Here is a 57,671-nt window from a genome sequence, read left to right on the forward strand (position 1 = left end):
GATTTAGGTGGAGGGCAGAAGGGAGTCAAAGTTAATACTAACTTAGGTGGTACACTTAGCGCGCTTGTTGCAGGTGGCGACAATATCAAAAATGATGTATATGGTGAGTATACCGTAGAACTCATCTGGGAAGCAGGAGTGGGCTATAAAGCTACTGCTACTAAAACGGGTGAAGGTCCTATACTGGCTGCATATCCTGACAATCTTTATGTGATCGGTGATGGCGTAGGCGGCTGGGAATGGAAAAAGAATGATATTCAGTTGATTCCGGTTCATTCAAATCCTCATCTCTTCTGGAGAATCGTTTGGTTAGAAAAAGACAAAGGATTTAAATTCTCTCCTGTTCAGGATTGGAAAGGTGATTTTGGTCAGGACAAATCAGCTCCAGTAAATGGTGTTTACAAAAAAGGAGGTGATAATGTACCTGTTACCGGTGCTACTGGATACTACATGATTGTCGTCAACTTAAAGACTGAAACCATAGAAGTGGTAGCTCCAAATGTATTTTTAATAGGTGATGCTGTAGCTAATTGGGATGCTGCTAACCCTGCCAATAAATTTACAGTAGGTACAGATATCAATATTACCAAGGCATTAACAGCTGATAAAGAAATCAGAATGCACGTAACTTCACCTACCATGAAAAATGAAAAAGGTGACAAAGCTTCTGACTGGTGGCAATCAGAATTCATCGTACTGAATGGTAAAATTGAATATAGAGGTAAAGGTAATGATCAGGCTAGAGTTAAATCTAAAGCAAGTGGTAATACTACCATAAAACTTGACTTCAAAGCAGGTACCGGTACTATTCAGTAAGTATTGACCTTATTATCAAGCAATATAAAATGCCCAAAACGAATTTTTTTCGTTTTGGGCGTTTTTTTCTACCTTTGCACCATGGCAGCAAATACTTTCGGCGAAATATTCAGGGTGACTACTTTCGGAGAGTCGCATGGTAAAGGTATAGGATTAATCATAGATGGTTGTCCTGCCGGTATCAGGATAGATGAGAACTTTATTCAGGCTGAATTAGACCGAAGGAAACCGGGGCAATCCAAAATCGTCACCCAACGCAAAGAAAATGAAAAATTTGTCATTCAGTCCGGCACTTTAAATGGAGTATCCACAGGAACACCCATCAGTATATTTATACCCAATACCGACCAAAAATCCAAAGATTACAGCCACATCGAAAATATATTCAGACCATCCCATGCTGACTATACCTACCATACCAAATATGGCATACGGGATGTGGCAGGCGGTGGTCGTTCTTCAGCACGAGAGACTGCGGCACGTGTAGCAGCCGGAGCGATCGCAAAGACCATATTGCAGGATGCCGGTGTCAGGATCACTGCCTATGTAAGTCAGGTCGGCCATATCAGGCTACCGCACCTGTATGATCAGAATCTTGAAACCATTGAAGGCAACATCGTCCGCTGTCCGGATCCAGTGATAGCGCAGCAAATGATCGATCTGATCATGGAAGTAAAAAAATCCGGAGATACTGTCGGTGGAATGGTGACTTGTGTTATCACAGGGTGCCCTCCAGGACTTGGAGCTCCTGTTTTTGATAAGTTGCACGCAGACCTGGGTAAAGCCATGCTCAGCATCAATGCAGTCAAAGGTTTTGAATATGGGTCAGGATTTGAAAGTGTGCGCATGAAAGGTTCAGAGCATAATGATTCTTTTGTCAATGTAGGAGGAAAAATAGTGACTTCAACCAATCATTCAGGTGGTATCCAGGGCGGCATAAGCAATGGCATGCCCATCAACTTTAATGTCGCATTCAAGCCTGTGGCCACTATTGTACAAAGTCAGGATACCGTTGATGCTCTGGGGAATACGGCTGTTGCTGATGGTAAAGGACGTCATGACCCATGTGTAGTGCCGCGCGCCGTACCTATAGTAGAAGCTATGGCTGCCCTTGTATTGGTGGATCACTTGCTGAGAAATAAGGCCGTTAAGTTGCAGTGATAAGTGTGTATAACAAAATAGAAGTTATTTTCTCTAATAAAGAAATTTGTTACTAACTTGTCCTTCCTAAGAAAGAAGCCTATATATCAAAAATATATTACAATAGCTGGGGTTCCCATTTTTGCACTAAAATTGTTTAAACTGCCCGCTACCCTCATTCCCCTAAAGGGGAGATCAGCCCGTTGATGGAAAATATTGGGTGGGGCGGCTTAAGCGTAGCTTGACAGGCTCTTTAGAGAATGAGGGTAGCAGCGCATTTAAATATTGGTGCAATTTGTTATACACACCAGTGATAATGTAAACATTGAAGTATTAAAATTTTGGACCAAAGTATCAGACTATGAATTTATCGGCTCATTACTAAACAGTTTCGGGCCGACGGATGTTAGTAATTCTTAATTCTTAGCTCAATTGAAGCAATTATTTACTCTCAACAGATTTTTTGTAAAGTATAAGTGGCATCTTATCCTCGGTATCCTCTTCGTCACGGGTTCCAATTATTATGCTATACTGATTCCCCAGAAAGTGAGAGAGGCTCTGGACCTTGTTCAGCAAAAAATTGCTGTTTACAAGGAAATCAATCCGTCTCTAAAGGATGCATTTTATGATGAGCTGGGTCATGCATTATTGATTTTTGGGTTGGTTGTCACTGGCTATGTGATACTCAAGGGATTACTCATGTATTTTATGCGGCAAACCATCATCGTCATGTCGAGATTGATTGAGTATGATATGCGAAAGGAAATTTATGGACATCTCCAGACTTTGGATCAGACTTTTTACAGAAAGTATCAGACGGGAGATATCATGGCCAGAATTTCTGAAGATGTTTCGAAGGTAAGAAACTATCTCGGTCCGGGATTACTTTATGGGATTAACCTGATTTCATTGTTTATCATGACGATATACGCCATGTTGCAGGTAGATTTAGTTTTGACACTTTTTGCATTGCTGCCTCTTCCTATCCTTTCGATATCTATTTACTACGTAAGCAATCTGATCAATGAAAAAAGTACACTTATACAACAGCAACTTTCAGCTTTGAGCAATACCACTCAAGAAACTTATTCTGGTATCCGGGTAGTAAAATCATATGTAAAGGAAGACCAGTTTTCTGAATTTTTCGAAGCTCAGAGTGAAGAGTACAAAAACCGTTCACTGGCACTTGCCAAGATCGAGTCCTACTTCCAGCCTTTGATGACGCTACTGATAGCATTGAGTACACTGCTAGTGGTCATGGTAGGTGGCTATAGGGTGTACTCCGGCCATCTTACCCCGGGAAATATTGCAGAGTTTATTCTTTATGTCAACATGTTGACCTGGCCGGTGACGGCGATCGGCTGGATTGCCTCAGTCATACAAGAAGCTGAAGCATCACAAACGAGGATCAATGAAATCATGAACATCAAATCAGAAATCACCAATAGTAGTTCTGAAAGCTATCAGATAGGAGGTGAAATCGAGTTCCGAAATGTAAGCTTTACTTATCCCAATACCGGAATACAAGCATTAAAAAATGTAAGCTTCACTCTAAAAAAGGGCGAAAAAATGGCTATCATGGGCAAAACTGCATCGGGAAAGACTACCATTGCAGAATTATTAACCCGGATGTTTGACGTCACTGATGGACAGATTTTGATTGACGGAAAAGATATAAGAGAACATAATATTTCTGTTCTCAGAGATAGAATTGCCAATGTACCTCAGGATGTATTTCTATTTTCAGATACTATCAAGGCCAATGTTGCTTTCGGACATCCTGAGGCAGATTTGGAAGAAGTTGAGAATTATACCCGCCACGCATCAGTTTATGAAGATATCACAAAATTGCCAGATACATTTGACACAATGGTAGGAGAGAGAGGAGTTACTTTATCCGGAGGCCAAAAACAGAGGGTATCTATAGCGCGTGCTTTTATCAAAAAACCTGATATTGTGATCCTGGATGATGCTTTGTCTGCAGTAGATACCGCTACCGAACAGACCATTCTTTCATACTTTCAGGAATCATTGAAGGACAAAACAGCTGTCATCATTACTCACAGAGCCAACAACCTACTCAATTATGATAAGATCATCGTCCTGGATCATGGGATTGTAGCTGAAGAAGGAACACACGAAGAATTGGTCAATCAATCAGGATTTTACAGTAGTATCTTCCGTCAACAAATGATGCATCAAAATTATCCGGTTTAGAAAAAAAACAAATAAAAATTTTGATGATTCTAAACATTGTTTATATTTGTCCTATCATATATAAAAAATACTTAAAGTGGAACGAGACGAAAGGGGTAAATTTGATAGTGTCTATACCGCAAAAATAAAAGCTGGAAAAAGGCGTACATATTTTTTTGATGTCAGAAAGACCAAAGGTGAGGACTATTATGTCACACTTACTGAAAGCACAAAAAAGTGTGATTCTGATGGCTACGAAAGACATAAAATATTTCTTTACAAAGAAGATTTTAATCGGTTTCTTGCCCAACTTCAGGAAACTATCGATCATGTAAAAAAAGACCTGATGCCTGATTTTGATTATGACCAATATGAAAAAAGACAAGCTGAATGGGAAGCTTCTCAAGATGGAAAATCTGAAAAAGACGATTCGGACTGGTAATTCTGTTGTCAGGATTGTAGTTAGTATCCTAGTCAATAACATGGTCCCATGAATATACTTTTGGTAGCTGCTACTGAAATTGAAATACAGCCATTTCTTGGTTTTTATGCTATCAGCCAGACATCTGCTCATCAAATTTCTATCGATCCGAGTATCAATATCTCAACTTTGGTCACAGGCCCGGGTTTACTTAATACCGTATTTCATCTTACTCAATATATCGCGCTCAACAAAGTAGATCTGGTCATCAATGCAGGAATAGCAGGAGCGTTTGATCCCAAGGTTCAAAAAGGCACTATCTTTAATGTATATCGTGATACTATAGCTGATATGGGAGCAGAGCATGCGGATGGCAGTTTTCAGGATGTCTTTGAGATGGGACTGATGGATCCAAATGAGCTTACCTGCAGAGATGCCTGGCTCTATCCAATCGATTGGAAACCAATGGATCAAATTCGTACCGCAACATCAGTCACTGTCAATAAAGTGAGCGGAAGTCTGTCATCCATCCAAAAGCTAAAGCAAAAATATCAACCTGATATAGAATCTATGGAAGGTGCAGGGGTGTTTTATACTTGCAATATGCTGAAAATCCCCTCATTACAAATAAGAGCAATATCAAATCATGTTGAGCCCAGAAACAAAGCCAATTGGGATATCCCTTTGGCAATAAAAGCATTGAATGATTATTTGATTGAATTCATTCAGAGGATGCACACCAAACAGAATATTGATTTCAAAAATCAATGTCGTTTAGTTAAGACCATATTATGAAGTCCTTCCTTTCTAAGGGAAGGATTTAGGATGGGTAAAAACAAATAAAAATACTTTAACTAAACGACATTGTTTCAAAAATTTATAATCATAATTATTTAATTTGATCGCATTTATTTGATTATTAGCGAATTGTGATTTAAATTATCATTATGTTATTTTTAGTCCATTTAATTGTCAGTTGGGTTAAAAAGTATAATTTTGCATTCTAAATCTAAACATTATGCCGACAATCAGATATGTCATATTCATCGTATCCTTCTTATATGGCTCAGTAGCCTATAATCAAAAGGTTGATATTGACAACTTTTGGGTCTATATCAGTTGTCTTGACTTACCTGTCAATTACGTAGCGGCAGAAGACCGTGCATTCACGATAAAGCTGTCTGGAGATCCATCTTTTATAGCAAGAGATAAAATCGAGCTGATCAACCTGTATGGATGGTCAAAGGTCGACAAAAAGTCATCAATGGACGTAAAAGTAAATATTGCTGGATTTTTTGCAGGTTCACCAAATCCATCCAAAAGGGTAGAAGAAAAAAAAGATAAGGATGGAAAGGTAATCTCAAAAACTACTTACCACAGGATCAGTCTCAACAACACAGGAAGAGGGGACATAAGGATCTTCGGGCCCAAGGACGAAATGAATAAAACAGGTAAGGCAAAGGATGAAAAAAAAATCGTAAAAAAGCAAAAAGAGGAGGCCGCCAACCCGTTTTTGAAAAATGTGGACACAAAAGACGATGGCTCATATTCCGGCGATATCAATTCTGACAAAGCTCTGGCGTACACTGAAAATCTTGATTATACATTCACGTATCAGACACGGGAATATCTTACTGCTGATGAAGCTCAAAAGGAGTATGCGGCCAATGCACAGATTCAGATAAAGAATCATGAAAATCAATACAGAAATGATTTTCCAGGACGTGTCACAAGGTTTATAAATCATCATTATGGCTATAAACCCGCCAAATACAATGTGAAATTCAAAAGATTGGATTCAGAAGACCATCCCGAATTCGATATGTTTGACAATGCAACTAAAGCTTTGAAAACTATATTTGCAAAAATGAGATACAACAGACCCGCAACTCAGATCGAAAAGGATCTGATGCCGGTCATAGAGTATTTTGAAGGAATCGCAAAAAAATATTCCTCCGTCAATAGTAAACATACAAAAAACCTGAGAGGTGCGGCATATTATAACTTAGCAAGGATATACCAATATCTTGATAAGCATGACCGAGTGATAGAAATAGGACAAGCCATCATATCCACAGGTCATGATGAAGATGAAGGAGAAGATTTCATCAAGGAATCACAGGAAATCAAAAGAAAACTCGATTTCCATCAGATGAAGTCCAGACACATTTCTCCTCAAAATAAAGATCAGGAGCAAGAAGATGAAGGCGAAATAATAGCTGAATCTGGTAATTAAAAATTTCTGATTTGAACTTTTATTTTTTACCTAAATATCTAAAATGAGTTCCGTAATGAAGATCAAAAGTACAATAAAATAAGCATTTTTGACGGCAAATCATAGCATCGTTATGGTGCATGACTGAACGGTGCGACTGCAAAATTGAGTGGGAGCTCAATTTAGTGAAGGAACCGTCAGCACACCTGACGGCATGGTCATCTTGTTTCATAGGTCAGAATGCAGTAATTTTGGTCTGGAATAGGAAATTCATTTTAGATTTTTAGGTTTTAAGCAATGTCGTTTAGTTAAGACATCTTTATGAAGTCTTTCCGTTGTAAGGGAAAGATTTAGATAGGGTAAAAACAAAGAAAAATTCCTTAACTAAACGACATTATTTTTTAAAGAGAAAAAATTTGACCTGTCATATAATTAGCCGGATTATCATAGATTACTAGATGGATGCGCTTTATTCAGCAGATATATTAAAAATGTAGCTTTATATGCACAAACTTTCAAAATATACGCTCCTTATTTGTGTATTGATAGTGACCATCACTGCTTTTAAATTTTATCCCAGGTGGGATAAAGAAGGAGGAGAAGCTACATTGTCTTGGGATGCTTCAGGTTACTATATGTACTTACCTGCCATATTTATATACAATGATATCAAAAAGTGCCATTTTAAAGATAGTATTTTGCAAAAATATCATCCTACCCCTGATTTCCAGCAAGCTTTTTTTCATGAAAAATCAGGAAATTATGTCATGAAGTACTCTTCGGGACTTGCTCTAATAAGTTTACCTTTTTTTGCAATTGGGCATTTTGGGGCAAGTTCTTCCGCTATATATCCACCCGACGGGTTTTCATATCCATATCAGATTTCTATAGGCGTTGGTTTGTTTTTGTTATCTCTGATTGGGTTATATTTTTTGAGACTTGTCTTGCTCACATTTTACCAAGATAAAACTGTCGCCATATTATTATTAGTGTACGTCATTGGAACCAATTATATCAATTATGCAGCTGTTGATCAAGCTATGGCTCACAGCACATTATTTACGATTTATACTTTGTTACTTTGGGTTACTATTAGATTTTATGAAACATTTCAATGGAAATACGCAATTTTTATTGGCTTGCTTACTGGTTTAGCTACTCTGATAAGACCGACTGAATTGATATCTGTTTTGTTACCTATATTTTGGGGTATCACTTCCTGGAATTCAGTATCGGAGAGAGTTGCGTTTATCATCAGACATAGTAGTAAGTTTTTAGTGGCCGCATTATTGTTTAGCATAGTATTATCGATACAACCTATCTATTGGAAATATGCTACAGGAGAGTGGATCGTATACAGTTATGGTGAGCAAGGTTTCAGTTGGTTCAAACCACATATTTATGATTACATACTTAGCTTCCGAAGTGGTTGGCTAAGATTTACACCTATGATGGTCTTGCCTTTTGTAGGGCTCTGGGTTTTCTATAAAAATAAAATAAATCTCATTCCCGTCGTTGGTTTCATTTTGGTGAGTTTTTATATAGTGACGGCTTGGGATATATGGGATTATGGCGGACGGGCGATGGTGCAATATTATCCAATTCTTGCATTCCCTTTTGCGGCATTGATAGAAGTTGCAGGCAAAAAAAAGTGGTCCCAATTCATTCTATACCCAGGATTAGTGCTGTTAGCTTATCTCAATGTATGGTGGGTTTATCACGCGCATTCAGGTCAGGTGCAAGCTTTAGAGTTGTCAAGAGCATATTATTGGGCAAAAGTCGGCCGGTGGACTGCAAATGAAGAGGATAAGAAGCTGTTGGACAATAAGCATGTATTTCGGGACTTGCCACAAAATCCGGTAACGATATATCAAAATAGTTTTGACAATGACACATCAGCTCAAATAGTGGATATAGCAGAAAATAGACAAATTAGGTTGAATAAGGAAACCCAGTCTTCTCCTACCCTTCGTATAGAATATAAAAATCAATTTAAAAAATGGATAAGGGTAAAAGCTACATTTACATGCACGAATAAGGAGTGGAATCTATGGAATCAAACACAGTTTATTATTAAGTTTTCCCAAGGAGATAAAGAGATACAGTCCAATATGATACGAATCCATCGTTTTATATCTGATGGCGAATCCAAAGAAATCTTTTTAGATGCTAAGATTCCTAAGTCGTTTGATACAGTTGACATCCTGTTTTGGCACGCAGATAGCAATAAAGAACTGTTAATTGATGATGTAGAAGTCATTACTTTTGATGAATAGTAATAGCCATAAGCCCAAAAGTTGTGATATCCGACATCTAAAGGTAAAATATGAAAAGCATGATAGTAGTTTATAGTGGACAGAAAATATTCTGCGAAAAATTTAAATCATAGTGTATTGTAAATTAAATAATTATGATTGCAAATTTTCGCAATCAATTTTCTGTTTGCTATAAACTTACAATGACTAAAAAAGATTCAAACTTTATTTATTTCTTTTCCATAACTCCATCCAATGGACTCCTTCCTCCCATTTATGGACTAATCCAAAATTACCTTGTTTGACAAATTCAGGATAAGGATCAAAGTTGCTGATCACAATATATTCTTTACCTTCGTCCACAGACCAATCAACTTTTGTAAACACTTTGGCAGATGATAGAAAACCACTATAAGGATCTTGTAAAGTACGTCTTATGACAAAATCATTGATACCAAATGAGCTGTCATATGTCTGTAAGGCTTCCAACTTTTTGACTAAGTCATATCTCATTTCTACATAAGCTATTTGTGCTATAAGATTGCTTTGCCTGTTTTTTGCAAAATTTTCCGGAGCCAGTACTGCAATTAAAAATACTACTGCCCCACAAAAAATCCGAGTATTTGGAGATAGTGTCTTTATAGTGACGAGATACAAAAAGAATCCAAAGGGCAATAGCGTAATCAAATATCTCACTGTTACAAAGTTTACAGAACAAAATATAAGATACGTCAAATACACTGCAAAATTGATAAGTAAAATTTTCTTTAATCTGATATCAGTATCACCAAATAAAGTCCTGCCTATCAAATGAATAGATCCCAATAAAATGGCAAATGCCATGAGAGCCATAAACTCAATATTGTTATTAAAATTTTTGATGACATACATCGCTATTAAAATACCAATCAACGACATAAATAAAGTTGTCCTTTGATGCTCCTTACCGCCGAAAACTAATAGAACTGATAAGCATCCACTCATCCAGTATATCTGACCATCTTCCAGCAACCATTCGAAAGCAAAATTCAATTTTTCTACAAACTCAGTTGATTTTTTGATCATCATACCAGTATGTTCGGGAAACAGAAACCAACCTTTATATATATATTGGACGATGAGAAAAATCAAAAATGTTAAAATCGGCGCCAGGATTAGCAAACTTTTTTTAATAGCATCGCTGCTAAATGGTGATGTAGAATTTTTGAAATTCCACAAAATATTTCCACAAAGTATAGCACCAGGTATCACGATTCCAGACTCTTTAGTCATGATGCCCAGACTAGCAAAAAGTATATAAAGCCACAACTTTTCTTTCAGAAAATATCGTACAGATAGCAGAAAAAATAGGGCGACGAGTATTTCCGGCAACACATTGGCAGCTTCGGTGTAAAATATTTTTGCTACACTTATCAATATCATCACACTGATAGCAATCAGACTGTTTGTCCATTCTCTCACCGTGATGAAAATAAAAAACAAAAACAATACACTTATCGTAAGCGGAAAAGTGTGATATGCTACAAAAGAAGTACCGAATATCTTAAGCCAGATACCTCCCAAAAAATAGAATAACAAAGGATGACCACGAGAGTAAAATTCAGGAATAGCATCAGGCAGAAGTGACGGGCCGCTTTCCATCATATGTCTCAGGCCGGGAGCATATACCCAAGCTTCGTCCCAGTAAAATGGCATATCTATATACTGCGCACGTAACAATGTCCAAAACATAATATAGGTCAAAACAGCTATAAAGTACCATTTATTAGAATCTTTGATGTCTACGTTTACATTATTAAACATAATTGAAGTTTAGTCAAGATACTTGATTTAATAATAAGCCACAAAATAGTAGTTTTGTTTTGTTCTTGCAAAATAAATTTGGGTTGTCAATAATGTAGATTTTGGACTAAACGATATATCACAGTAGCACATATAATTATATAAATCATGAATTAAAATTATGTATGCTATATAAAGTATGGAACTTTTATACATTTGTTTTCTAAATAAAATTTGAAGCATAATGCAAATATTTAAATCGGAAGACTGGAAGTGGATAATACCAAACCTTGCCTTATGTTTAATATTAGTCTATTCCATCAATGGTGTATATTTTATTAATCCAAACGACCACATGCATAGTATTGGAGGCGACGCACTTGCTATATATTATGATGTAGCTTATCACGTCTGCTATGGAGATGGTCATATATTTAGAGGCATGAATTATCCTGATGGTGAATTAATATTTTTAACTGATGCCCAAGGTGCACTAGCAATTTTATTGAATTGGATAAATAAGTATGTATTTGTTATCAGCGATTATACCGTTGGAATCATAAATTGGTTGAATGCAGTTTCAATTTTGTTATGTACTTTTTTTGTTCACCAGGTATTAAGAGAGTTCAGGGTTAGTGGGTTGATCGCTGCTTTTTTTAGTCCATTGATAACACTCATGTCTCCTCAGATTTTTAGAGTTTCCGGACATTTTGGTTTAGCATATCTTTTCATTATTCCTTTATTTTTTTTGTGGGTCTTACGTAGGTCAAAAAATCCTGGTTTTCATTATATAGACATTCTTATTTTCTTACTATTGTTAGGCTTAACATTTAATAATCCTTACACAGGATTTATTAGTTGTTCCATATTGATTTTTAGTGGAGTTTTCATTTGGGTCAGAAATCGTTTCAATGTATTTAAATTATATATATTTAGTGTTGGTATATTAGGACTTTTACTACCATTTACTTATTTTAAAATATTCGATCCAGTAGATGACAGGATAAAAATTCAATGGGGATTTTTTGAATACAAATCTACCATTTTTGGTTATATATCTCCAAATGGAACATTAATGTCAGATATTGTCAAGTTCTTTGGTTTTAAGGTTCAGGAAGTACAGTTTGAAGCTTTAATGTATATTGGTCTCGTAAGTATAATATTATTATTAACCATGTTTATTTTATATTTTGTAAAATCAAATAAAGTTGCCTTTAGTGTGCCTAATGAATTTAAACCATTGATTTTTGCTACAATAATGTTATTTTTGTATTCATCAGGTACACTTTTTCTTCCTTTTGATCAAGACATGATGGAAGACAATTTTAGTATATTGTTAATGTTTAAAGCAGTAGGAAGATTAGGCTGGGCGATGTATTTTTCTTTAACGATTTTATCTGTTTTATTCCTGGATCATGCTATGAAGAAGTTTTCAATTTGGGTTTCAATTACTTTTAGTATGTTGGCATTTTTAATTTGGAACTGGGAGATAAACACTTTTATAAGACCAAACATAAGAGATCATATTTATGAGAATCACTTTAATAGAAAACATAAAGATGATGTTCTTTTAACTCTAAAAAATAATAATATAGTCATAGATTCCTTCCAAGCCATACTCACATTACCAAAAATGATGTCTTGGAATGACAATTTGATCTGTGATATTAATTGGAGTGCTCAGTTCCATAGCATGAAGATTTCTTATGCTACAGGTCTACCAATGGTCAATGCTATGTTGTCTAGGATGTCTGTCAGTCAAGTTTCGGAAAGAGTAGAATTAATAGCTAATCCGATAATACACAAATCAATAGTAGAAAAATTGCCAAATCAGAAAGATCTCTTAATAGTTTTAGGATTTGATCATCAACCCCTGACAATCGGTGAAAATTTTCTTTTAGGGATATCTGATACGCTTTTTCATGAACCAAATGGATATACTTTACTAAAACTGCCTATCAGCAAAATAAATAATAATAAGTATTATGAATTTGCCAAACTACTTGTTGGAGATACTTTACATAAGAATGTACCTTATTTTTATAATGGTTATGAAAAGGAATCTACCACAAATGCTTATTTTGGAAAGGGGGCAAAACAATTTACCAAAGGAGACCGCCAAATATTTTTTGACACGATCAAAAACCCGCTTTCTGATAAATATACTTTTTCCGTTTGGACAAAAATCGACCATCAGAAATATGGTTTGGGGTGGTTTAAATGTGAAGTCAAAAGACAAAATGGAGAAGTGATTTATAAAGAAGTCCCTGATACCAGACGGAGTAATGATATACATGGCGATTGGATCAGAACTGAAATGACCTTTCCTGTTGATGCAAATTGTACTGTAGATATTTCTTATTTTACCACAAGAGATATGATTATTGACGAATTATTGATTCGTCCAGATACAGCTGACATCATTATCCAGGGTTTTGATAGAAATGGAATGTTATTTAATGGCTTTAAGGTTAATAAAACTGTACTTTAAGTTCGAATCTTTCTCTTTTGTTGTTTTTTCGTCTTTTTGTTATACCTTAATATCTAAAACGAGATTCGTAGTGAGAGCATCAAATACAACCTGCCCGCTTTGAGCCAGGCAGTTAAAATCAGCACTTTTAGCGACAAATCTTACTGTGTGAAGCTATGCTGTAGTCACCACTACAGCATGGCTGCACACAGTATGGTGCATGACTGAACGGTGCGACAGCAAAATTGAGTGGGGACTCAATTGAGTGAATGAACCGTAAGCACACCTGACGGGATGGTCATGTTGTTTCATAGGTCAGAATGCAGTATTCGGAGGTCGTAATAGATTATCATTTTAGATTTTTTGGTTATAGGTGCTGCTTGCCTTGTTTTTTAAGTGTTGTTGATTGATGACATATTTGCACCCTGAAAATAGACTTATTCTAAATAGCACAATATAAAAGGTATTAATCCTTTTAAATACTTTTTACTTTCATAAATTTGCAGTCGCACAAAAATTTAGAAATCATTATGAAGTGGTTAGTGACATTTTTTGGTTCGGGCATAGGCAAAAAATTGCTGATGAGCCTTACAGGATTGTTTCTTATTCTGTTTTTAGTAGTTCACTTATTGGGCAATCTGCAATTACTCAAAGATGACGGCGGCGTCGCTTTCAATGTATATGCCCATTTTATGACTACCAACCCTCTAATAAAAACCATTGCATATGGTAATTACTTCTTTATTTTGCTCCACGCTTTTGTGGGTATCTCCTTAGCCTTGTACAACAGAAATGCCAAAGGGCAGAAATATGCAGTATCTCATTCGATGCATACATCATGGGCTTCCAAAAATATGGCACTACTGGGTACTCTGATCCTTGCATTCATTTTGATACACATGGGAGATTTCTGGCTCAAGATGAAATTGGATCAATTACCTATGATTACATATCCGGGGGTCGAAGGAGAAATGAAGGACTTATACTTCAGGGTAGCAGAAGCTTTCAAAAACCCTCTCATAGTTGTGGTTTATGTTATTGGTTTGATTGTGTTGGCTTTCCATTTATTACATGGGTTTCAAAGTGCCTTTCAGACCCTGGGCATCAACCATAAAAAATATACACCGGCTATAAAAACCATAGGAGTCGCATATTCTATTCTGATTCCATTGGGATATGCGATTATACCTATTTATCATTTTTTGTTAAAATAGTTTTTTGATATTTGATGTCAGTCAATAGTTAAGACTGATGTATCCATCAAAAAGCAAAATTTAAAGACAATAAAACACCTTTCACCGCAAAATAAATCTAAAGGAATGAACTTGAATTCAAAAATACCCGCAGGGCCGTTAGCTGAAAAGTGGACAAAATACAAATCCACCATTCCTATTGTAGCTCCCAACAACAAAAGAAAACTGGAAGTCATCGTAGTTGGTTCAGGACTTGCCGGTGCTGGTGCTGCAGCATCTTTAGGAGAGCTGGGTTATGCTGTTAAATGTTTTACATTTCACGATAGTCCCCGACGTGCACATAGCATAGCTGCCCAGGGTGGTATCAATGCAGCAAAAAACTATGCCAATGACGGAGATAGTATCCACAGACTTTTTTACGATACTATCAAAGGTGGTGACTACCGCGCCCGTGAGGCCAATGTGCACCGTCTTGCCGAATGTTCTGTCCAGATCATCGATCATTGTGTGGCGCAGGGTGTTCCGTTTGCAAGAGAATACGGTGGACTACTCGAAAACCGCTCTTTTGGTGGTGTGCAGGTGTCAAGGACTTTTTATGCAAGAGGCCAGACAGGTCAGCAATTGCTCATTGGCGCTTATCAGTCACTATCGAGACAAATATCTCTTGGCACGGTAGAAATGTTCAATCGCCACGAAATGCTGGACCTGGTAGTCGTAGACGGTAAAGCAAGAGGTATCATTGCGCGCAATCTCATCACAGGAGAAATACAGCGACATGCTGCTCATGCAGTGATCCTGGCTACCGGTGGATACGGCAATGTTTTTTACCTTTCTACCAATGCCATGATGTGTAATGTCACAGCGGCATGGAAGTCAGTAAAAAAGGGAGCTTTAATGGCCAATCCATGTTTTACACAAATACATCCTACATGTATACCGGTATCAGGTGAGTACCAGTCCAAACTGACCCTGATGTCAGAATCCCTCAGAAATGATGGTCGTGTGTGGGTGCCAAAGAAAAAGGAAGATGCTCTGGCTATACAACAGGGTAAGCTTAAGGGCGTTAATATCAAGGAAGAAGACAGGGATTATTTCCTTGAGAGAAGGTATCCGGCATTTGGAAATCTAGTACCTCGTGATGTGGCATCGCGTGCTGCAAAAGTAGAATGCGACAAAGGTCACGGTGTCAGTCCTACAGGCCTGGCTGTATATCTGGATTTTTCTGAAGCTATACTGAGGTATGCTAAAATGGAAGCCAATAAACAGGGACTTTCCAATCCATCAAAGGAACAACTCATCGTATTGGGTGAAAAGGTCATTTCTGACAAATACGGCAATCTTTTCGAGATGTATGAAAAAATCACCGGAGAGAATCCATATAAAGAGCCGATGAAAATATACCCGGCCGTCCATTATACCATGGGTGGTATCTGGGTGGATTACAATCTGGAGACAAATATTCCGGGATTGTTTGCCACAGGTGAGTGCAACTTTTCGGATCACGGAGCCAACAGACTGGGTGCCTCTGCTTTGATGCAGGGACTTGCTGACGGATATTTTGTGATACCATATACTATAGGTACCTTCCTTGCCAATGATATATCGACTCCAAAGATAAAAAATGATTTGCCGGAGTTTTTGGAAGCAGAAAAAGCGACAAAAGCATTGATAGACAGGTTGCTCAATGTAAAAGGCAATCAATCTGTAGAGAGTTTCCACAGAAGGTTAGGAAAGATCGTATGGGAATACTGTGGAATGGCGCGCAATGAAGCCGGCCTGATCAAAGGTCGTCAGATGATCCGCGAACTGAGAGAGGAGTATTATCGCGATGTATTCGTACCCGGTACTAATGAAGAATACAATCCCGAGCTCGAAAAGGCCATTAGGGTAGCTGATCTGATGGAACATGGTGAGTTGATGATGCTGGATGCACTTAATAGAAATGAATCCTGTGGCGGCCATTTCCGCGAAGAATCTGTATCGGAAGATGGAGAAGCATTGCGAAATGACGCAGATTATGCTTACGTAGCCGCATGGGCATGGGACGAAAACAATCCGGTGCTGCACAAGGAGCCGCTCATTTTTGAAAATGTAGAACTTAAAACAAGAAGTTATAAATAACATTTGCATCATTTAAAGTAAACCTTGCTTCATATAAAGTTATAATCATTAAATAGTCGAATCATGGACATGAATCTAAATATAAAGGTCTGGAGACAAAAAAATAACACATCAAAAGGCCAGTTTGAAACTTATCCCGTCAAAGCCAATGAGCATATGTCTTTTCTTGAGATGCTGGATGTGCTCAATGAAGACCTGGTGAGTCAGAAAAAGGAACCTATTGCATTTGAACACGACTGCAGAGAAGGTATTTGTGGTACCTGTAGCCTGGTGATCGATGGCCAGCCGCATGGACCAAATTCAGGTACTACCACTTGCCAGTTGCACATGAGGTTTTTCAAAGATGGGCAAACTATCGTTGTGGAGCCATACAGGGCTAAAGCATTTCCGGTACTCAAAGACCTTGTCGTAGACAGAGCATCCTTTGATCGTATCATTCAAGCCGGTGGCTATATCTCTGTCAATGCAGGTCAGGCACCGGATGGCAACTCACTACCTATAGGCAAGGACTATGCTGAGCGATCCTTTGAAGCGGCAGCTTGTATAGGTTGCGGCGCGTGTGTGGCAGCTTGTCCCAATGGATCAGCGATGCTTTTTACCTCTGCCAAAATTACCCACCTTGGCTTATTGCCTCAGGGCGAAGTGGAAGCGGACAGACGTGCACAGGCTATGGTTGCACAGATGGACAAAGAAGGATTTGGATTCTGCTCCAACATAGGTGCCTGCGAGGCAGAATGCCCGAAAGAAATCAAATTAGACAACATCGCTTTCATGAACAGATCTTACTATAAGGCAGTGTTTAGTGGGGAGTAAGAGGAAGTAGTATCATCCTTTTAATAATAAACAGAAGCCCGAATTGCTGTGGGAGCAGTAGTTCGGGCTTTTTTTTTTGGATATCAATATAATACTAATATTCATAATTGAAATTTCATATTTTTCTGTTTTATAATGAACTACTTTGGGTCAACTAATTTGTCTAAAAGTATGTTTTAAGTTTTTTTGGTAGTAAGTTGTAAATCTAGAAATGATGGATCTGATGATAAAATAATAATCAGCGCATCAAGTGCTCTGACTAGATAAAGAACTTAATTAAATGTGTTTCTTTTTCAGAATATCTGTGTTAAAAATACTCGCCGTCCATAGAACATTTTTATCATTCAGTCTAAGCTGTGGTACGGAGCCCACAGTTCAGAGATAAAATCGTTTGCGAAGATTTCTTTACGCTCTTCTTCTTGATTTTCAAAAAAATAACGCGTGGAATCATATGATGAAAATTAAAACATTTTATCTCGAATCTTTTGTAACTCAAAAAAGGCCAGGCAGTTCCGAACTTACCTGGCCTAAATATTTTAGTAAAACACTGCAAATAAGTGAACCTAAAATTTGAGAATAATCTTTATAAACCTTTGATTACTTACTCAATCACTATCAATGGTTTGCTGGTCAGAACACCATCCACATTGATCACAATGTAGTACATCCCTTTACCCAACTCTGATCCTGTATCCTGATATTTTATTACTTCTCCGTCAGAGACACTGTCTATGATCTTACTTCTCAGCTTCTTGCCGGTACTATCATAGATATCTGCTGTCACTCTTTGTCCCTCTGATGCCTGGATTTCTATCGTATAGGCTCCTTTTGTTGGGTTTGGATATACTGTCAGCTTTCTACCTGTATTGTCTCTTTCTACTTTTATCGATAGTGGTCCATACATGCTTTCATTGCCATCATGATCCACTTGTCTCAAACGATACACGTAATCACCATTCCTGCTGATTTCTCTATCTGTAAGCTTGTACACATTGATCTCCGTACTATTTCCTTTTCCTTTTACACGACCTACTACCTCAAAATCTCCCTTATTCACACTTCTTTCTATCTCAAAATAATCATTATTGACCTCTGTCATTGTTGTCCACGCAAGCTCATTGACATCATCAGTCTGATTCCATCTTCCCGTAAAGTCTTTGAGTATTACAGGTAGAGCTTTTGATTTTATTCCGGCATCTATATCGGTTATTGTCACTGCATAGCCCACTGTAAATAGTAAGGTCGTCTGATTTGGAAAATCTATCACATCGCTATCTTTGGCATCATCTGATCCTTGATTAGGTGTTACAAAATCATAATTTTCAGGCTTATGTACTTTTATAAAATATGTTCCCAATTGACATATTTCAAAATTGTAATATCCGTTTTTAGTGGCATCATTCGGATTTTGTTTGGTAAACATCGTTTGTACCGGCACCGAAGGATTGTTAGTAGAATACAATTCGACCTTTACTCCCACTCATTCCTACATCTCCTGCATCCTGTACATCCTTTATACCTCCCTGGTCTACCCAAACATAATCACCTACATTGGAACATCTGTAAAAGCCTGCGTCGATCGTTCTGTTATCCTCACCTGACACTAATAACTCCGGAGCCGCCGAGCCGCTTACGGGATCAGCATCGCTATCTGCTGCATCGTCCGGACTGGAATTCGATGGTGATGATTTATACGCCGAACCTGGTCTGACAAATGTCACTGTGTAAGTACCCGGTACCAGATTGGTAAATTCATACAAACCACTTGCATCGGTTGTCGTTGTCTTATTTACAGGTACTCCAAATACATCTGTTCCCGTAAGATTGACCGTCACGCCCTCAATTCCAGGCTCAAAGGCATCTTGTACTCCGTTGGCATTTCTATCCTCCCATACAAAGTTACCAATCTGCGCCAGTTTGTAATATCCTGCGTCTATCGTTGTATTATTATCTCCTCCTGCCAGATTGACTACAGGACTCAATCCATTGACCGGATTGGCATCACTATCTTTGGTATCATTGCCCCCATATCTCTTGGTGTCACTATATAGCCATTTGGAGTATCAAACTTCACACTGTAACTTCCAGGTGTCAAGCCCGTAAAGCTGTATGATCCATTCGCTGCTGTGACTGTAAACGCTTCCTGCATGCCGCTGCTATTGAACAATCTCACGGTTACTCCTCCTATTCCTGGCTCTCCTGCATCTTGTACGCCATTGGCATTCAAATCATGCCATACAAAATCACCCAAACTCGCTCTCCTATAATAACCCGCATCGATAGTTGGGTTATTTTCGCCGCTACTTAGGGTCACTTGTTGTGATTTTCCTGTCGTCGTACTCGCATCACTGTCTTTGGTGTCATCACTGCCACTATCTCTGCTGGTGGTGGTATACCCATTTGGTGCTATGAAGTTGACTACATATACTACTCCTGGTCTTAGATTGGTAAACTGGTATTGTCCATTGGTGCCAGTTGTCGCATTTGGTACTAAAATATTGTTGATGTCTCTAGCTTGATTGCCTGCTGCATCTTCTAATCTCACCGTCACTCCAGCTATACCTGGCTCACCACTGTCTTGTACTCCATTGGCATTGCTATCTTCCCATACATAATCTCCTAAGCTTGCTGATTTCAAATAACCGGCATCTATGGTATTATTCGTCTCACCACTTTGTACGGTAACGGGCGCTGCTGCTCCTGTCGTGATACTCGCATCACTATCTTTGGTGTCATCTCCTCCTTGGTCTGGTGTCGTCGTCACTGTATTGGCTGGTTTGGTAAACGTCACTGTGTAGGTGCCCGGTGCAAGGTTCGTAAACTGATAGCTTCCATTGGTACCCGTGGTTACGGTGATCGGTGTGATCGGTGTACCGTCTCCCTTAGTACCTGTCAAGGTCACGGTAACTCCTGCTATTCCTGGTTCGCCCGCATCCTGTATACCGTTACCGTTTTTGTCCTCCCATACAAAGTCACCTATCGTCGCTGGACGGTAATATCCTGCATCTATCGTTGGGTTATTTTGACCGCCTGTCAGCGTCACACCTGCAGCTTTACCTGTCGTAACATTAGCATCACTGTCTTTGGTATCATCACTTCCTCTGTCTGCGCTCGTCGGTTGATATCCCGTTGGTGCTGTAAATTTCACTACATACACGACTCCTGGTTTCAGGTTCGTAAATTGATACTGGCCATTGGTGCCTGTGGTTGTACCCGGTATGATATTGTTATTGATATCTCTTGCTGGATTACCACTTGCATCTTCTAAGCTTACAGTCACTCCTGATATACCTGGCTCACCACTATCTTGTACGCCGTTGCCGTTTCTGTCTTCCCATACATAATCTCCTAAGCTTGCTGGTCTGGTAACTCCCGCATCCACTGTGGTATTGTTTTGTCCACTTACTAAGGTGATGGCGGTGGTACTTCCTGTCGTAGGACTTGCATCACTGTCTTTGTCATCTGTTCCATTGTCTTGGCCTGTAAAAGCTGTTCCTGTCGGTTTGGTAAATGTAACCGTATATGTTCCTGGCTTCAGATTGGTAAAGCTATAGCTTCCATCTGGGCCTGTGGTCGTTGTCAGATTGACTGTCGTTCCATCTCCCGCTGTTCCAGTCAAGGTCACTGTGAGTCCGCTGATCCCTGGCTCTCCAGCGTCTTGTCTGCCATTGCCATTGGTATCATCCCACACAAAATCTCCAAGACTGGCTGGTTTGTAATATCCTGCGTCGATCGTCGGATTGTTTTGTCCACTTTCTAAAGTCACTCCTGGTGTTTTACCTGTGCTGGTGTTCGCATCACTGTCTTTGGTGTCGTCTCCGCCTCTGTCTGCACTGCTCGGTTGGTAACCACTCGGTGTGGTAAATTTTACTACATATACTACACCTGGTTTTAAGTTTGTAAACTGATATTGACCATTGGCACCTGTAGTCGTCGCAGTTATGATATTGTTATTGATATCTCTAGCTGGATTGCCACTTGCATCCTCCAACATCACTGTAACTCCCGGTATGCCGGGCTCACCACTGTCTTGTACGCCATTGCCGTTTCTATCCTCCCATACATAATCTCCTAAACTCGCTGGCCTCAGTAAACCTGCATCTATCGTCAAATTAGTTTGACCTGCGCCTAAGTTAATCGCTCCTGTCGTATTGCTGCCTACTAAAATATCACTATCCGTGTTATCATTTCCACTATTTGGTGTGGTGACGCTATATCCTGTCGGTGGTGTCACTCGCACATAGTATGTGCCCGGAGGCAGATTATCAAATTCGTATGCACCTGTACTACTCGTGGTCGTGGTTCGAATGACGTTATTGTTTTGATCCAACAACTGTACAGTAACACCTGAGATTCCCAGTTCTCCGCTGTCTTGCTGTCCATTACCATTTTTATCTTCCCATACAAAATCTCCGATCTTGCCATTTGGAACATAACCTGCATCGACTGTTGGATTATTGTCACCCGGATTGAGTGTGTAATTTTGGGTTCTTCCATTGGTTACATTGGCATCACTGTCTTTGGTATCATCTGACGTGTTGGCGATCGTTCTGCTATATCCTGTAACTGCTCCAAACTCCACATAATAAGTTCCTGCACATACTTCAAACTCATAAAATCCTTGGCCATTCGTCGTCGTTTGGGCCACCTCTACATTGGATGTATTGAATAGTTTTACTGGGACGCTTCCTAAGCCTGGCTCGTTCGTGTCTTGGATTCCATTAGCATTGTCATCTCTCCATACGAAGTTACCGATTTTTGCTTTTGGTTGTACCGTCACATTGACAAAGTCCGTATCGGTACATCCTGTTGAGGCTACTACTACGACTCTATATTGCGTATTGCTTGTAGGACTTACTAATGGGTTTTGTTGTGTGCTGCTGATAGTACTGCTTGGTGGTACTGTCCAGATGACTCCCGATATTGTCGCTCCTGCGGGTGGTGTCGCTGTAGGGGTACCTCCTATTTGTACACTGTTGCCAAGACATACTGTCTTATCCTGTCCTGCATCTGCAATAGGATTCAAATTAACATTCACATCTACAGTGATTTGTCTGCTCACTGCACATCCGTTTAACGTCGCAGTTAATGTATATACTATATCAAATGGTGGCGTAGATAGTGGTCTCGCTACGGTATTACTATTCAAAAACAAATTTGGCGTCCATTGGAAGGTGGCTCCCGGGCTTACCTGATTGGCATCGTTTGGATTGGGTCCGATCTGGACAGTTCCTCCTCGCATACTGGATAATTGGCCTGTGTATTGAGATATACACCCGCTTTTACCAAAATAGCTTTAGTGTAAGTATTACTACAATTGTCTTTCGTTACCGTAAGGGTTACTGTTCTTGATGTATTCTGATATGTACTTGCCCATTTGATGCTTTCTGTTGGATCATTGGCATCTCCGTCTAAACTTGTACCGCCATCAAAGGTCCATGCATAGGTTGCTCCTGATACCACAGGACTAGCATTAAACACTGCGTATTCATCTACACATATCTCATTAGGACCTGTAAGTCCTGATGAAGGAAGTGGTGTAACGGTCACTATGGCTTGTGCACTGTTGGTACAGCCATTGGCTCCTGTTACTGTAACGGTGTAGGTTGTTGTTATCACTGGGTTTACAGTGATACTTGCTGTCGTCGCGTTGGTGCTCCATCTGTATGTACCGTTGCCTGTAGCTGTGAGTGTTGTACTGGTACCATTACATATCGTTTTGTTTCCTCCCGCATTCGCCGTAGGGATATCAGTATCTTGTGTAACATTTGTACTCGACGATGCTGTACAGCCATTTTGAGTGTCCGTGACAGTCACTCTATATGTGCCTGCGATCGAGACATTGTTTTCTCTTGATGTGGCTGTATATCCTGATGGACCGCTCCACGCATAGGTATACGTCGTGACATTTGGAAATGCTCTGATCGTCACACTGTTATCTATACAAGTCAGTGGGCCTCCGATATTGTCGGCGCTTGCATTTGGCACACTTTTATTTTCTGATACTGTCGTGGTCGCTAAGGATGTACATCCATTGCTATTATTGGTAACTGTAACGGTATAGGTACCAGCCGTTGTTACTATTTTTGTTCTATTGGTACCACCACCACTCCATAGATATGTTACTCCTGTTGCTGGATTAGCTGTCAAGGTTACACTTGTTTTGAGACAGGTTAACGGTCCATCATTACTTGCACTCGAGTTTGGAGTGCTGGTATCACCTGTCACAGTTGTGGTCGCAACAGCTGTACAACCGTTTGTAGTGCTGGTAACTGTTACTGTATAGGTACCTGCTGTAGTCACTGCTTTTGTCCTTAAATTTCCGCCACCGCTCCATGCATAAGTCACTCCTGTAGCAGGGTTTGCTGTCATTGTTACTATTGTTTTGGCGCAACTTAAAGGACCATCATTGCTGGCGCTTCCAGTCGGCGTTGTAATGTCTTGATTAACCGTTGTTGTGGCTGTTGCACTACATCCATTGCTTGGATTGGTTACAGTTACATTATACACGCCTGGTGTGCTTACTACATTCGTCCGACTTGTAGCTGCATAGCCACTTGGTCCTCCCCAATTATAAGTATATGTTATATCATTTGGGAATGCTCTGATCGTGACACTAGTTGTAGTACACGTTAATGGTCCGCCTATGTTATCTGCTGTTGCAGTTGGTACTGTAACATCTTGTGATACAGTCGTCGTCGCTGTCGCTGTACATCCACTTGTTGTATTTGTTACTGTCACTTTATAGGTACCTGGTGCTGTCACTACTTTCGTAGCCGCAGTGCCACCGCCTGACCATGCATATGTACCTCCTCCTGTCGCTGTAAGGGTCACACTTGTCTTGGTACATGTCAATGGGCCATTATTACTTGCGCTTGCAGTTGGTACTGTGATGTTTTGCGCTACTGTTGTCGTTGCTACCGCTGTACATCCACTTGTTGTATTGGTTACTGTTACTGTATATGTACCCGGCGCTGTCACTACTTTTGTAGCCGCAGTACCACCACCTGACCAAGCATAGGTACCGCCGCCCGTCGCTGTCAAGGTTACACTGGTTTTGGTACATGTCAATGGACCATCATTATTGGCTGTTGCACTTGGTGCTGTATTATTTTGTGCTACTGTTGTCGTCGCTACTGCCGTACATCCACTTGTTGTATTTGTCACCGTTACTGTATACGTACCCGGCGCCGTCACTACTTTTGTAGTCGCAGTACCACCGCCTGACCATGCATAGGTACCTCCGCCTGTTGCTGTTAGCGTTACACTGGTCTTTGTACAGGTCAGTGGGCCATCATTGCTGGCTGTTGCTGTAGGTACTGTATTGTTTTGTGCTACTGTTGTCGTCGCTACTGCCGTACATCCACTTGTTGTATTGGTTACTGTTACTGTATAAGTGCCGGGAGTTGTTACTGTCTTGGTAGCTAATGCTCCGCCACCACTCCACAAGTATGTACCACCACCTGTTGCAGTAAGCGTTACACTGGTTTTGGTACATGTCAATGGACCATCGTTGTTGGCCGTTGGTGTAGGTACTGTGATGTTTTGAGCTACTGTTGTCGTAGCTAATGCTGTACATCCATTACTTGAAGTTACCGTTACTGTATATGTACCTGGTGCTGTCACTACTTTCGTAGCTGCATTACCGCCACCTGACCATGCATACGTGCCTCCGCCTGTCGCCGTCAGGGTTACACTGGTTTTGGTACAGGTCAGTGGGCCATCATTTGATGCGGAGCCTGTAGGTGGAGCATTATTAACATTTACAGTTGTCTGAGCTGTTTCATAGCATCCGCTGGATATATTAGTCACTGTCACGGTATAGGTGCCCCCGGTTGTAACTGTTTTTGTCTGATTGGTGCCACCTCCTGACCATAAATATGTAACTCCTGTCGATGGTTGCGCTGTTAGGACTACCGAAGTTTTGATACAGGTGAGCGGACCATCATTTGAAACTCCAGGGGTTGGTTTTGTTTTATTTTCTGTCACTGTCGTAGAACTTGATGTGGTACAACCATTCGATGCAGTAACAGTCACTGTATAAGTACCAGCAGTAGATACTACTTTTGTTCTAGATGTACCGCCAAAACTCCATACATAGCTCATTCCTGATGGATTCGCAGTCAAGGTCACACTTGTTTTTGTACAGGTCAATGGGCCATCGTTTGTAGCTGACCCTGATAATGTATTTACCGTCACCGCAAAACTACCCACAGCAGTACACCCTTTGCTGTCCGTTACTGTAATAGTGTAGGTTGCATCCGTTGCAGGAAGAGACTTTTGATTTCCAGTTCCTAAGCCACAACACCAATTGTAAGAAGTGTAAGGCGGTGTTCCTCCTGTCGCATTTACAATCTTGGTATAGTTACCTCCTGCACATACTTCGTCGCTGGCAGGACTGAAATTCAATTGTGGGTTGACTGTCACTGTAACCTGATCTGATGCTGTACAGTTGTTGGCATCTGTCACTGTCACTGTATAGTTATTTGTTGGATTGGTCAATGGACCTCTGATGGCTCCATTTGCTTTTCCATCACTCCATGTATAAGTGTAGGGTGAAGTACCGCCACTTGCTATAGCTGTCAATGTTGTAGATTGGTTGTAACATATTGTTTTGTCAGCTCCTGCATTTACAGTGAGTGGCGTTAATGTGATAGGTGACAGATTAAATACTAAATCTCCTAACAAGTATTCAAACCAAATGCCCCCTCCCATACTACTATTTAAAGCATTCGCTCCTGTTCCTATTTGCAATGGATGATTCAGTGCTTCTCCAGGATTTGTTACAGTGTATGTTTTTCCCGAATTAGTGCCTGTGCCGCACATTTTAAGTTCAAATGTATTGTAAAATGTCCAATTGCCAGGATTTGAAGCACACCCAGCCACAGGAGTCCACGGACTTGCAGGTGTGCCTGTGGTTTTTTGAGATCCACTAAGCTCAATTTTAAATCCCAAGGACAAATCAACATTACCAAGTGTTCCATTATTCTTTACTAATTCCATAACCCCTTTTAATGTGCCGTCAGCATATTCAATAATTCTGGCATTCGTTCCTGGTTTGATTTGATAGTTTATTCCATCAAGCAACAAAACAAGCGGTAAATTTCTTTGTGGGGATTCGAAGGTTTATCCTATTTCTGCAACATTGTATGCTTTCAAGATATTTGGTGTGCATAAACTCAGCGGGGTATTGTTGCAACTGGTTTGACAATTAATATCAAAATATAAATCAGTGCCGCCACCACCATTAGTAATTGTTTGGCCTGTAGTAGGTTGTGTCACAATTGTCATATCCATCCAACTAGAAAGTTGAAAAGCAGTTGTACTATAAAACGCAGCTCCAGTTCCTATTTGTACAGGTGTACCCATAGATGTCTGGTTAATATTAAGAATAGCACCATTCATCAATGATCCAGATACTCCAGTCAATGTCCCGCCCATGGTGTTATAATAATACCAATCCGGCCTAGCTGAAGTGGTACATTCTCCTCCACTTGAATTAAAATGTGGAGGCCCTGTTAAATTTCTTCCTGATAATAAAACATTTAAATTAAATTTGATATTACTATTAACTGTATTTTGAATTTGTGCTACTATGGAAGCTGTTCCGTTATTATATTCTGTAATACTTCCCGATAAAACAGTGTAACCAGGTTGATAAACTCCATTAAATCTCAAGTCCAGCCATGGGCCTTGATTAGAAACTGATCCATCGCACTGAGAAGTATTTTTTAATTGGCAAGTTTTTTGGATATTTGAACATTCCCATTTAACATAATCTTGATTAGTAGAATATTTTCTTTTATAAAATACAAGTTTATCTTGATTGCCATTTGCAGCAGTAACTGCCGCAACAGCTGCATTAAAGATACTGTTAGCACTTCCTCCAGTGCCTGTTAAGTACCATACCGCAATAGCTGCAGGATCATTATCGCTTGTGGGAACATTATAATTGCAAATAATCCAAGCAATACGCGCTGCAGTTAATGCACTGAGACCTACACCCGAATAATTTGTGATAGTATGATCTGTATAAGACGGTGGAGCACTCGCATTTCCACTGATACATTGCCATTTGCTTTTATTTATAACTGTGCAACTTGAAGATACTTCAAAACCACAAGGTGTTGATACACTGTTATCAACATTATAAGCTTTACCCGTTTCCAGACCAGATCTCGTAATCGAGACTCCATTACAGTCCGTAAAAGTAATATTGCCACAAATAGCTCTTGAACCATAATTTTCAGGCAACAATCTTCCAAAATCTATTGTAAAACTATCGATAGTATTTAATAACATTGAATTATCATCTGTAATTCTAATATTGTAATACTTTCCAGGGCTTAAGTTTTCAATAGTTAGTTTACCATTAATGGCATTAAGGTCTGTTCTTTTTTGAAAATTACCAAAACCTTTGTACTCGTAATTTACATTAATTTCTCCAGAGTAATGTTTGTGAAGTGCCACGAGAAGTTTTCCATCACTCTTTGCTTGTTTACTTTCACTATAAACTTTGAAACTATTATTATCTAGTTTCTGCGAAAAAATTACTTGGATATTTCCAATAATTAAAACATAAAATGCTAATTGAAATTTTATAATATTAATTATAAAATTTCTTTGATTAAAGAAACTTTTCATTCTCAAAATTTTAGGTTCACAAAAAAAAAGAAACCGAAGTTCGGACTCAACGATTCCCGTATAAAAACTAATCATGAGACTCTATCAAAAGTATAAGTCACATAAATTATATCTAGAAAATCACAAAATGTAAAATAATTTACATTTATATGAATTAATTTTTCTATTTTCGATTAAAATAAAATATCATATTGAAAATAACAATAATATATTAATTTGCAACTGCAAAATTAATAAATAATAATATTTTATTAAATAATAAATACTAAATGTAAAAAATATTACATTTAGTATTGGTCAATTGTGGGGTTATGTAGGATTTGATAAGGGTTTATATCATCAAATCAAATAATAGACACAATTATGAGTCATTACCCCTACTTGAAATGGCTTTTTTTCATTTATACCGAAAAAAAAATCATACTACTCATGTTAATGTCCAAATTATTTTTGACTTTGATGACTACAATCTTTCGGTCTAACGAACAGTGTAGACGTGATAATCACGCAAAAAGTGACAAGTTGTGGGGATTTGTAAATTTGAATATGGGTTGAGCTGAAAATGTGTTTAAATTGTTTTGCCAATCGATGTCAAAATCTTAGACTTTATGACTATTAGCATTCGGTCTCCTGACCGATATGTGTGTAACCGTCGGTCAGCAGCTCTCCAATCCCGCCTGACCACTTTAGTCGGGTTAACAAATCAACCGATGGTGATGCCCTGGAGTCATCCGATCAGGTATGAGCACAATTCAACAAATTGGCAGTTATACTGTTCCGCAAACCGACAGTATCATAATTCTGCAATTCCACTATTCTGCAATTATACTCAAAATAAATTGGTTTGCGAAAAATTTATCTACTATTGTTGTATTTCATTTTTTCGCCTCACATTAAAAATCATCAATTTTTTTGCGATTCGGGCAAGAAACCTTAATATATTGCATCGTAGTTAAAAGTTACGACAAACAAACGAAACTTAATAAGAAATCTAGCACAGTGCAAAAAAATGAATTGCACCTTCTACTATTGTATTCATTTTGAGTAAGGACGAAGTTTATGTATACCCAAAGCGGTAACACGAAGCTTGTATTTAAAGTGATTTAAAATCAGGACATTTATCATCATGAACCTTAATTGTCGTAATAAAATAAAAACATGTAAAACATCGTCTTTGTAATGGCGACAGAATTGTTTATAAAATAAAGACATGAGTACCATCGCCTTTAGAAAAATAAATTCTCATCAGTATTAGCAGTTTTGTATTTTTTTTTGCTTAAGGGTCAGTGGATGCTCCTCAATCAAAAAAAAAATGACCAATTAGGACATCAGCTCAAGCTTTCATGCTTTTTGTGATCACATAATTACCACATTAACTCATTAGCACAACTTGTCACACTCAGAGCGATCAACTAGCACATTAACCCATTACAAATTCCATTATTTCATCCTGAATTTCCACCCAAATGTCGATAATATCCATAATTGGCACCTGAATTTGCAACAAATCCAACCAATATGATATTTATGAATGCATTGGAGTATGTGTACACGTACTTCTTTTTATTCAAAACAATATCTTAACCGATCTATGACTTTTCTTACCGGATCCATTTGTAACAAAAATAAAGCGTCAGAAGCATTATTGCTGGATCAGGGTTATAAAATTGAAATATTTGACAAAATATCAGATGTGGAGGAAGACTGGACCATCATATCAGAAGGAAATGATATTTTTTTCAGTCCTCATTTCCTGAAAATCATTGAGAACTATCCTGTCTCAGATATAGTGCCCTACTACGGATTAGTCACTTTTAATAACTTACCTGTCGGAATAGTTTATTTTCAATCAAAGTATGTCACCCTTAAAGAAAATCTGAGAAAGTCCGAAACCCACCAAAGGTCTTCATTTCAGAAAATCACAGAACCCATCAAACAAGCTGTAGTTGGATCCATCAATTTTCAAACTATCATTTGCGGTAATTTACTTTTGACAGGTCGGTATGGATTTTGTTTCAAAACTGATATATCCAGAGATCAGCAGTTTTACCTTGTTATACAGGCTACTGATAGGTTAAACCAATACCTGAATAAAAAAGGGATTGCTTCTGGACTCATTCTCATCAAGGACTTTTTTACAGAAGATACTCCTGCAGCAGGAGAATATCACAAAGGCTTCGCAAAGTTTACCGTTCAACCAAAAATGATCCTTGAAATGAAGCCTGAATGGAATACTTTTGATGATTATCTGGAAGACTTAAAGTCCAAATACAGAGTCAGGGCCCGAAAGGCAATGCAAAAAGCAGGAGATATCACCAAAAAAGTGTTTACAGCTGACGACATTGCAAACCACAGACAGACGATTCACGCCTTATATAAAAATGTATCTGATCAGGCAGGATTCAACGCATTTGTACTCCATGAAAGATATTTTGAACAATTAAAAGAAGCACTCGGGGATAAATTAAAATTGACCACGTACTGGAGACATGGCAAAATGATCGCTTTTTTTACAAGTATAAAAAACTATGACGCCCTGGATGCCCACTTTCTGGGATATGAACCCGATGAAAACTATGAGTGTCAGCTTTATCTGAATATGTTGTATGATCTCATCAGAGAAGCTATAGACTACAAAGCGTCCAAGGTGGATATGTCACGTACGGCCATCGAAATAAAATCAACGGTTGGTGCGGTACCTCATGATATGTACCTGTATCTCAGACATACCAACAAAATTCTGAATAAAACTGTAGAAACTGTCCTGGATTTTGTAAAACCTCAGGATGAATATATCTACAGGAGTCCTTTCAGGGATGAATTGTAGCGTCTGATTTGGTTTGACTATTTAGGGTCTGCTGAAAAAGTAGCATCACCCAATTTTCATAAAGCTATTGGTGTGGTTAATTGTTCAAAAAACAAGCGATAGTGAACATGAACGTAGTGTAGTGCAAAGCACCAAAGGCGGGTAAGCCTTTGACGAAGTGAACCGCTAGCGGATGGGCAGAAAAAGTGCGTCTATTGCCAATGATAAATATTTGATGTAAAGGACGGAAAATCAAGGCAATAGAAAAATGCAGGACTGAACGATCCTGTAAGGTCGAGCATGACAGTGCGAGAAGTGAAGGAACCCGAAAGGGATGGGTAGGTCGGGAATGAACAACAATACACCTAGCTGATTTAAGTTTAAATCAGTGCCTTCATTTTTGAGTGATTTCGTATCACTCAAATGGCAAAGCTGCACCATTCAGTTACCTTTTTTGAACTAGCGTTTTTGGGTTACTTTTTTTCTGGGTAAGCATTCCAAAGGAATATGTGAGAGCAAAAGATGCAAAAAAGTGACTGCCGTCCGCATAGGACAATGTTAAATCAAAGTGCAAAGGTTTTACTCACAATAAATCAAAAAACATTGCAATGGTATAAAAATTTAAAATATAATTGAATAAAATATTGAAATTCAGCAACATATAATATATTCAGCAAACTCTACTTCCCTTTAAATATAGGTTTTCTTTTTTCCAGAAATGCTGCAGTACCTTCCTTATAATCTTCACTATTTCCTGCCAGAGTTTGTAATTCATCTTCCAGCTTCAGTTGTTGCTCAAGGTTATTGGTCAGAGATTGATTGAGTGCTTTTTTAGTCAGCGCCAGACCATAAGTGGGCATTTGTGCTAAAGTTCCTGCCATCTTCAACACTTCCTCCATAAACACTTCATCGGGAGAGACTTTATACACCATACCCATCATCAACGCGTCACGGGCTGACACTTTTTCGCCGGTCATCATGAGCGCTGAAGCCCTTTGAAAACCTATTAGCCTGGGCAACATAAAGGTACCGCCACTATCCGGTATTAATCCTATCTTGCTGAAAGCCTGAATAAATGACGCAGATTCTGCTACCAGTACAATATCACATGCAAGGGCAATGTTGGCACCTGCACCGGCAGCAACACCATTGACAGCAGCAAAGACAGGTTTAGGGATGTTTCTGATTCTGGTGACTATCGGATTATAATGTTCAGTCAGAATTTTGGTCAGATCAGGACCATTGGGGTCTGTTGCCTCAGCCAGATCCTGGCCTGCGCTGAATGCTTTTCCGCTGCCGGTGATGACGATACACCTTACAGATTCATCCTGAGCGGCTTTATCGAGGGCTTCCTGCATAGCCAGGGCCATTGGTCTAATAAAACTGTTGAATTTGTCTGGCCTGTCCAGTGTGATGGTGGCAATATTGTCAGCGATTGTGTATTGTATATTGTTCATTATTTTAAGGATAAATGAATATTAGTTAATTGAATTTTGGATATCAATGACATTTAAAGTAATCAAATGGCTCCAGACAATCGTTGCATTTGTACAATGCCTTGCATGCTGTAGAACCAAATCTACTGATTAACTGTGTATGCGCAGATCTGCATTGAGGGCAAATGACTTCCGGGGTTTTTCCGGTTAAAAAACTGTGATCTGATGATTTCTGGGCAGGCGGTGCAATACCATATTCGAGCAGTTTTTGCCTGCCTACTTCAGTAATCCAGTCAGTCGTCCATGCCGGTTCGATGAGAGAGACGATCTCTATATCCGATACACCATAATCCTGCAAAGCAGATCTGATATTTACCTCAATCATATCCATCGCAGGACATCCGTTGTACGTAGGTGTAATGAAGACTGATAATTTCCCATTTGGATCAAAAGCGACGTCTCTGAGTATCCCCAGATCTGCGATGGTGACGACAGGTATTTCAGGATCTGTTACTTCTTCCAGTATTTTGTAAATTTGTGCAGAAGTCATACTACTATAGATTTACTGAGTATGTAGGGGTAATACTTGTAGAACAATAATGCCCATATTTTACCCAGGATGACGCCAAGTATTGCTCCACCCAAAATATCCAAAGGAAAATGCACCCCAACATACACTTGGGCCAACCCTACCAGGAATGCCCAAAACCAACACCATGGTTTTATCTTCTTGATGTATCTGCCCAAAGTAAGTACTAAAAAAGTTGCCATAGCAAAATGATTGGAAGCATGGTTGGATGTAAAACTGTACCCTGAGCCACATTCCACTCTTTCTATCACATTCATATACTCTGTATTGCACGGGCGTATGCGCTGGATATTTTTTTTGATCAGTTTGGCACTGATCATATCTGATGATGACACAGTCAAAATAAAGAAAATGACAAACCAGTATGCTTTCCGACCAAAATTAAAAAATACAAAGGCAATAATAAATATATACAATGGCATCCAGAAAAGGGGTTCGCGCACCCACGGCAACAATGTATCAAATAGCACATTTGACATGCCTGAATTTACAAATTCGAATAAATCAAGGTCCCACTGTATGAGATTCATAAAATTTTCCTTACCATTTCTACTTTATAAACATCTTCGTAAGGTATATGTTTTGAAAAATAAATCCGAAGTATTTACCGTTGATAATGGTAGATTTATGCAAAAAACAATACTTTTGTACTATGTGTCGTATTAATAGTTTGTGGATTTTACTTATAGTTCCATTGTCTTTGATAAGTTATATCAGCCAAGGACAGGCAACTTTGCTTTACAGTGAAATAGATAAGATCATCAGATACGATACGGATATAGACATGAAAAAGACTCCTGGCTATATTATTGGAGTATTTGACAATGATTCTACTTACTTTTTTTCTTATGGTACAAAAATCCTGAAAGATAAAGTAGCTATCACAAAAGATGACATTTTTGAATCCGGCAGTGTCAGCAAACTTTTTACTTCTGCTCTTATCAGTATACTCATTGCTGAGGATAAAATAGATATTTCTGAACCTGTAAATAAATATCTCCCGACAGAATATGTAAATCCAAGGCTATCTGATCTCACCATATCGGATCTTGTCCATCATCAGTCCGGATTGCCCAGAAGGCCTTTGTACTTTGGTAAAAAAGAAAAGTCATTACAAAATCCTTACGCTTTTTACACCGAAAAGGACTTATTGAAGTTTTACCGGGATTACATACCATCGGGCAAATCTTTTGAATACAGCCACACCAACTATGCCTTGCTTGAAGTAATAATAAAAAATATTTGTGGCAGTTCTTTTCAGGACCTTTTACAGGAAAAAATTTTGAGTAAGCTAAAAATGAACCAAACATTTACAGACTTTCCGGAAGAAAAACTCAGTTTACTTACGCCAGGATATGACAGAGCATTAAAAAAAGTTGCTCCATGGACATTTGCATCGTTTAAGGGTTCTGAGGGTATAAAGACGACAGCAAATGATATGATTTCATTTTTAAAAGCCCATATTTTAATGTCCGGCACATCATTGGACACCATTCTGGGAAAAAATCTGGATATTGTGTCGTATCCGGGTCTCAATGAATCACTATCTATCGCCATGGGATGGCACAACTTCAGTAAAAATAAGCTGAATATTTACATGCATACAGGAAGTACCTCAGGACATAATGCTTTTGCAGCAATAGTCAGAGAAACTAAAACCGGAGTTGTAATTTTTTCAAATTCATCTACCGGCACCCAGGACCTTGGATTACAGATACTACGGTTGATCAATTATAATTGGAAACGTGTCAATAGCTGATGATGGAAAATAATAAACTAAAAACTCTGTCGTGGGATGATTTCAAAAGTCTGGGAAATCCCGACAATGCCCCTGAAATGCCTGAAGATGTTGAGAAAAACATTATAAAACCATCAGATCATCATCTCCGTATCCACTTGGACAAAAAACAGAGAGGTGGCAAAGAAGTGACTTTGATACGTGGGTTCAAAGGCAGCGAAGAATCATTGGAAGATCTTGGAAAAACGCTGAAGTCTAAATGTGGTGTTGGCGGCGGTGTCAAAGATGGTGAAATTTTACTTCAGGGCAACCACAGAGACAAAGTTCTTAAATTACTTCTGGAGATGGGATATAAACAGACAAAAAAAGCCGGAGGTTAACTCCACTTAACAGACTACCTGATTGTCTTCGAATGTGTCGGGTATTGTCTTTTTATCCGCATCCTCATAAAATCTTTCGGCAAAAGTGTGTGAAGACGGATGTCCGTATCGGATGACCATGTACACCATCCAAATGATGCATACATTCAGTATTGAAAATAATAACAGGATCAGACTCAGATCAGTATCAAATCCACACAAAAATACAAAAAATAGAAAAAGTGATGTTGTAAAAGCAATGAGGAACTGAACGTTTTTCATCTGTTTATTTTTATTTGTTTTTTAATGGTCAGATGGAATCTTTGATAAAAAATAATCATTGTGGTTTGTATAAAATAAACCCCGATTATTTTTTATGTCGATTTCATGATTGTAAACCTTTGATCATCAGGCAAACAATGATATTTTTAAAAGGTTTTTAAAAAGACGATCCAAAAATTAGGTGGTCTCATCCACATCTTGTAAGATGCCGGTTTCTTTTCCAAAATAATCCACAAACATCTGCATTTCACTTGCCAGTTTATTGTTGCCGGTTGCTCTGAAATAGGTATCAGCGAGTGATTTCAGGTGCTGAAAAACGAACCTGTCCATCTCCACCACCTGCATCTCCGTTGTCCATAAATCAATCTTGAATGTATCCTTATATTCTTTGTCAAACAGCGCAAGCATCATGGCTTTGCATTCAATAAAGTTTTGGCCTTCAGGATTGTCATCACTTTTCCAGTGAATAGATTCAGGGTGTTTGTCTTCGTTCAGCCCGATTTCAATTTCTATTTTTGATTTTTTTACTATCTGCTTTTTCAATTGTGTATATTTTTTATTCTTTCAGATAAATAATTTGGTGTGGAAAGAAGGCTGAAAATGAATTACTTATCTAAACACCCGCAAAACTCTTCGCCATAAATTCCAACCTGTCAGATTCATAGATACTTTTGCCGGGAATACCTTTCTGACTGATTTTCAGCATCGCTTCAGCTACATCTGATGCAGTGATTGGTTTATATTTTTTTAACGGACCAATTAATAATCCTGAAAAGATATCAGAGAATTTTGTGGCCATTTTTTCACCAAATCTGCTTTCCTTCCTGTCGCCTAATAAAAGTGACGGTCTGATAATAGATAAACTATTGAAGCCCAGCTTAGCCAGAGCATTTTCAACCTTACCCTTCACTTTTGAGTAATAAATCAAAGATTTTTTATCTGCCCCCATGGAAGAAATCAACAATACTTGCTTCACTCCGTTTGCCTTAGCTATGGTAGCAACATTTATAGTATAGGTAAAATCTACTTTATAAAAAGCTTCTTTGCTGCCCGCCTTTGCCATCGTAGTACCCAAACAAAGATATAGATCATCACCTTTTATCTGATCAGATATTTTTTCCAAATGATCAAAATCAACGATTATCTGTTCAAGTAACGGGTGAGAAATTTTTAAAGGTTTCCTAACAAAAGCCTTTACATTGTGATAAAAGCCGGAATCAAGAAGCTTTTTTAATAATTCAGATCCGGTAAGACCGGTACTACCAAATATTAAAGCGGATCTTTGGGTCATTTCATTGCATTTTCAAGATCGTGAATAATATCTTCAGCATCTTCAATACCTACGGAAAGTCTGATGAGTCCATCAGTGATGCCATTGGTCTCCCGTTGCGCTTTGTCTACATTGAGATGTGAACTGGTGGCAGGATGCAGCACCAGTGTATCCACATCACCCAATGTAGGTGCCATCGCGCAAAACTGCATTTTGTTGATCATTGCCAATACTTGAGACAGAGTGCCATCCACTTCAAAACTGAGCATACCGCCAAATTGCTTCATTTGTCTTGAAGCTACTTCGTGGTAAGGATGATCAGGAAGCCCGTTATAATTTACTTTTTTGACACGTGGATGATTGCTTAGATAGGTGGCGACATTCATAGCATTTTCAGAGTGTTTTTTCATCCTTAGTGCCAGTGTCTTAAGACCGTTGTTGATCAGCCATGCATCCCATGCATTGCACGTGCTTCCCAAAAGTTTTAGTGTTGTCCAAACCTGTTTTTTATATTTTTCATCATGCCCTATGATCACACCGGAAATAGAGTTGCCATGACCATTGAGATATTTTGTGGTCGAATGAATCACAAAGTCGATACCCAAAGCCAGTGGTTGCTGGATGACAGGAGTACAAAACGTATTGTCCACACAAGTGATGACGCCATACTTCCTGGCAAGTCGAGCTATCTGCACCATATCGATGCACTTCATGGTAGGGTTGGCAGGCGTCTCAAGATAGAGTAATTTAATATTTCTGTTGGTTTGCAACAAATACTCCACCTGATCGATGACGGTCAAATCCGTAAAAATGGTCTTTATCCCGCTATTGGCTATCACTTTCAATAATAGTTCAGTGGTACCTCCGTACAGGTCACCTTGAGTAAGGATGGTTTCGCCGGATTTAACCAATGAAAGTATCACCGTAGAAATCGCCGACATCCCACTACTCGTGAGGTAACCATAAGCATTCAAACCTGTTCCAAAGGCTTCCAGGTCAGCTAATTTCTGACTCACTGTGTCGATAGTTGGATTGCCGTACCTGCTATATACATGTCCGGAAGTTTTTCCTGTAAATATGTCAATACCCTGTTCCATGTTTTCAAACTCAAATGAGGATGTAGCATAAATTGGCAACTGATGTGGTTGTGTGGTACGTTTTTCTTTGATCTCCTTGACGCACATGGAGTCAATGCTTATTTTTGGGCTGCTCATCTTACAAAATTTTATAAACAAAGACAAAGGTAAGCATTATAAACTGAGTGTTAAAAATATTATTGTAAAAGGTAAGTATGTTGTGATGATTCTGGGATATGGTGAAAAACAATCATTTAATAGTAGCATAGCCACAACGAATTTGAAATTATTCTTATAATATTTCCCTATTTATACTAATTTTGTACCTATCCCTGCTGAACAATGATTAATGTAGTTGTCTAAATGCAAAGAGAAAACAAAAAGCATATAGAAGATCTAAAAAATGGCGATGTAAAAGCCTTCAAGTTGGTTTTTGATTTATATCATTCAACAGTATATGGCGTCTGCAAAAAAATGACGAGTGATACCTTTTATGCTCAGGAGATTACATCTCAAGTCTTTGTGACTCTGTGGAAAAAAAGAGAAATATTAAATCCTGACTACCCAATACTCAATTTAATTATAAAGATTACTAAAGATTTAGTCGCTAATCATTTCAATAAAACCATCAGAGAAAAGTCAAATCTTGACAAATATCTGAAAGAAAGCTCAGACTTCGCTCATTCATCCGATGAGTCAAATTTTATTTTTGATATTTATCTCGACATCGTGGAACATGCGATTCAAAAATTACCTGAAAAAAGAAAAGAAGTTTTTCAGCTATATTTTTACCAGCATTACACTTATTCTGAAATCGCTCAACAAATAGATATAGAAGAATCAACCGCAAGAGTACATGTCTTCAAAGCCCTTGAATATTTGAGAAATTATATTTTGACCCATCCTGACTTTGGGGAAACTTAAAGTATAATGAAAACCGTAATTATTTAATCGATTTTACATTATTTAACAGTTGGTTTAAAATACTTTTTAAGTTGCTGTCCGAAGGCTTTGGCGCGATATTGTTAATAATGTTTCCATCAGTATCCACAAGGATAGATCTGGGAATAAGACTGACACCATACGCTTTCATGAAGTCTGAATCAAGTGCATTATCAGAAATTAAATGTGTGCCACCAACATTGTATACAGGAACCATTTTTTTCCATTTTGCATAATCCTTTTTATCGTCCACAGAAATGACCACAAAAGCTATATTCTTACCTTCATACTCTTTGATCAATTCTTTTAAAGCCGGCATTTGTTTGATGCAAGGCCCGCACCAGGTAGCCCAAATATCAATATAGACAATTTTACCCTTAAAATCTGACAGCGAAACCTTGGTTCCATCGTAGCTTTCGTACTCAAACCCTATAGATTTGGTGCCCGAAGAAGTATTTTGAGCTGTTTGCAATCTTCCTTTTAGTTTATCTTTCATTTCCTCAGATACAAGCATTGCCATTATTTTTTCATAATCTGCATAATAATTTGCATTTTTATTACTTACATTATTAAACAGCATACTGATAATAGATTCTTTGATGTATATACTCTGTATATCCTTTGTAGCATTTCTGACAAATTCAATGTTGGTGAGTGTAGAGTCTGCATCCAAAGCCGCTTTTAGCCTGAGTCGGTAATTTTCGATCACTAAAACCCTGAAGTTTTTATCATGAAGAAACAATTCCTGATCATCGAGTTTTATCTTTAGTATAGGATCATAATAATCCAAAGGCAAAACAGGATGCTCTTTCAAATGATAATGATTAAATTTATCATAATTATTATGAATCAGAAGGTAATCCGTTTCTATAACCTTGTCCATAAGATTTTTATCTGTTTCGCTCAAAGCTGACTCCTTCAATATGGATAAATATGCCACTTTATTAGATGCGTTTTTTTTCAAAAATTCATCTAATGGCACTACGAAGAACTCTTTGGCATCACCAACTAATTTCGCTTTATTTTTTCCTAATGCAACAGCAAAATTATTGATTTCACTTCCTTTACCTTCATAACGAATTGTTTTATGAAAATCTTTGGCATCCAAATACAGTTGAATATCATATCCGTCTTTCAAGTGTATCTGACTAAAAGATTTTCCTATACTGAAGTAATAACTGGCGTCTTCTTTCAGATTCAAAGTATCTCTAAAATTTCCTTCGGCATCAATGGATATCTTTTTCTCAAAACTAAGTTCAATGTGCGAGAGTTTCAGGAATTTTTCTTCTGTATTACTAATTTTGCCTGAAAAAATGACGGACTTCATCTGGCATAATACCGAGAAATTAAAAGCCAGCATTAAGGAAAATAGTGTGATGAGTTTCAACATTATAATTTTAATTTTCTTTATTTTTTAAATATAACAAATCTATGTAAACGCTTCAATGTAAAAAAGTTGTGATTTGATTCAATTCAGTTTAAATTATTTATGATATTTGCTTATAAAGTTTTTGAAATACGCAATTTTTGCTGCGTCCGTGACCAATTCATAGGTGACTTCATCTGTCCGATCCTGCAATACTTCACCTGTGAGTAAGTTTCTTCTAATGATATGATACCTACTGAAAACCATCTGATTAGGCGTTTGGCTTTTTAGGGTCAGGCCAGGAATAATATTGGTAATGGCAGGAGCCGGATTAGGTATCTTTAAAACATTTCCTTCGATTTTATAAAAACTCACCAATGAATCAGCCCGTGGTTTTAGATCTAATTTGCTGAAATCAAAGGTATTTGCAAATGTGAGTCTGTAGAAAGCATTAGGCTCTACAAACAGATGGTAAAGGTCTGCTGTAGCATTGGCGGTATTTGATGTAAAAGTTGTGTCGTTTTTGACTTGCCAAAAACCAGCAGCACTAAATGTCGGAGACAAATCTTCCTCCTCTGTACAGGATATCAGCCCTGCTGAAATGGCTATAACCACTATAATAAGTAAAACAACAGGCTTTTTAATATTTTGAATTATTTTGATATTGTTCATTTTTATAAACTTTTATGATCATTATTGAATGTATTATTGTCTTGTGATTCCTCCGTATTCATTTTGCTGCCACCCTAAGAAGTCCACCTCTCGTTGAATGATAGGAAGTGCATAAGTCGGTGCATTGGGCGCTAATTTAAAGGTAAAAACTTGTGAATTGAAATCAAGAGGATCCAACCTTCCTCTTTTTGTAACAGTAATGTTGGCATTATCCAACGCATTATACCTCTTGAGATCGTGCCATCTCATGATCATAGCTATCTCTCTTCTGCGTTCTGCTTTGACTGCATCTAGAGTACCATTAATATTGTCAACATAATTAGCCGGAAATCTTCTTTTTCTGAGCTCCTTTAGAATAATGCTGGCATTCTCTCCATCTCCGGCACTTCTTGCTCTGCATTCTGCCATAATCAACATTATCTCCGGTACAGTAACACTTAATATATAGCCACTAAATGTAGTACTTGTGGCATTTTTCAGATAATTCTTTGAGATCAGCTGATCTTTAAATCTTGGTCTCAGGAATGTTGCATTTATATTAGCGTTATTATCATAATATACTTTTTTACGCAAATCTGTTGTTTCATAACTTTCATACAATTCTTTAGTAGGTATCATTCTGGTTTGTGCTGAAGCCTGACCAACAAATCTGAAAAAAGACTCCTTATACCACAAGTTACTATTGCTGGTCGGATCATTAGCATTCTGATCTGCAGCAATGGCAGGATACGAAGGTGTGGCAGAATACATCACACCGTTAAAAGTTTCATTCTGAACAGTTAAATTTCTTTGTGCAAAAAGTGTTTGATTATTGAGATCATATAAAAACTTATTAGAATTGTAGGCAGATTTAGCATTATTGAACGCTTTTGAGTAGTCACCCAAATACAGATACACCCTTGCTAATAAAGATTCTGTGGCGGGGACTGTGATTCTCCATGGTATATTTGTGTTAAGTGTCACAGCTCCTGCATCTTTTAGTTCTGATTTTGCTTCTTCCAGATCTTTAAGGATATTGTCAAAAGTAAACTTTACTGTATTTCTTGTTTCAACTCCAGACTCAATTGTACTTATTGAATTTCTGTAACCGATGCCCGGCGTATTTCCACCATTGAGAGAAGGATGTGCGCAGTATTCTACAGCCAAAAGAAAGTGATACAAGGCTCTAAAAAACTTAGCCTCAGCTTTGATCTTTATTTTAAGATTCGCATCGCCTACGACCTCAGGATTATCGATAGTATTTATAATTTGGTTGAACATATACATGTAATTGTAAGTGGACAGAAAAGGGACAAAACCTGTACTTCCACCTCCTTGTGATTGAAAATAGGATTCATTCCACGTACTATATGACTCCCATCTTTGGATATCAGTTAGATTGTTAGCTGGAATATTGTTTTGTAATTCGGGCACAAATTCACAATCATCTGATGCTACAATGGCATTTGCCCATTCCACTCTGTTTCTGGTAACCCGTATATTATTGAGCAATACGTCATATTGTGATCCATCATTAAAAGTAGCAATACCACCCTCTTCTGGTGTGATATCTAAATAATCCTGACAGCCTGCTGTTGAGATTATTAGTATTATCATTAGTATTTTATTTTTCATTTCTAAATTATTATTTAAGGTTGATAGATTATTTAGAATCCTACTCTGGCTCCAAAAGTGAATGTTCTGATAGGCTTGATAGATCCGGGTAAAAATCCGGGATCATATCCACCTTTATTATTGGTCCATAACAAACCAAGATTTCTCACTTGAGTGTATAATGTTAAATTGTTAAATACATTTCGGATCTTACCCAAATCTTTTTTAGTAAATTCATAACCGATGTACAATTCGTCCCATCGCAATGCTGATGCATTGTCAATCGTATTTAATGAATTAAATGAATACATAGTATTTCCAGTATTTACCATCAACCGGTTATCCAATGTGGGGTAAAGAATCCCTAACTGATCAGATGCCACTAAGGATGAAGTTGTAATAATTTGATCCCAGGCCGACTGTGGAAAATTTTTGGAGAGATGAGATGAAGTAAAATTCGGTCCATTAGTTATATTTCTGATTTTATGTCCAAATCTACCTGTCATTACAGACATAAGAGTAAACCCCTTCCAATAAAATGAATTAGTAAATCCAAGAGTAGAAGGTGGTGTGGATCTTCCTCCATAATAAAGTCTTGGGTCATCAATGATTTTTACACCTGGCATAGGCGTACCCAAGGCAGTGATACCTGTAAATGAATTGCTGGCATTATTTAAAGTAACCAATTCTCCCGTTTTAGTCTCCTGGATGAAAAAACCTTCTTTTGTAACCCCTGCTAATTTTATTCCCATGATTCTATCTGTGGGCAAACCTTCTATAAACTGTGTAAAACCTGTATATTGAGATAATTGAGGACTGATAAAATTGAAATTTAAAATCTTGTTGTAGTTATAGTCCGCATTTATACTACCAGACCAAGTCAGATCGTTTGCAATTTTCAAGGATGATCCTAAACTTAACTCAATTCCTCTATTCAATACTTCAGCTGCATTGAGGGTAAGTTGTGTGACAGACCATAATACATTCGAAGTTTGGACATTTGAAATCAGATCCTTTGAATGTCTGTTGTACACATCAATGCTTCCAAACAATTTAGAATTGAAAAGTGAAAAATCAACTCCAAAATTTGTAGAATAAGTTTTTTCCCAGGTAAGCTCGTCATTGATTCTGCCAGAAACATCCCCACTTGGCAAATTGCCCGTTTCTCCGGTAGGTGCAATCGTGGCAAACACTGAAAATGGCAGCAAATTGTATTTGCCTGCCGCATTTCCTGTAGCGCCATATGTGATTCTTGCAGCCAGCCTGTCAAAAGTTTTATTATTTTTCATAAAGTTTTCCTGTAAAACATTCCATCTCAGGCCAGCGGAGAAAAATGGTGAAAACCTATCACGATTGGTTTTTGAAATAAAGTTTGATGCATCTGTTCTAATACTTGCACTAACCGTATATTTTCTGTCAAGAGTATAAGATCCACTGAAAAAAGCAGCCACATATCTTTCATTCTGAATAAATGCTTGTCTTGAAAATTCTATTGGAGAAATTTGTGATCTGCCACTTTCATAAGTTAAATTAGTTGCAGGGAAACTTTGATTGAATATACTATTGTGTGCAAATGTGTAGTTGTAATAGGCGTAGTTCAAATTTTTGCTGCTATAACCGTATTTTACGTCCTGAGCATTAATACGATCTGTCCCCTTTATTATTTCTCCACCAAATAATAAAGCAACCTCGTGCCTGTTGTTAATTGTTTTGTTATAATCGGCCTGAATTCTTCCTTTATAAGAATTTCTAAGGTTTCCACCTGTATAATTATATACCCCACCAGCGGGAAATTGAGCCACATATCTTTTACTTACTGTATCCAATACTGATGTTATGTTTTGCAAATCTCTGACTGCAAAACTATTAGGGTCATAAATATCCCTTCTGTCACTTCTGTATTGTTCATACTGGAACATAGGCCTTATTTTTAGTCCTTTCCCCACATTTATTTCCAGCTCATTCTGGATTCTAAGATCTAAGGCTGTAGAAAGGTTATCCCTTAAATATGATTCCTCAAGAAGATTGTACCTTGTGCTATATGGCAATCTGGATTCTTCTGCAACGGCTCTTGGTACAAAATATTTGTCACTCTGATTTACAAAATTTCCATTGCCATCAAGTATTCTCGTAAAGGGAGAATAAATACTCTTTGCATGGGTCAAGTTTACCCCATTATTTTTGGCAGATAAATATGTAAGGTTTGTATTAATGTTATATGTCAAAACCGGCGAAATCTTGTATGAATTTCCAAAATTTAATAATATCTTGTCATTAATATTTCTTTGAATATGGCTTTTATTGCCGTCATACAAGAGCGATAATTTATAGCTGTTTTTATCGCTGGCACCAGAAATAATAATATTGTGCTGCTGTGTAAATGGTTTCTGCAATACATATTTATCAAAATCATCCTTATAGCCAGCACTAAGCCTTTGTGCTCTTCGATTATTAAAATCCTGATCTGAAAGAAGGCCTTTTTCTTTATCAAAGATCATTGTAAAATAATCAGATGTCCCTCCTTGAAAGGTCAAATTATTATAAGGATTTACAATTGATGTGGTATTTTTAAAAGTATTGTAAAAATAATCACTGTACTCTATTTGAGTTTTTGAATCAATTATATCCATATAATTTCTTATATCCATGTCATCACCAAAACTCAAAAATGTATTATAACTTAAATTTATTTTATCCTTTCTGGTATCTTTTTTAGTTGTGATGACTATGACGCCATTGGCAGCTCGTGCTCCGTAAATCGATGATGCTGCTGCATCTTTGAGTACATCGACAGATTTGATATCATTGGGGTTTAAGGTCTCAAAACCGCCATCTATCGGAAATCCATCAACCACCAAAAGCGGCAATCTGTCTCCTTGAATATTAGAGAGTGAGCTTCTTCCTCTGATGATAAAGCCTAGAGTTGGATCTGATACCAATCCTGCAATCTGACCATTTAAAGCAGATTTCAGGTCTGTTGTGGGTCGGTTGGAAATAACTTCGGATTTTACACTTCCTGCAGCTCCGGTTATTCTTTCTTTAGAAATTGTTTGAAAACCCGTTGATACTATAGTTACTTCTGATAGTTTTAAAAAAGCTTCTTCCATGACAACTTCAATAAATGGTCTTAGGCTCACCGGGATTTCTATGGTTTGAAATCCTATATAAGATAAGATCAAGACTTCATTTCCAGTTACTAAATCCAAAGTAAACTCACCATTTACGTCAGTAATTGTTCCTGTTTCTCCATCTTTAATTTTAATATTGACACCAATCATAGGTTCATTAGCTTTATTTTTCACCGTACCTTTCACAGTAAACTCATCCAATGATTTGATGCTTTGAGCGATACTGGCAAATTTTTGTTCAGGGGCTTTTGAATTATACTTTACACTCAGATGACCATCCGATTCAAGTTTTTCCATCTCTTTGATCATTTTACCAATCTTTTTTGCAGCCTTTTTGCCTTGTTTGTCATTTTTATATATTACAAGGTACTTGCTGTTGTAAACGTTATATTCAAAGCCTGTTTCTCTCATCAGCCGTTTTATGGCGATATCAAAAGATTCTTCTCGTTTGAAATCAAAATTCACCTTTACATTTTTGAGTAGTTCAGTATCATAGGTAAAAAACACCTGATACTGCTCACTCATTTGATTGAGTACCTCAATCATGTCCTTTTCTGTCCCATCAGCCTCATAAGATGTCTTGACTGCCCCTGCCGTCAATAAGTGGACTGACGTTAAACCAAGAGTCATTCACCACATTCTGAGCTTTAAATGCTGATACATAAATAGTTTCAAAATTGGTAATTAAAAGTGAAATTTAAAAATTGGTTTATTTTGTTTATTGTCCTTAATATTATTGTATTCTGTATTTGGATTTTCCTATCAATTCTATTTCTAAACCTAATACATCTTCTAGCATTGTTATAGCTACATCCAGCTGTGCAACAGGAATTCCCGCTGTTATTTTTTTATTAGTCACTTCCTTATCTTCCACTTCAAACTCTACTCCATAGATTTCGGTTAGTTTTTTCAATACATCTATTAAGTTTGCTTCCTGAAATAATATGGCACCATCTTTCCATGAACTCACATTCTGAATTTCTTTTTGCTTTTGTGAAAATTTTAGCTCTTTCGATTTTGGAAAGTATCTCACAAAATCACCTGGTTTCAATTCTTTTGAGCTTTTGTTATTAAAGTCTGTAACTAATGAAATTTTACCTTCTTCCAGAAAAACTTCTACTTTGTCTTTCCTTGAGTTTACATTAAAAATTGTACCTTCCACTATGACAGAAAGACCTTTTGTGATGACTTCAAACTTTTGACCTTTTGTGATACCTTTAGCTACACTAAAGTATCCCTCTCCTTCGAGCCATACTTTGCGGTCTTCGGTATCATCCCAATCTTGTGAATATGTCAAAGATGAATTTGCATTAAGAATGACTTTAGAACCATCCGGCAAACTGACATTTTTGGTTTCTGCAAAATCTGTTTTAATTGTTGGATCGTTTGAGCCTATCCACATCCAAACAAAAATAGCACATATCAAAAATAAAAGGATGGCAGCGATCGATCTGGTATTCAAATATATTACCTTTCGTTTTTTTACATTTTCCAAAAGGCCAGCACTTATCTGAACTGGATTTTCGATTTTGTTCAAAATGTCAGCATACATTTGCGACGATGTTTCGGTCGATGGCTTTTCAAGCTGTTCAGAATTTTCAAAAAGTGACTCAACTAATTTATCCGTTCTTTCAGATACAACTTTTTTAAGTTTTTTTTCTTGCCAATTGCTATTTTCAGAATTCATATTTCTATTAAATATTCTAAATTATGATCAATTTTATTCTCAACCGCCACATCAAATCGCTGCTTAACATAAGTATATCCAAAATCTTGGATAGGTTTGTTTACTCAGTTTTGATTTTTTTTTAAATATTTTTTAATCCTAAGAAAAAGTGCAGTATAAGGTGGATATTTTGGAGATAAATATTCAGGACAGAAATTAGAAATAAAAATTTTCTGCAAAGAAATCAAACCATAAATCTACATGATGATCGAAGCTTGCAACTTCGATTCCATACATCAAGCATTTTCAATGCTTTGATTGCAAGCAAGATATTAAAAATTGCGCATCGTATTAATTGTTTAGATCTTTTTCATTATGTTATAGCAACATCTATTGAATCACAGATTCTTAAGATATAGGATCACAGATGCAATCTGCGACCATCGGCAGATGAAAACCATTTAATTTGTCCTGCAAGCACATTCATGGTGCTCATTGATATATGCGATACTTGATTTGCATAGTTTTTCTAAAACTTCGATATCGATGTCATCCAGTTTCTTAATATAAATACAAGCTTTACTTTTTTTAAATTTTCCCAATTGTTCCAATATCCCTATTTGCTCGTCAACGGGTGAAAAGACATACAATGAAAACTCAGCTTTGCGCGGTGAAAAGCCAATCAATGGTGAATCCCCTTCATGACCACTGGCATACTTGTAATGATAACTTCCAAAGCCTATGATCGTGGGTCCCCACATTTTGGGAGGATATCCTGACCAATCACTCATCAGGTCAATAAGCTTAAAACTATCAGCCTTTTTCTTTTCATTATCCACATATGAATTAATAAAATGGTCAACGCCGATATCCGTTTCTTTGGTTTTATTTTGAGTCATTGTTATTAAAAGTATTGACTTTGCAAAGATAAATTTTATTATTCTTCTTTTTCCTGATTTTTTCAGATTAGTTGAATTCATTTTTGGAAAATTTTAACTTCTATTTAGTATCACAGTATTGAACTTTTTAAGTTGCTTTAATATTTGTAATGGTGTAATCGTAGGAAAACATCAGGAATGGATTTTAAAATTATTGTTACTTTGCCAAAACGTACATTATATATTTGTACCGCAATAATGTTCTTTGTCTTGCAGGTTGACCTTAAGAGCCAATCCAAAGTCAATTTTCTGGAAGCAAATATCACATTGAATCAAGCTGTTGGATTTTTTGCCAGAAATATTACGCAGCCAAAAATAGGATTTGAAGCCGGATACCTGAGGCAAATAAAGATAAAAAGCCCGTTATTCTGGGGTATCAGTGGATATTATCACACATTGGGCAGTAGTCCTACATTTACCATCTCAGAGCAATTAGATTTTAATTGGGTAGATTTTGACTATAAGACGACCAGCCACCTTTTGGGCTTTAATGGCAAAATGCGCTTCTACCCCAATCTGCCATTAGGTAAAACCGAATTTTATGCAGAAGCCATTTTGGGGTATAAATGGTTGTTCACTACGACAAATAAAACCCTGACGAGCGATTCTGAATCTTCGGATTCCAATATGGAAAAGGGCAGTTTGTCCTTGACATACGGTGCGGCAGCAGGCATCAACTATCCTTTGACTCCATCTTTATACCTCAATATCAGAGGAAACTTTCTGCCCGGGCTCAGCAATGAATATTTTATACTCAATGAGTCCAGAAAATTAAAAACTACCACGCTGGATCTCTTTGATCTTAAAAGAAGTACTACAGATCTGGTGCGATGGGACATCGGGGTGACATGGCGATTTACGGGTGAGGATGACTGATGGGTCAATTTTTATTGTTTTACCCAATCAGTGAAGGTATGACCTACGCTTCCGACGAATGTTTCGAGCGGCGAATGATTCGAGCGATTCGAACGACGAATAAGCGGAGGATTCCCCTTTGGTCAGGGGTAGCTGGGCAAAACGACGAATGTTTCGAGCGACGAATGATTCGAGCGATTCGAACGACGAATAAGCAGATGATTCCCCTTTAGTTATACCGTTGATTTTATAATATTTGGCGGTGTTTTTTATTACCAAGTGCAAACAAATTTATATGTTTGCACTTGGTAATGGTTTTGATCTCGTGCGCAACTCTTCAATTGAGTTTTGAGACTCTTCCATTGCCTTTTTTATTTTATTTTCTGCTCTACGAGAAACTGGTGCGTTTTGCATCTTTTCCAGCTCTGATTTATAATCTGCGGTTTCTTTTTCCAACTTCTCTATTTGCTGATCTGCGTCTACTGGTTTGCTTTTTTGTGTTTTAGGTTTTGATGAATCGTATGCCTCTTTGTTTGTAAGCATACCATAGATTACTCTTGTTAACTTGTTCATTATTACACCTAAAGCATCGTTATAGGTCTTACCTTTCGCTCTTTGATTTGAATATATCTCTTTAAAATAAGGGTCATACATAATCGCATTTTTAGCTACCATGTATATTGTACCCCTATATGAACTACTTCCTTTTTTGCTCATTTTAGGTTTCTTTGATATATCACCACTTGTATGGTTTTCTGGGTGTACTCCAAAATAGCAACAAAGTGATGCGGCACTGTTAAATCGATTTATATCTTCTATTTCTATGCTTAATGACACTGCTGACTCGATGCCGCAACCAGGAATTGTGACTAAGAAATCCGCTAAGTCGTTGGCTCCGTGTTTAGCAAGCTCTGATTGAAGTTCTTTGATCTGGGTGGAGAATAAGTTAATAGTTTGGGCCAATGTTTTAATATTTAGCTCAGTAAGTATCGTATTACCCGACCCTGAATCTAGCTTCACCGCTTTTTGGATGGCCTCAGCCTTCTCCATGGTTAACCCTTTGATTTTAGCCAAAGAAGCTGTTTTCGCATTTAATATCTTTGCCTTTGATGGATACTTTTGAAGTAATTTATACATGTATTTTGGCATGCCATTTTTACTAAAAGTTAAAAGACCAGGAATACAACTATACACTACTTTCTCAAGTTGGTTGATATTTCTCGTCTTTTGTTTAATAAATCCTTGTATAGTTTTGTGCATCTGTTTCGCAGTATAAAAATGTAAGGATCTAGGCTTGGCTTTCTCTAGTTCCTCATAATTTTCAGATACATGCCTAGCTATAATTTCACTACTGATGGCGTCATTAATATTGCGATGCATATTCTTTTTGACTCATGATGTGTCCGCAACGGATTAATCCTGAACATGATGATTCGCTTATCAAAACTTACCAATTGATTATACCAATTGTTTTCATACCCACCGGTACTTTCAATAGCCAAATAGATTTTATCAATAGACAAAAGTGCCTGTGATAAGACTTTTTTGAGTTCATCAAGACCGGATTGATTATCAATAAAATTCATCCTGCGATTAGTAAATTCATTACCCTTCGAAATTAAACTGAAATCACAATAACCTTTACTTGCGTCCAGTCCTCCAAATCCAACTTTCATACATAAATTACTTTAAAATGTTTTAAAAAAAGTGTCAAGCCTTACATTCCCTTATATTATACGATATCAATGTATCAAGTTATACCTCATGATTAAGCTTGGCGAAAGGGACACTAAAGGACGATATCTAAGTATCAAGGGGTGTTCCCCTTCAACCGCCAAGTTATAAATTATTTGTTTATCTTGAAACCATTAATTTTTAAAATGCAAACATATAAAGGGGTCAGGGGTAGCGGGGCAAAACGACGAATGATTCGAGCGATGAATGATTCGAGCGATTCGATTGGCCGAAAAAAGGGATACACTCATGACTGATAACAAAACATCTGTTCACCTTTCACCGTTAGAACTCTGTAGTATAACCAATTCAAAGTATGCCATCCATAAAAAGTACAGACCTCGAGCCATCTGATGAGCTTTATGTCCACCAACAAATCATCTGTGATCCCAAACAGGCTCAGCTGAGGATCGATAAATTCCTTTTGGATCGTCTTGAAAAAGTATCCAGAAACCGAATCCAGAATGCCATAAAGATAGGGTGTATCCTGGTAAATCAGAAAGAGATCAAACCCAACTATAAGGTAAAACCAGGTGATGAAATATCACTGGTACTTCCATCCAACCCTGATGAAGAAACACCTTTACTACCCGAATATATCCCGCTTGACATCTTCTATGAAGACGAACATCTTATGGTCATCAATAAACCTGCAGGTCTGGTAGTACATCCTGGTACCGGCAACACAACCGGAACACTTGTGAATGGACTTCTATATCATTTTCAGCATTCTGATTTACCTCTACTCAAGGGCAACAAAGAAGACAGACCCGGATTGGTGCACCGCATCGATAAGGATACCTCGGGCCTCATCCTGATTGCCAAAACCGACTTTGCCATGACACATCTTGCCAAACAGTTTTTTGATCATACTGTCGAAAGAGAATATATAGCCTTGGTGTGGGGAGATATCACTGCTGATAATGATACAATCGTGGGTTATATAGGAAGACATGAAAAAGACAGGTTGCAGATGGCTGTGCATCAGGATGAAAACAAAGGCAAACATGCGGTCACTCACTACCAGGTTGTAGAGAGGCTATACTATGTCACACTTGTAAAATGTCATCTTGAAACAGGTCGTACACATCAGATCCGGGTGCACATGAAACACATAGGGCATACATTATTCAGTGACTCCAGATATGGCGGAGACCAGATCCTGAAAGGTACTATTTTTAACAAATACAAACAGTTTGTGGACAATTGTTTGGAAATCATGCCACGTCAGGCACTTCATGCCAGATGTATAGGTTTTGTACATCCGGTCACCGAAGAAAAGCTGTATTTTGAATGCGACTTACCTGATGACTTTCAGGGTGTACTCTCAAAGTGGAGAAATTATGTCAATACTAGAAAGGAAATCCTGGGTGATGAATAAAGTCAAAAGTAGCAATTCATAATAATAGAGTAACAGATCCGGAGCACAACTTTTGATTACCATCCTTCATTTTGATATTGGCGATATATGCATATACTCCGGTTGAAGCCATTCCAAATTTATTTTTCCCATCCCAGGCATCACCTGAATAAATTTTTTGTCCCCATCTGTCATAAATGCTGATGATAACATCTTCGATAGATTCTTCATTGCTGTGATAGGTAAATATATCATTTTGTCCATCACCATTCGGCGAAAAAATGTTTGGAAAATAAAATTTATAATAATCAAGATGAAGCAATACGATACTATCGCAACCTATGGCAGACTCAAAATGTACAATATATTCTCCTTTATTCCTGAATTTTTGGCTTCCCAATTGGTAGGTGGTTCCTTCAAATATTTTGGCATGGGCCGTATCAGAAATTTCACCCAAAACTTTTAATTCCAACTGAACTGTACTGTCGCAATTATTTTTTGACTTGAATTGATGGGTATAAATTCCTCCTTCAGTTAGCACCCTATTGCCAAACTTGTAGCTGTCATCATTGCATATAGTTTTGACGACACTATTCTGAAATGTGGGAATACTGTGTTCATATACAGTTGTTAGTTTGCAGGAAATACCATCCAGAATCCTGACCTGATAAGGACCTTCTCCATATATCTTTGATAGTTTCGGATTGGTTTCACCCAACAGTGCAATACCGTTCTTATACCATTGGTAGCTCAATGAAGGCCTTGATGGCACTTCAAGTAAAAAATTATTTGAGCATGGATGTTGCACCTCATTGATCTTAAATTCAAAGGATTCGAAATCAGCCAGAACCAAATTGTCAAAATAGTAATAAGTATTGACCGGACTCTGTACTTCAGGGCAATCAGGCCCTATAGCTATGGCTACTAGGTCTTCTTTTGGTGTAGTGGAAATAGTTGTTCTTATCCAGATATTTTGGTTACCTCCGCTTACATAAGTGGAGCCCAATCTCACCCAACCCGGGCCATTGGTCGGGCATCCAAGACCCTGATTTCCTACCCCAAATGGCAGATTTTTACAATCGGTAGTGCCAAATAATGTGACATTAATGGGAGGAGAATACAAATCATTGACAAAACCTATATAAAAATCAAACAGGTACTTTTTATCTTTCTCAAGTGGCTTGAGTAGACACGCACCCGCATATTCCTTCCAGTTGCGATCTGGGCTGCCCCCATTACCTCCTACCCTTCCATCTCTGAAACCAACAAATCCCTCACCATCAGGTAATGGCCGTGGTGGTGGGAATTCCGGCCATCCCATCCAACCGCAAGTATTAAGATAATCAGTGGTAGGTTCAGATGCCTGGATCCACACATTAGCACAATTTAACTGACTTCTGCCAGATGGGCAACATTTTTTATCTTCAAATGAAGGATTGGGAATCAGGGACTCCGGTTTTACAATCTGACAAATGCAATCAGGATCGTTGATATCAATCAGTCCGTCATTGTCATCATCCCGTGCATTGTCACATATTTCTGCCATGATTGATTCTGATAGTAAAAGGTCATAGGTACCATCCATCCAACAAATGGCAGTCAGGCATAGCCACTTGATGGAAAAAAGAGCAGCATTCGATCCAAATGGAAACCAATTCATCAAATATCTCAGGTTGTTGCGATTAATTATTGCCAAAATATGGACAATTTTAATCTTTCAATACTTTTATATGCATTTTTTTTTAATTTTCCATTCGTTTTAACAGAAAAGCAATTGAACCCCAAGTAAAATTTGTCAAAACTTACCAAAATGAATAACACAGCATCATTTTCTTCCCGAATAATATCCATCGACATCATGAGAGGATTGACCCTTTTTTTGATGCTGTTTGTCAATGATTTGTATATGCCGGCTGTACCCCAATGGTTAGGACATACTGAAGCGCAAACTGATGGTATGGGACTTGCAGATTGGGTATTTCCGGGATTTTTATTTATGGTTGGGATGGCTATTCCTTTTGCGTATATAATCAGAAAACATCATGGAGATACGGATACTACGTATTTCAAACATGTTGTGGTCAGATCCATGAGTCTGATCCTGATTGGTGTATTGATGGTCAACATAGGACGGTTAAATCCTGCTATGACCGGTATGCCAAAATATTTGTGGGCGTTATGTATTTATTTGTGTATCTTTCTGATCTGGAATGATTACAGATTAGTACCTGAAATAATCAGCAAGTACACACCCATACTAAAATCCATGGGATGGATCGGTTTAGCTACCTGCGTGTTTTTATTTAAAGCAGGGACACCAGCATCACCCGAGTGGCTTATACCCAGCTGGTGGGGCATTCTGGGATTGATCGGCTGGAGTTATCTTGTTGGATCTCTGGTATATTTATGGATCAAAGACAAGATTTGGGCATCGCTTCTGATCTGGATGGCATTTGTGGTGCTCAATGGCGCAGATTTGTCTGGTTATACGGCCTTTTTGGATAAGCTGAAACCCCTTTTTGGCGTCATTCTGGGTGGTAATACTCCTTCTATCGTGCTGGCAGGTCTATTTTCAGGCATATTACTGGATAAATACAGATCGAAGCCGGTTTATTTATTCATCACTTATTCAGTTATTGGAGTGCTGTGTATTATTGCAGGGTTTGTCCTACGAAACTGGTTTATCATTTCTAAAATCATTGCCACTCCCAGCTGGGCTATGATATGCAATGGTATAAGCTTTATTTTGTTTGGGATGTTATTCTTCTACATTGACTACCGAGGTTACAAAAACAGGTTCTCTATTTTCAGATCAGCCGGGGAAAACTCCCTTACAACCTATCTTGTTCCCGATATGATCTACTATATCATTTGGAGTATAGGTTTTCCGATGCTCATTTACAAAAATTCGACTATTCCACTGGTTGTCATTTTGGGGTCACTTTTATGGGCATTCATGATGATCAAGTGGTCTTCATGGTTGGCTAAAAAAGGAATAAAATTAAAACTATAAATATAAGACGCCTACACTGGCCTGTAGTTATCACCAGAAGCCATCGTTTTTGCAACAAGTCTATCTACCATCTTATCCGGAAGATATTGTGAAAGCAATTTGAACATCAACTTTTTGCGATGTACAAGATACCTTGTGGCAGGATCTTTAGACTCTAAAATTTTTATAATCAGTTGTGTGATATCTCCCACAGGCAATGCAGACTTTTCAGCATTGGCAATCATTTTGTCAGCTGCAGATAGTATCTCGCCATACTCGGTATCTTTATACTTATCGAGCGAACCCAGGCTTTTTTCCCATATGGCGGTTTTAATCGGACCAGGCTCGATGGCTACCACCTTGATACCAAACATAGCCAGCTCACGCCTGTATATATCTGTCATACTCTCCAACGCATGTTTTGATATACAATAAGCTCCGTTGAACGGCGCATTGAATAGCCCGGAAACAGAACTGATATTGATAATTCTGCCAGGCTGAAATCTTTTATCCACTCCCAAATATGACAATAACAGGTTGGTGATTCTACGCACGGACTTGACATTGACATCCAGCTGTGTTTCAAAATCATCTTCTGAAAGGTGTTGAAGTGGCCCGGGCATAGCTACTCCTGCATTATTGATGAGGCAAAAGAGGCCATTTTCCGCGAGCATAGGATATACTGACCCGATAGCACTCCTGCACTTGTCTATGTCCCTGACATCAAATTCAAGAATGGTGGCGTTTTCCTTAAATTTAGCCCTGAGCATCTCCGCATCTTCCCGCTTGCGCACTGTCCCTATGACATGATACCCCAAAGCATGCAAGCTGGCAAATGCATCATATCCTATTCCCGTAGAAACGCCTGTGATCAATATTGTTTTCATAAAAAAGGTTTTGATGTGAAGTTAAAGAAAAAGTAAATGGATTAAAATGTAAAGTAAAATAATAAAACCTAACACCTGGAACGTAACATCTAATGTCTTTAGGTTAATCCCAAAATTCCGCAAAATAAAACAGATTCAAACGAAATGTATATATTTACCGAAAATTTTTAGAATGCGCCAATTTATAATTTTGATTTTAACCATATCGTTTGCTACAGCAGGCATGTCGCAGAAGACATCATTTAAGATCATGACTCAGGAACAAAGATCTATATGGGTAGATAGTATGCTGGAATACAGAATAGAAAATATGTTGCCCGATCTCATGAGACGCAGTGGGATAGATATGTGGATCATCATATCCCGGGAGTACAATGAAGATCCTGTCATGAAGACGATGTTGCCTTCATCGTGGTTGTCAGCCAGGAGGCGTACGATCATGGTGTTTTATGATCCCGGGCCAGGTAAAAAATTAGAAAAAATTGCCATTGCAAGATATGACGTAGGCCGATTGCTCAAAGGTGAGTGGAACCTTGATGTCTATCCCGATCAGTGGGAAGCTCTTGTCAATGTGGTCAAAAAATACAATCCTGATAAAATAGGCATCAATACATCCGAGCATTTTGGTCACGCTGATGGACTCGTTGCTACCGAAAAAGAGCATCTGCTTGAAGCATTGCCGCAAGAATATCACTCAAAGATAATATCTGCAGAAAATCTTGCCATAGGCTGGCTGGAGACACGCAGCAGCATGGAACTAGAATTTTATAAAGAACTGTGTGCTCTGTCCCGAAGTATCATCATGCGTGGTTTTGACCCAAAATTTATCAAAACCGGAAAAACCACCACCGATGACATTGTATGGCGACTCCGCCAGTTAGTCACTGACATGGGTCTCGATGCGTGGTTTCACCCTACAGTATCAGTGCAGAGAGAAGACAAAACCAACTTTGATCATCTCCGCAGTTTTTCAGGAAGACCCAAAGGTCAGGTGATACAGTACGGTGATCTGTTGCATGTGGATTTTGGGATCACTTACAACAGGCTCAACACCGACCAGCAACAGCACTTTTATGTACTCAAACCTGGTGAAAAAGACATCCCACAAAGCATACAGAAAGCCTTTGCAACGGCCAACAGACTTCAGGACATCCTTACTGACCAGTTTGCCGTATCCCGATCCGGCAATGACATACTTGCAAAGACACTGCAGCGAGCTAAGGATGAAGGCATCACAGCATCTGTGTACACGCATCCTATAGGATTTCATGGTCATGCTGCGGGACCAACTATCGGTATGTGGGACCAACAAGGTGGTGTCAAAGGTCCGGGGGACTATGTCGTATATCCACATACCGCCTACTCCATAGAGCTCAATGCCGCATCAGAGATACCCGAGTGGGGCAAGGTCATCCGCATCATGCTGGAAGAAGACGGATATTATGACGGACAAAAGTTTGAGTATCTGGCGGGAAGGCAGCTCAAGGTATATCCGCTTCGGTTGAAATAATTTTCTTTTATTTGTGAATCTAATGGAGTCTGTCATAGCGGTCCGCTACGATACAATATCACAAGGCTTCCAGCCTGCATTGTTAATGATTCTTACACGCTTTCAAGTATTTATGCCCCGTGACGACTGAGCTTTTCCCTTTAAACGAATGATGTATCTATACCGACGATAATTTTTTTGAGAAAAATAATGTCTTCATTATAAAGACGACAAATGTTCATGACGATAAATGTCCTGATTTTAAATCACTTTAAAGACATGCTTTGATTCGTCCTTACTCAAAATCAATATGTTGGGTAGGTCATTCTTCGCATACCATTTTATTTTGAGTATAAAATAATACTTTGTCTAATTATACGGACTTTCCGATTTATTGGAAAACTGTTGGGTTAACCCAACAGTTGTG

Annotated in this window: 42 protein-coding genes (1 of these 42 running past the window's edge); 19 read left to right on the forward strand and 23 right to left on the reverse strand. The window is 38.1% G+C overall.

Annotation, left to right across the window (positions count from 1 at the left end; genetic code table 11):
* From IPK35_18895 to IPK35_18925, 7 genes are all read left to right on the forward strand, one after another.
* Positions 1-816, forward strand: partial view of a SusF/SusE family outer membrane protein gene (locus tag IPK35_18895; protein MBK8055277.1) — the 3' portion only. It extends 660 nt beyond the left edge of the window; only the last 816 of its 1,476 coding nucleotides appear in the window; its start codon lies off the left edge, out of view; it ends in the stop codon at positions 814-816.
* A gap of 81 nt (positions 817-897) precedes the next feature.
* On the forward strand, positions 898-1,977 hold the full coding sequence (aroC, locus tag IPK35_18900; GenBank protein ID MBK8055278.1) for a chorismate synthase: 1,080 nt from the start codon (positions 898-900) through the stop codon (positions 1,975-1,977).
* A gap of 411 nt (positions 1,978-2,388) precedes the next feature.
* Complete coding sequence (locus IPK35_18905) at positions 2,389-4,173, forward strand: ABC transporter ATP-binding protein (GenBank protein ID MBK8055279.1); 1,785 nt, start codon at positions 2,389-2,391, stop codon at positions 4,171-4,173.
* 67 nt (positions 4,174-4,240) lie between these two features.
* Positions 4,241-4,594 (forward strand): DUF3276 family protein, encoded by a 354-nt coding sequence (locus IPK35_18910; protein ID MBK8055280.1) that lies wholly within the window; start codon positions 4,241-4,243, stop codon positions 4,592-4,594.
* Between the two features lie 48 nt (positions 4,595-4,642).
* Complete coding sequence (gene mqnB, locus IPK35_18915; GenBank protein MBK8055281.1) at positions 4,643-5,368, forward strand: futalosine hydrolase; 726 nt, start codon at positions 4,643-4,645, stop codon at positions 5,366-5,368.
* A gap of 223 nt (positions 5,369-5,591) precedes the next feature.
* A complete protein-coding gene (locus tag IPK35_18920) occupies positions 5,592-6,809 on the forward strand; it encodes a hypothetical protein (GenBank protein ID MBK8055282.1) in 1,218 nt (405 codons plus the stop codon).
* Positions 6,810-7,291: 482 nt separating this feature from the next.
* Positions 7,292-9,064: a hypothetical protein gene (locus IPK35_18925; GenBank protein MBK8055283.1), complete on the forward strand. Its 1,773-nt coding sequence runs from the start codon at positions 7,292-7,294 to the stop codon at positions 9,062-9,064.
* Positions 9,065-9,268: 204 nt separating this feature from the next.
* On the opposite strand, the gene IPK35_18930 is transcribed toward IPK35_18925, so the two are convergent.
* Complete coding sequence (locus IPK35_18930) at positions 9,269-10,846, reverse strand: glycosyltransferase family 39 protein (GenBank protein ID MBK8055284.1); 1,578 nt, start codon at positions 10,844-10,846, stop codon at positions 9,269-9,271.
* Between the two features lie 223 nt (positions 10,847-11,069).
* On the opposite strand from IPK35_18930, the gene IPK35_18935 reads away from it, so the two are divergent.
* The 4 genes from IPK35_18935 (at position 11,070) to IPK35_18950 (ending at position 17,422) form a co-directional block, all read left to right on the forward strand.
* On the forward strand, positions 11,070-13,316 hold the full coding sequence (locus IPK35_18935) for a hypothetical protein (GenBank protein MBK8055285.1): 2,247 nt from the start codon (positions 11,070-11,072) through the stop codon (positions 13,314-13,316).
* A gap of 509 nt (positions 13,317-13,825) precedes the next feature.
* Positions 13,826-14,509, forward strand: coding sequence for a succinate dehydrogenase cytochrome b subunit (locus IPK35_18940; protein MBK8055286.1), 684 nt, complete (start codon positions 13,826-13,828; stop codon positions 14,507-14,509).
* Between the two features lie 105 nt (positions 14,510-14,614).
* A complete protein-coding gene (locus IPK35_18945; protein MBK8055287.1) occupies positions 14,615-16,609 on the forward strand; it encodes a fumarate reductase/succinate dehydrogenase flavoprotein subunit in 1,995 nt (664 codons plus the stop codon).
* Positions 16,610-16,678: 69 nt separating this feature from the next.
* Entirely contained in the window at positions 16,679-17,422 is a 744-nt protein-coding gene (locus tag IPK35_18950; GenBank protein ID MBK8055288.1) for a succinate dehydrogenase/fumarate reductase iron-sulfur subunit, read from the forward strand.
* 601 nt (positions 17,423-18,023) lie between these two features.
* Here IPK35_18950 and IPK35_18955 read toward each other — a convergent pair.
* The 5 genes from IPK35_18955 to IPK35_18975 are packed head-to-tail and all read right to left on the reverse strand — an operon-like array spanning position 18,024 to position 28,066.
* On the reverse strand, positions 18,024-18,902 hold the full coding sequence (locus IPK35_18955) for a T9SS type A sorting domain-containing protein (protein ID MBK8055289.1): 879 nt from the start codon (positions 18,900-18,902) through the stop codon (positions 18,024-18,026).
* The gene (locus IPK35_18960) at positions 18,871-19,404 is read right to left on the reverse strand and encodes a carboxypeptidase regulatory-like domain-containing protein (GenBank protein ID MBK8055290.1); all 534 of its coding nucleotides are present in this window, start codon (positions 19,402-19,404) and stop codon (positions 18,871-18,873) included. Before IPK35_18960 ends, IPK35_18955 begins: the two co-directional genes overlap by 32 nt.
* Positions 19,401-22,664 (reverse strand): carboxypeptidase regulatory-like domain-containing protein, encoded by a 3,264-nt coding sequence (locus IPK35_18965; protein ID MBK8055291.1) that lies wholly within the window; start codon positions 22,662-22,664, stop codon positions 19,401-19,403. Before IPK35_18965 ends, IPK35_18960 begins: the two co-directional genes overlap by 4 nt.
* On the reverse strand, positions 22,610-26,509 hold the full coding sequence (locus tag IPK35_18970; GenBank protein ID MBK8055292.1) for a hypothetical protein: 3,900 nt from the start codon (positions 26,507-26,509) through the stop codon (positions 22,610-22,612). The genes IPK35_18965 and IPK35_18970 overlap by 55 nt, the downstream gene beginning before the upstream one ends.
* A 39-nt stretch (positions 26,510-26,548) precedes the next feature.
* A complete protein-coding gene (locus IPK35_18975) occupies positions 26,549-28,066 on the reverse strand; it encodes a hypothetical protein (protein ID MBK8055293.1) in 1,518 nt (505 codons plus the stop codon).
* A gap of 1,543 nt (positions 28,067-29,609) precedes the next feature.
* Here IPK35_18975 and IPK35_18980 point away from each other — a divergent pair.
* Positions 29,610-30,893, forward strand: a complete 1,284-nt coding sequence (locus tag IPK35_18980; GenBank protein MBK8055294.1) for a GNAT family N-acetyltransferase — start codon at positions 29,610-29,612, stop codon at positions 30,891-30,893.
* A gap of 659 nt (positions 30,894-31,552) precedes the next feature.
* Here the strand turns inward: IPK35_18980 and IPK35_18985 are convergent.
* The 3 genes from IPK35_18985 to IPK35_18995 are packed head-to-tail and all read right to left on the reverse strand — an operon-like array spanning position 31,553 to position 33,427.
* A complete protein-coding gene (locus IPK35_18985) occupies positions 31,553-32,329 on the reverse strand; it encodes a 2-(1,2-epoxy-1,2-dihydrophenyl)acetyl-CoA isomerase (GenBank protein MBK8055295.1) in 777 nt (258 codons plus the stop codon).
* A 43-nt stretch (positions 32,330-32,372) separates the two neighbouring features.
* Positions 32,373-32,858, reverse strand: coding sequence for a phenylacetate-CoA oxygenase subunit PaaJ (gene paaJ, locus IPK35_18990; GenBank protein ID MBK8055296.1), 486 nt, complete (start codon positions 32,856-32,858; stop codon positions 32,373-32,375).
* Positions 32,855-33,427 carry a phosphatase PAP2 family protein gene (locus IPK35_18995; GenBank protein MBK8055297.1) on the reverse strand — a complete coding sequence of 191 codons (573 nt, stop codon included), beginning with the start codon at positions 33,425-33,427 and terminating at the stop codon, positions 32,855-32,857. Before IPK35_18995 ends, paaJ begins: the two co-directional genes overlap by 4 nt.
* 122 nt (positions 33,428-33,549) lie before the next feature.
* On the opposite strand from IPK35_18995, the gene IPK35_19000 reads away from it, so the two are divergent.
* Both IPK35_19000 and IPK35_19005 read left to right on the forward strand, forming a co-directional pair.
* A complete protein-coding gene (locus IPK35_19000; protein ID MBK8055298.1) occupies positions 33,550-34,656 on the forward strand; it encodes a serine hydrolase in 1,107 nt (368 codons plus the stop codon).
* Between the two features lie 2 nt (positions 34,657-34,658).
* A complete protein-coding gene (locus IPK35_19005; protein MBK8055299.1) occupies positions 34,659-35,015 on the forward strand; it encodes a translation initiation factor in 357 nt (118 codons plus the stop codon).
* 6 nt (positions 35,016-35,021) lie between these two features.
* Here IPK35_19005 and IPK35_19010 read toward each other — a convergent pair whose 3' ends face one another.
* The 4 genes from IPK35_19010 to IPK35_19025 all read right to left on the reverse strand — a co-directional run bounded on the left by IPK35_19010 (position 35,022) and on the right by IPK35_19025 (position 37,745).
* Positions 35,022-35,276 (reverse strand): hypothetical protein, encoded by a 255-nt coding sequence (locus IPK35_19010; GenBank protein MBK8055300.1) that lies wholly within the window; start codon positions 35,274-35,276, stop codon positions 35,022-35,024.
* A gap of 177 nt (positions 35,277-35,453) precedes the next feature.
* Positions 35,454-35,819, reverse strand: a complete 366-nt coding sequence (locus IPK35_19015; protein ID MBK8055301.1) for a gliding motility protein GldC — start codon at positions 35,817-35,819, stop codon at positions 35,454-35,456.
* Positions 35,820-35,889: 70 nt separating this feature from the next.
* Complete coding sequence (locus tag IPK35_19020; protein ID MBK8055302.1) at positions 35,890-36,567, reverse strand: oxidoreductase; 678 nt, start codon at positions 36,565-36,567, stop codon at positions 35,890-35,892.
* The gene (locus IPK35_19025; protein MBK8055303.1) at positions 36,564-37,745 is read right to left on the reverse strand and encodes an aminotransferase class I/II-fold pyridoxal phosphate-dependent enzyme; all 1,182 of its coding nucleotides are present in this window, start codon (positions 37,743-37,745) and stop codon (positions 36,564-36,566) included. Before IPK35_19025 ends, IPK35_19020 begins: the two co-directional genes overlap by 4 nt.
* 240 nt (positions 37,746-37,985) lie before the next feature.
* Between IPK35_19025 and IPK35_19030 the strand changes: the two genes are divergently transcribed.
* Positions 37,986-38,546, forward strand: a complete 561-nt coding sequence (locus IPK35_19030; GenBank protein MBK8055304.1) for a sigma-70 family RNA polymerase sigma factor — start codon at positions 37,986-37,988, stop codon at positions 38,544-38,546.
* 19 nt (positions 38,547-38,565) lie between these two features.
* Here IPK35_19030 and IPK35_19035 read toward each other — a convergent pair whose 3' ends face one another.
* The 6 genes from IPK35_19035 to IPK35_19060 all read right to left on the reverse strand — a co-directional run bounded on the left by IPK35_19035 (position 38,566) and on the right by IPK35_19060 (position 47,888).
* Entirely contained in the window at positions 38,566-39,954 is a 1,389-nt protein-coding gene (locus IPK35_19035; GenBank protein ID MBK8055305.1) for a TlpA family protein disulfide reductase, read from the reverse strand.
* A gap of 93 nt (positions 39,955-40,047) precedes the next feature.
* Positions 40,048-40,602 carry a hypothetical protein gene (locus IPK35_19040; protein ID MBK8055306.1) on the reverse strand — a complete coding sequence of 185 codons (555 nt, stop codon included), beginning with the start codon at positions 40,600-40,602 and terminating at the stop codon, positions 40,048-40,050.
* 33 nt (positions 40,603-40,635) lie between these two features.
* Complete coding sequence (locus IPK35_19045) at positions 40,636-42,198, reverse strand: RagB/SusD family nutrient uptake outer membrane protein (GenBank protein ID MBK8055307.1); 1,563 nt, start codon at positions 42,196-42,198, stop codon at positions 40,636-40,638.
* A gap of 50 nt (positions 42,199-42,248) precedes the next feature.
* A complete protein-coding gene (locus tag IPK35_19050) occupies positions 42,249-45,953 on the reverse strand; it encodes a SusC/RagA family TonB-linked outer membrane protein (GenBank protein MBK8055308.1) in 3,705 nt (1,234 codons plus the stop codon).
* Between the two features lie 103 nt (positions 45,954-46,056).
* Positions 46,057-47,010, reverse strand: coding sequence for a FecR domain-containing protein (locus IPK35_19055; GenBank protein ID MBK8055309.1), 954 nt, complete (start codon positions 47,008-47,010; stop codon positions 46,057-46,059).
* 440 nt (positions 47,011-47,450) lie between these two features.
* The gene (locus IPK35_19060) at positions 47,451-47,888 is read right to left on the reverse strand and encodes a DUF1801 domain-containing protein (protein MBK8055310.1); all 438 of its coding nucleotides are present in this window, start codon (positions 47,886-47,888) and stop codon (positions 47,451-47,453) included.
* Between the two features lie 177 nt (positions 47,889-48,065).
* Between IPK35_19060 and IPK35_19065 the strand changes: the two genes are divergently transcribed.
* Complete coding sequence (locus IPK35_19065) at positions 48,066-48,803, forward strand: hypothetical protein (protein ID MBK8055311.1); 738 nt, start codon at positions 48,066-48,068, stop codon at positions 48,801-48,803.
* Between the two features lie 270 nt (positions 48,804-49,073).
* On the opposite strand, the gene IPK35_19070 is transcribed toward IPK35_19065, so the two are convergent.
* Positions 49,074-50,162, reverse strand: coding sequence for a transposase (locus IPK35_19070; GenBank protein ID MBK8055312.1), 1,089 nt, complete (start codon positions 50,160-50,162; stop codon positions 49,074-49,076).
* Positions 50,120-50,458 carry a hypothetical protein gene (locus IPK35_19075; protein MBK8055313.1) on the reverse strand — a complete coding sequence of 113 codons (339 nt, stop codon included), beginning with the start codon at positions 50,456-50,458 and terminating at the stop codon, positions 50,120-50,122. The genes IPK35_19070 and IPK35_19075 overlap by 43 nt, the downstream gene beginning before the upstream one ends.
* Positions 50,459-50,832: 374 nt before the next feature.
* Here IPK35_19075 and IPK35_19080 point away from each other — a divergent pair, with 374 nt between their 5' ends.
* Positions 50,833-51,897, forward strand: coding sequence for an RluA family pseudouridine synthase (locus IPK35_19080; protein ID MBK8055314.1), 1,065 nt, complete (start codon positions 50,833-50,835; stop codon positions 51,895-51,897).
* 16 nt (positions 51,898-51,913) lie between these two features.
* Here IPK35_19080 and IPK35_19085 read toward each other — a convergent pair whose 3' ends face one another.
* Positions 51,914-53,197 carry a gliding motility-associated C-terminal domain-containing protein gene (locus IPK35_19085; GenBank protein ID MBK8055315.1) on the reverse strand — a complete coding sequence of 428 codons (1,284 nt, stop codon included), beginning with the start codon at positions 53,195-53,197 and terminating at the stop codon, positions 51,914-51,916.
* A 489-nt stretch (positions 53,198-53,686) separates the two neighbouring features.
* Here IPK35_19085 and IPK35_19090 point away from each other — a divergent pair, with 489 nt between their 5' ends.
* Entirely contained in the window at positions 53,687-54,889 is a 1,203-nt protein-coding gene (locus IPK35_19090; protein ID MBK8055316.1) for a DUF5009 domain-containing protein, read from the forward strand.
* 11 nt (positions 54,890-54,900) lie between these two features.
* Here IPK35_19090 and IPK35_19095 read toward each other — a convergent pair whose 3' ends face one another.
* Positions 54,901-55,755: an SDR family NAD(P)-dependent oxidoreductase gene (locus IPK35_19095; protein MBK8055317.1), complete on the reverse strand. Its 855-nt coding sequence runs from the start codon at positions 55,753-55,755 to the stop codon at positions 54,901-54,903.
* A gap of 172 nt (positions 55,756-55,927) precedes the next feature.
* On the opposite strand from IPK35_19095, the gene IPK35_19100 reads away from it, so the two are divergent.
* Positions 55,928-57,265: a M24 family metallopeptidase gene (locus IPK35_19100; protein ID MBK8055318.1), complete on the forward strand. Its 1,338-nt coding sequence runs from the start codon at positions 55,928-55,930 to the stop codon at positions 57,263-57,265.
* The last annotated feature ends 406 nt before the right edge of the window (positions 57,266-57,671 follow it).

It is taken from the genome of Saprospiraceae bacterium (genome assembly GCA_016713025.1).
GTDB lineage: Bacteria > Bacteroidota > Bacteroidia > Chitinophagales > Saprospiraceae > OLB9.

Excerpts from the sequence above, each read along its gene's own strand:
- aroC (MBK8055278.1), top strand. The coding sequence starts at position 898 with ATGGCAGCAAATACTTTCGGCGAAATATTCAGGGTGACTACTTTCGGA.
- mqnB (MBK8055281.1), top strand. The coding sequence starts at position 4,643 with ATGAATATACTTTTGGTAGCTGCTACTGAAATTGAAATACAGCCATTT.
- IPK35_18920 (MBK8055282.1), top strand. The coding sequence starts at position 5,592 with ATGCCGACAATCAGATATGTCATATTCATCGTATCCTTCTTATATGGC.
- IPK35_18925 (MBK8055283.1), top strand. The coding sequence starts at position 7,292 with ATGCACAAACTTTCAAAATATACGCTCCTTATTTGTGTATTGATAGTG.
- IPK35_18930 (MBK8055284.1), bottom strand. The coding sequence starts at position 10,846 with ATGTTTAATAATGTAAACGTAGACATCAAAGATTCTAATAAATGGTAC.
- IPK35_18935 (MBK8055285.1), top strand. The coding sequence starts at position 11,070 with ATGCAAATATTTAAATCGGAAGACTGGAAGTGGATAATACCAAACCTT.
- IPK35_18940 (MBK8055286.1), top strand. The coding sequence starts at position 13,826 with ATGAAGTGGTTAGTGACATTTTTTGGTTCGGGCATAGGCAAAAAATTG.
- IPK35_18945 (MBK8055287.1), top strand. The coding sequence starts at position 14,615 with ATGAACTTGAATTCAAAAATACCCGCAGGGCCGTTAGCTGAAAAGTGG.
- IPK35_18950 (MBK8055288.1), top strand. The coding sequence starts at position 16,679 with ATGAATCTAAATATAAAGGTCTGGAGACAAAAAAATAACACATCAAAA.
- IPK35_18965 (MBK8055291.1), bottom strand. The coding sequence starts at position 22,664 with ATGCGAGGAGGAACTGTCCAGATCGGACCCAATCCAAACGATGCCAAT.
- IPK35_18975 (MBK8055293.1), bottom strand. The coding sequence starts at position 28,066 with ATGAAAAGTTTCTTTAATCAAAGAAATTTTATAATTAATATTATAAAA.
- IPK35_18980 (MBK8055294.1), top strand. The coding sequence starts at position 29,610 with ATGTGTACACGTACTTCTTTTTATTCAAAACAATATCTTAACCGATCT.
- IPK35_18985 (MBK8055295.1), bottom strand. The coding sequence starts at position 32,329 with ATGAACAATATACAATACACAATCGCTGACAATATTGCCACCATCACA.
- paaJ (MBK8055296.1), bottom strand. The coding sequence starts at position 32,858 with ATGACTTCTGCACAAATTTACAAAATACTGGAAGAAGTAACAGATCCT.
- IPK35_18995 (MBK8055297.1), bottom strand. The coding sequence starts at position 33,427 with ATGAATCTCATACAGTGGGACCTTGATTTATTCGAATTTGTAAATTCA.
- IPK35_19000 (MBK8055298.1), top strand. The coding sequence starts at position 33,550 with ATGTGTCGTATTAATAGTTTGTGGATTTTACTTATAGTTCCATTGTCT.
- IPK35_19005 (MBK8055299.1), top strand. The coding sequence starts at position 34,659 with ATGGAAAATAATAAACTAAAAACTCTGTCGTGGGATGATTTCAAAAGT.
- IPK35_19010 (MBK8055300.1), bottom strand. The coding sequence starts at position 35,276 with ATGAAAAACGTTCAGTTCCTCATTGCTTTTACAACATCACTTTTTCTA.
- IPK35_19020 (MBK8055302.1), bottom strand. The coding sequence starts at position 36,567 with ATGACCCAAAGATCCGCTTTAATATTTGGTAGTACCGGTCTTACCGGA.
- IPK35_19030 (MBK8055304.1), top strand. The coding sequence starts at position 37,986 with ATGCAAAGAGAAAACAAAAAGCATATAGAAGATCTAAAAAATGGCGAT.
- IPK35_19035 (MBK8055305.1), bottom strand. The coding sequence starts at position 39,954 with ATGTTGAAACTCATCACACTATTTTCCTTAATGCTGGCTTTTAATTTC.
- IPK35_19040 (MBK8055306.1), bottom strand. The coding sequence starts at position 40,602 with ATGAACAATATCAAAATAATTCAAAATATTAAAAAGCCTGTTGTTTTA.
- IPK35_19045 (MBK8055307.1), bottom strand. The coding sequence starts at position 42,198 with ATGATAATACTAATAATCTCAACAGCAGGCTGTCAGGATTATTTAGAT.
- IPK35_19050 (MBK8055308.1), bottom strand. The coding sequence starts at position 45,953 with ATGACTCTTGGTTTAACGTCAGTCCACTTATTGACGGCAGGGGCAGTC.
- IPK35_19055 (MBK8055309.1), bottom strand. The coding sequence starts at position 47,010 with ATGAATTCTGAAAATAGCAATTGGCAAGAAAAAAAACTTAAAAAAGTT.
- IPK35_19060 (MBK8055310.1), bottom strand. The coding sequence starts at position 47,888 with ATGACTCAAAATAAAACCAAAGAAACGGATATCGGCGTTGACCATTTT.
- IPK35_19065 (MBK8055311.1), top strand. The coding sequence starts at position 48,066 with ATGGATTTTAAAATTATTGTTACTTTGCCAAAACGTACATTATATATT.
- IPK35_19070 (MBK8055312.1), bottom strand. The coding sequence starts at position 50,162 with ATGCATCGCAATATTAATGACGCCATCAGTAGTGAAATTATAGCTAGG.
- IPK35_19075 (MBK8055313.1), bottom strand. The coding sequence starts at position 50,458 with ATGAAAGTTGGATTTGGAGGACTGGACGCAAGTAAAGGTTATTGTGAT.
- IPK35_19080 (MBK8055314.1), top strand. The coding sequence starts at position 50,833 with ATGCCATCCATAAAAAGTACAGACCTCGAGCCATCTGATGAGCTTTAT.
- IPK35_19085 (MBK8055315.1), bottom strand. The coding sequence starts at position 53,197 with ATGGGATGGCCGGAATTCCCACCACCACGGCCATTACCTGATGGTGAG.
- IPK35_19090 (MBK8055316.1), top strand. The coding sequence starts at position 53,687 with ATGAATAACACAGCATCATTTTCTTCCCGAATAATATCCATCGACATC.
- IPK35_19095 (MBK8055317.1), bottom strand. The coding sequence starts at position 55,755 with ATGAAAACAATATTGATCACAGGCGTTTCTACGGGAATAGGATATGAT.
- IPK35_19100 (MBK8055318.1), top strand. The coding sequence starts at position 55,928 with ATGCGCCAATTTATAATTTTGATTTTAACCATATCGTTTGCTACAGCA.